This window comes from Gluconobacter sp. DsW_058, assembly GCF_002153615.1.
GTDB lineage: Bacteria > Pseudomonadota > Alphaproteobacteria > Acetobacterales > Acetobacteraceae > Gluconobacter > Gluconobacter cerinus.
Genome location: NZ_JOPH01000038.1, coordinates 56,030 through 113,700, shown reverse-complemented (window position 1 = coordinate 113,700; position 57,671 = coordinate 56,030). Strand labels below are relative to the sequence as shown.

Genomic DNA, 57,671 nt, shown 5'->3' with positions numbered 1-57,671 from the left:
CAGTGATCTATATCCCCCCTCGGGCAGGACTTCGAAACCCGCTTCCGGTCTATGTGCTGGCCGCGGGAATGGGCTTCGTGATCCTGCAGGGAATGATTTCCGCACTGGGCAATGCTGGAACGCTTGCCGCGCCACTGGCTGCCTGTGCGGGCCCACTTCTGGGCGCCCTTCTTGGGCTGACCTGGGTCCTGAGGATGGAGGAAAGATGAGCAAGTCCAAACCATGGCAGAACATGTCGTCCCTCCGGACGGGGCGCAGCTTCGATCTCGGAAAGATGTCGCTGCCTCAGTTGTGGATTGCCTATCTCACCTACCCCACCATCCTTCTGTATTTCGTACTGATCGTTGCAGCAGCTTTCGGAGCACTTCACTTCTCCCATAACCTGCTGACAACGCTGATACCCGTTCCTGTCGTGATCGTGGTGTATCCGCTGGCCTGGTATATGATCCATCGGTTTATCCTGCATGGACGCTGGCTATACCGGAACCACTGGACCGCTTCGCTCTGGAAGCGCATCCACTTCGATCATCACCAGGACCCCCATCTGCTGGATGTGCTGTTTGGATCCCCCCTGAACACCGTCCCGACCATGGGCATCATCACCATGCCGATCGGATACCTGATCTGCGGCTGGAGCGGGGCATTCTGCGCCCTGTCCACAGCCCTCGTGATGACGTGCATCTATGAGTTTTTTCACTGCATCCAGCATCTGGCCTACAAGCCGCGCTGGAAGTGGGTTGCCCGGATCAAGCAACTTCATGTTCTTCATCATTTCCATGATGAAAATGGCAATTACGGGATTACAAACTACGTGCCAGACCGCTTTTTTGGCAGTTTCTACCGTGAAGCCCGTGACCGCGCACGCAGCCAGCACGTCTTCAATCTCGGCTACGATCTGGATGAAGCCAAGCGCTATCCCTGGGTCATGAACCTTACAGGCGCTCCGCCCAAAGATCGTCCTGATGGGGCACGCTCTTCCTCCGACAACAGCCGCACAGCGTGAGCCTTCCCGTTCTCGTACTCGCTGGTTCTCGTGATGGTGAGCATGATGTTCTGGCACAACTTGGGAAGGTCTCGCACAAAGCGCTCCTTCCGGTCGGCGGCCAACCGATGCTGGGGCGCGTCCTGCGCGTGCTGGAGAGCATGCCTGATCTTGGGCCCATCACGATCAGCATTGAAACACCCGACCGTATCCGGGACATTTCCGGCCAAGCCCACGTTCTCCAATCGGCACCTTCTCCCAGCGAAAGCGTTGCTGAAGCTCTTGCCAAGGTCGGGACGCCCTGTCTGGTGACAACGGCCGATCACGCGCTGCTGCGTCCAGAATGGATTTCAGAATTTCTTGGTAAAACGGCTGGATGTGATCTTGCCGTGGGCGTCGCTCTTCGGGAAACTGTAGAGCGAGACGTCCCGACCACGAAGCGAACCTATATTCGCCTCGCGGATATGAGCTTTTCCGGATGTAATCTTTTCTGGATGGGCACTCCTCAGGCTGCGGAAGTAGTCGAACTGTGGAAGCGGCTTCAGAAAAACCGCAAGCGGCCCCTGAAAATGGCTCGAACACTTGGGTTCGGAACACTTCTTCGGGCCCTGACGGGCCGCCTGGACTCCACCGCTCTGTGTCGTCGGATCGAAATTCTGACGGGGGCGAAAATACGTCTCGTGCCGCTTTCTGACGGTCAGGCCGCCGTAGATGTCGATAAGCCTTCTGACCTGACACTCGCTGAACAGCTTCTGGCACAACGGTCTTCATGAAAATTGCCTACGTCATCAACTCGCTCGAATGCGGTGGCGCACAGCTACCCATTCCGGACATTGTCTCCGTTCTCCAGCAGCGAGGTGGCGAAGTCACAGTTTTCAGCCTCGAAAAGCGTGATGGCCTGGCCATTCCCGTTCTGGAAAGCCACGGCATTGAGGTTCGTGTGCGGTCAGGCGGCAACAAAGACCATTTAGCGGCCTGGCGCTGGCTGCGTGATGAAATGGACGCATTCCAGCCGGATCTAATCTGGACGTCCCTGACCCGAGCTACGCTCCTCGGCCAGCGCGCAGCCAACAGGCTTGGTGTCCCGGCAGTCCACTGGCAGCATTCTGCCCGCCTGAAATCTGCCAACAGCCTCCTGCTCCGGCTTTTGTGCCGGAAAGCGAAGCTCTGGATTGCAGACTCCCCTACGGTTGAAGATTTCGCCCGCAAAAGTCTGGGACTACGGAACCGCGTTCTTTCCTGGCCAATTTTCCGGGCCAATCCTCACAGCCCTACAGCAAAGGCCTGGCGCAAAGGACAAACCGTCCGTATCGGGAGTCTTGGCCGACTACATGCCGTCAAAGGGTATGACCTGCTTTTCGAAGCACTGGATCTGCTTCGTGACCACCCGGACCTTCCCCCTTATCGACTGTCCTTAGCCGGAGACGGCCCAGAAAAAGAAACACTGGAACAGATCGTCAGGGAGAAAAAACTCCCGGTCGATTTTCTCGGACATTGCGATAAGCCTTTCGAATTTCTGTCAACGCTGCATCTGTATGTTCAGCCGTCCCAGTGGGAAGGCATGTGCGTTGCCGCCCATGAGGCCATGGCCTGCGCGCTGCCCGTAATTGCCACGCCGGCGGGCGAAATCCCCCACACCATGGAAGACGGGCATTCCGGTCTTGTGGTCCCGTTCAACAACGCCCCGGTTCTGGCCAGTGCGATTGCTGAACTCATCATGACTCCGGGAAAGCTCAAACCCATGGGGCGCCTCTCCCGAGAGCGCGTTCTGGAGCGGTTCGGCCCGACGGCGTTTCTGCGTCAGGGAAATGCCGTTCTGGACCGAATTCCTGGCTTTAACCCAGCCCCAGACGACGCTTCACATTCATAAGATCCCGACGTGGGCTAATTCCAACACGCTTGACGTCAACAAGTGTCACCTGCCCAGCGGTTGAGAGCGTGTGGAAACCGTCTGGAAAGCGACGGCGCAGCACGGCAGGCGCATCCAGCACATCACTTGGTGTCACTTTCGGCAACCCGCGCTCAAGCCCTTCAATCTTCAGCAGACGGATGCCTTGGCCATAAGTGTCACGGCAGTCTTGCGTGGGAAGGAAGAGCTCTCCATCGACAACAACCGGAGTACCACCCGGACGCGCTCCCGCACGGTCACTCAAAAACAGTCCAAGATGTATCCAGGGCCCCGTAAGACTATCTGCTACGGAGATGTGCAGAGCGCTTTGTCGTTCGTCTCGCGTACCTGCGGGCGTCCAGAACATCCACCAACGCTCGGCATAATGGAACGGCGTGGCGTCAATCGCGGCCTCTCGGAAATCAAATGCTTCGACCTTTTCCCATTCCAACGGAAAGGCTTTGGCCCGATACAGGGTCAGGCAGCCTGAAGCACTGGCCTCGGGCAGCATGTACGTCTCCTCGCCATGCTCAAAGACATACGGGTAGGACAGATGCCAGTCTTCACGCAGGACAGGCTGTTGCTGAATCAGCTTTCCTGTCCGGTCATAGACCAGAACATCAATGGTGCCTTTGGGGGCCCGATAGTCAAAGGCTTCCGCAAAAACATGCAGCTTTCCGTCTCGCCAGAGACCAAAAGGATCGGCCAGAAAACGGTGATCTCCGATATCCGGCAGTGTTGTCACCTCAAACCCGTTGAGACTACCCGCTCGGATCAGGTCCGCCAGAGGAGCGTGGATAATGGCGCAACGCCAGTGGTCCGTGCGTAGAAACGGCATGCCGACTCTCCTTGAAAAACGCGAACAGGGGCAGACGTAAAGCGCAGATCAGGGCAATATGGAACCATGAGTTCGGTCCTTTCCGAGATCCCACCTGGTTTCCCTGAACGACAGTTTGCCATCCGGCGTGCTGTTTTGGGGCTATGTCGCGCCATGGGCTGGGCAGCAATCAACGAATTTGCTCTTCCCTCGGCCGGGCGTCGCGCAGACGTGATGGCCCTCCTGCCGGATCACAGCCTGTCCTGCATCGAGATCAAATCCGGACTCCGCGATTTCCAGACAGATCAGAAATGGCCCGATTACAGGAACTGGTCGGACAGGCTGTACTTTGCGGTGGATGATGGCTTTCCGCTAGAAGTTCTGCCTCCGGACGTTGGCATTATCACTGTCAGTCTCAGCATGGTGCCCAATAGCCTCTTCCACAGTGTGGTGGCAGAGTGCGCCATCATCCGTGATCCCGCAGAACATCGGATCGCACCGGCACGTCGACGGACAATTCTGCACCTGTTTGCCACCACGGCCGCCAGTCGCCTCATGTCTCTTGAGGATCCGGCCATCACTGCATCCCTGCGCGCAGCACGCCGCACAGAATAGGATATGTCCATGAGTTTTGACCCTGTTGCCGTCCGTCTTGAAGCCGCCCGCAGTGTGGTCCGGGACGCAGCGGCCCTCGCCCTTTCCATGCGCCCTCAGCCTGGTGGCCCGACTGGCACCCTCAAAGGACGTCAGGACTATCTGACGGAAGCAGACGGCGCGGTTGAAGCGCTCGTCAGCCGTCGGATTCAGGAACTCTTCCCGGAAGATGGTTTTCAGGGCGAAGAAGGCGGCCTGACGCGTGAGGGGCAGTTCCGCTGGGTCGTGGACCCGATTGATGGAACCTCCAACTTTGCACGCGGGCGAGACCGGTGGTGCGTGTCGCTAGGTCTGCTTGAGGGCAACGTACCCGTTGCTGGCGTTATTGAGGCTCCAGCCCTCAATGAAGTGTTCACTGCTCAGAAAGGCAAAGGCGCCTTTCTGAACGGAAAACCCATCAAAGCCTCCCCTATCAGCAACCCACAGGAAGCCATGATAGAAATGGGATGGTCCTGCCGGGTCTCGACCGAACTGTTTGGTGAAAAAATCGGTGCCATCATGTCTCTGGGCGCCATGCCGCGTTCAGGTGGGTCCGGAGCCCTGGCACTGGCGGACGTCGCATGTGGCCGCAGCGATGGTTATCTGGAAATCGTGATCCAGCTTTGGGATGTGGCCGCAGCACTGATCATTCTGGAAGAAGCAGGCGCTACTGTCTCTCCGTTTCTTCAGACGGGCGGCCTGACAGGGGGAGCCACTATCCTTGCGGCTGCTCCAAGCATCGCACAAATCCTGTCAAACGCCGTGAAGGTGGAAATCTGACACGACCTGTTGCCCCGCACTCGTGATTTGGCCTCATTTCACGCATAGTGCGGGACAGATCCATTTTTGCCGTTAGCAAAAGGTAAGTTTTATGACCCTGTCCGGTCTCCTGCGTTCGACCGTTCTTGCCGCCACAGGGTGTGCAACGCTCGCTGCGTGTTCTGGCACCACCACCACGACAGCAAGCGAACAGCAGATCGTTGTAGATAAAGCGACGCTGGCTGTTCAGGACCTGTTTGCCAAAACAACCTCGACATCCCGCTCACAGCAGCTTCTGGCGGAAGCCAAAGCCGTCATGGTGTGCCCGTCTGTTCTGAACATGTCTTTCGGTCTGGGAGGCTCTGGCGGTCGCTGCGTCCTCATGAGCCGCGATGCGCGTGGGTCATGGTCTGATCCGGCATTCTACCGTCTGAGCACGGGGTCTCTGGGTGTTCAGGTTGGCGTCCAGAACTCCGAGATGATTTTCTTCATCATGTCCCAGCGCGGCATTCAGGCCCTGCTGGATAGCCAGTTCAAGTTTGATGCGACAGCATCCGCCTCTTTCGCCACGATCGGAACTGGTGTTGAAAGCAGCACGGCCGGAGCAAAGAATACGGACATCTATGCGGCACAGAAGGCTCAGGGCCTTTATGCGGGCGCAGCCCTTGGTGGCTCCAAGCTGACAGTGGATAGCGGCGCGAACCGCGCTTACTACAATCAGGCTGTTGGTCCTGAAGACATTATCGTGACGATGCGCGTCAACAATCCGTCTGCCGATCCGCTTCGTCGCATGATGATGAACATTGCGAAACTACCAACGGCATCCACGGCCCGCTCAACAAGCGCAACAGCTCCAGCCTCTCAGGGGAGCACGTCAACGGATATCGACCCCGTAAGCAGCAGCCCTTATCCCAGCAATTACGACACCTCAAAGCCTTACAGCACCCAAACACGAGGTGTGCAGAGTTCATCTCTGAACCCTGTGAAGTAAGACAAAAAAGCCCCGCACACGAAAATGCGGGGCTTTTTTTATTGTGGGACGACTGGGATTTTTTCTCGGTATGCGCGGATATTCCGGTCCTGCTCCTGAAGCGTCTCAGAGAAACTATGACCACCCTCACCCGTAGCGACGAAATATAACGCCTTTCCTTCTGCTGGATGTGCCGCAGCCTCAAGAGACGTCTTGCCCGGTGAGCAGATTGGCCCCGGTGGCAGGCCAGTTTCCAGGTAGGTATTGTATGGGCCAGAGACCTGAAGATCATCATGCGTCAACGGGCGGTCTAACGTCCCCAGACCTTCGCTAAGGCCATAAATGACGCTTGGATCCGTCTGCAGGCGCATGCCAAGTTTGAGGCGGTTCAGAAAGACGCGCGCCACCATTGGACGTTCAGTCGGTACGGCTGTTTCCCGCTCGATCAGGGATGCAAGCGTCACCAGATCCTGCGGGTTCTGAATCAGGCCGTCCAGAGCTTCCACATCACGCTTGTCCCAGATGGCTTTCACCTGAGCGTCCATCATGCGCTTCAGGCGATCAACCATGGATTGCCGTGCAGTGCCACGAACATAGGCAATCGTCTGAGGAAGGACGCTTCCCTCCACGATTTGAGGGACGTCTCCCGTCAGGAAAGGTGCTTTGCGAAGAATATCCGCAATCTTGCGCGCAGTCAGACCTTCAGGAACAGTCAACTGATGGGAAACAGGTTTACCATGCCGCAAAATTTCCAGCACATGAGCCACAGATGCTCGTGCGGGAAACTGAAGTTCCGCCGCATGAATCTGTCCATCCCGATGCGTCAGGAAGGCTGACAGCCGGAAGAAGGCTCCGGAGGACCATGTTGGGGAAAGAATTCCGTCATCCTGAAGAGCTTTTGTAACCGTCGCATTATTACCGCGCGGAATGACAAAGGCTTTTGTTTCAGGAAGCGGACCAGGGTCAGTGTAATGACCGTACCCGGCCACCGCTGCTGCGACAAAGAGCAGCGGCGCCATAAAGATTGCCAGCTTACGGCCAGCCTTGGGGGGAAGAAGAGGTTTTCTGTTTTCTTCGCCGTCCGGCTGGCTTTCAGGCATAAATCAAAACGACTCCGCTCAGTCCTTGCAGCGCTTCAGGATAATGCTGGCATTCGTGCCGCCAAACCCGAAGCTGTTGGATAGAGCGACATCAACCTTACGCTTCTGAGCCTTCAGAGGCACCCGATCGATTACGCTCTCGCGTGCCGGATTTTCAAGGTTCAGCGTGGGCGGCACGATGCCGTCACGGATGGCCTGAAGGCAGAAGATCGCCTCCACAGCACCCGCTGCGCCAAGAAGATGACCAATGGCGGACTTGGTAGAAGACATCACCAGATTCTTGGCATGGTCGCCGAAGAAACGCTCGACCGCATCCAGTTCCAGATCGTCAGCCATGGTGGAGGTGCCATGCGCGTTGACGTAGTCGATATCGGATGCCTGAAGACCACTGTTCTTCAGGGCGGCCTTCATGGCGCGGAACGCACCTTCATGACCTTCAGCCGGGGCTGTGATGTGATGAGCGTCGCCGGACAAGCCATAGCCGCCGATTTCGCCATAGATCTTGGCACCGCGAGCCTTGGCATGTTCGTACTCTTCCAGCACGACCACACCGGCACCCTCACCCATGATGAAGCCATCACGATCCTTGTCCCACGGACGGGACGCCTTGGTCGGATCATCATTGGAGCCGGTGGAGAGCGCACGTGCCGAGCAGAAACCGGCAATACCCAGCGAGCAGATGGCAGCTTCGGCGCCACCGGCAATCATGACGTCTGCATCACCGTACTGGATCAGACGGGACGCATCGCCAATCGCATGCACGCCTGTAGCGCAGGCTGTAACGACAGCATGGTTCGGTCCCTTGAAGCCGTAGCGGATCGAAAGGTGACCGGAAATGAGATTGATAAGCGCAGACGGGATGAAGAACGGTGACAGGCGACGGGCCTTGCCGCTCGAAACTGTCAGGGAACCTTCATAAATCGTCTGCAGACCACCGATACCGGAGCCGATCATCACGCCTGTGGCGCAGCGATCATCTTCGTTCTCAGGCTTCCAGCCCGAGTCCTCGACAGCCTGGATGGCAGCGGCCAGACCAAGATGGATGAAGCGATCCATTTTCTTCTGGTCTTTGACCGGCACCCAGTCAGACAGCGTGAGACCGCCTTCTTCGGTCGGTCCCTCAGGAACCTGACCAGCGACCTGCGCAGGGAGTTCGGAAGGATCAAAATGGGTAATACGCCCGATACCGGACTGCCCTTCGATCAGACGCTTCCACGTCAGTTCCGCACCCACCGCAAGTGGGCTGACAACACCGATTCCGGTAACGACGACGCGTCTTCCGTTGATTGCATTCCCGCTCATCGATGCCTCATGTCTCACGTTGTAAACGACCATACGATGCGGCCTGAACGCCGCTCCGTGTATCCGCCCCTGGTAATCGAGGCGGGATGGGACCAGCCTTAGACCAGTCCCGAAAGCGCCTTAGGCAGCCTTCTGCTTCTCGATGTAGTCAATCGCGTCCTTGACGGTGGCGATCTTCTCGGCTGCATCTTCCGGGATCTCGACGGAGAAAGCTTCTTCGAAAGCCATGACCAGCTCAACCGTGTCGAGGCTGTCTGCGCCCAGATCGTCAATGAAAGACGCTTCCGGCGTGACCTTGCTTTCTTCAACGCCGAGGTGCTCGACAACGATCTTCTTCACCTTGTCAGCGATATCGCTCATCTGTTTGTTCCTTCTGCCCGTTCAGGGCGTTACAAAAAACTCGTATTGCCGTCTGCCAGTCCGGGAACCCATCTGGGCTTCCAGCGCAGGCCACCTCTCCTTTCGGAAAGGCGTTGCCACCGGCCGAACCGGACATCGGCCTTCATCAGACCGGGCAAAGCAGCGCGCGATTAGCACGCTTTGACCTGAAACGCCAAGCGTCTCAGACCATGGCCATGCCACCGTTGACGTGCAGGGTCGTTCCCGTGACCCAAGCAGCCTCGTCAGAAGCCAGATACACCACTGCCGCAGCCACGTCATCCGGGTTTCCCATCCGACCGAGCGGAATGGAGCCAACCAGCTTTTCGCGGATACCCTCAGACAGCACATCCGTCATCGGCGTTTCAATGAAACCAGGAGCCACAACATTGACCGTCACACCACGAGGACCGGCCTCCTGAGCCAGTGACTTGCTCATCCCAACGATGCCGGCCTTTGCCGCTGCATAGTTGGCCTGACCCGCATTTCCTGTCGTTCCAACAACAGACGCGATGGAAATGATGCGGCCAGCGCGACGGCGCAGCATACCCTTAAGGGCAGCGCGAGCCAGACGGAACGGGCTTTCCAGATCCACCGTCATGACCTGCGACCAGTCACTGTCCTTCATGCGAATGGCGAGCGTATCGCGCGTCAGACCCGCATTGTTCACCAGAATGTCCAGCGGAGCCCCGGCCACTTCTTCAGCCTTAGCCACAAGACCATCAGCTTCAGATGCATCCGACAGGTTAGCAACCGCAATATGCGTGCGCTCACCTAGGCTGTCTGCCAGTTCCTTCAGAGCCGCTTCACGCGTGCCGCTGAGAACAACCGTTGCGCCAAGAGCGTGAAGCTGACGGGCAATAGCTGCACCGATGCCACCGGATGCACCCGTGACGAGTGCGATCTTGCCAGAAAGAGAGAACATGGTTCGTTGTCCTTACAGAGCCTTGAGCAGGGCTTCGATTTCAGCAGGTGTGCCAGCATTGTCCGTGGCAAGATCAGGAGCAATACGACGCGCCAGACCGCACAGCACCTTGCCAGCTCCCAGTTCATGCATGTTTGTCACGCCCATGGCCGCCATGGCCTGAACGCTTTCGCGCCAGCGGACCGTTCCCGTAACCTGCTTCACCAGAAGGTCGCGGATCGCATCAGGATCCGTGACCTTCGCAGCAGTCACATTGGCAATAACCGGGACGCTTGGCGCATTCAGTGTAGCCGTTGCAAGCGCTTCGGCCATTTCACGACCGGCAGGCGCCATCAGTGACGAATGAAACGGCGCGGAGACCGGAAGTTTCACAGCCCGCTTGATGCCACGCTCCTTGGCAAGGGCAATGGCGCGATCCACGGCATCCATGTGTCCAGACACAACGATCTGGCCACCGCCGTTATCATTGGCGATCTCAAGGATCTGTCCCTGGGCTGCATCTTCGCAGATGGACTGCGCCTGCTCAGCCTCAACTCCGAGAAGAGCTGCCATGCCGCCCTCACCTGCAGGAACAGCCCGCTGCATTGCCTGACCGCGTAGACGCAGCAGACGGGCCCCCTCAGCAATACCGAGCGTGCCAGCAGCAGCAAGAGCAGAATATTCTCCAAGAGAATGACCCGCCAGCAAAGCGGCCTTGTCTGCCAGTCTGAAGCCGCCTTCGGTTTCAAGCGCGCGAACAGCAGCGAGCGATACGGCAAAAAGTGCTGGCTGCGTGTTCTCGGTCTTTGTCAGTTCGTCCGCTTCACCGGAGAACATCAGCTTTGACAGATGCACTCCTAGGGCATCGTCAACTTCCTGAAAAACGGCGCGGGATGAAGCAAAGGCATCATGCAGGGCCTGCCCCATTCCGACTGACTGACTGCCCTGACCCGGAAAGACAAAAGCGTGAACCGACATGGATCCCCCTGCTGGCATGAAAAACAGGCTCAGGGTGATGCTGTTTCACACGCGATCTGTCAAATTCTGCGTTATCTGTCAGGCGTGAATGTCGCGTATGCCTCACCGGGAATTTTAACCCGGACCCGGCCAAAAGGCTTGCTGGAACGAAATACCGTATCCTCTGCATAGTCCTGCGGTCGAAGCAGAACAGTCATTGGCTCCCTGGTCACGTTTGACGCCAGCACCCGAACGGTGCCGCTCGTCACCGCTTCAAAATTCGCTCCCGGAGCAATATCTATCTTGAGCCGATGAGCATCCGGCATGAACCAGGACAGGATCACACCCGTCAGATCACGGATGCACGCATTGACCTGACGCAGCCAATGACGGGCCTCTATGCCGGTAAATGTCTGCGCCGCAGGCAACGCAACCACCAGAGACAGCTCCGTTCTGACATTATGCCCAATGGCTTCTGTCTGAAGAACCGGCGGGTTCTCTGCCTTCAGGCGGTCTGTCAGCGGGAAATGCATGTCCCGGTCCTGGCCGAAGAACAAGGGGATATCCCCATCCCGGCTATGAACCATAAGCCGCGCTTTTGAGGGGTAATCATGGTCAGGCAGCAACTCGCCTGTGAAATGGAGCGAAAGACCCTCTTTTGCCGCCTGCGGGAAGCGGTCAAACCGCTCATAGATGCGTGCGATGTCCTGATATGCCGCAACGCGCACGTCATGTCGGCCAGCGACAATAAGATGCTCCTCAGAAGCACCGTGCGCCTCGTGAAGCCCGACACAGGAAAGGAATGCGATGAAACATCCCGTCAGAAGACGATAGGTCATGAATTTACTTTACAACAAATGATGTCTTATTCAATTTTTTGCAGAACAATCAGAACCTGCGGCAGCCTTACCGGATTATCCAGATATTCGATCAGCCGAAACATCCCGCCCCAAGCTTTAAGAATATAGTTCCGCGGTATGATGGCCTCGCCATAATGCGCCTGAGGCTGAGGGCGCTTTGCAGACGCCGCATGCAGGAACCGCCCTGCTTCAAAATGTGAATTCGCCTGGGCTTCATCCACAAAACTGTTTGCACAGGCTTCATGCCATGGATGCTCCAGTTGCATTCCAGAAGCACGACGCAAGCGCTGCTCTGCACAAAATGACAGAAACCGCCGGCTCTGCGTCGTAAAAACAACCAATCCATCTTGCTTCAGAAGCCGATGAAATTCCCTCATCCAGTGGCCGGCCAGAAATTCATCCAGATGTGAAAATGTCGACCAGGACGTGATCAGATCCAGCGTACCGGGCACGAGCGGCAATGGTGGCACCAGCCCTGCCTGCAAGAAGGGAAGAAACGGATTGGCGCGCCGTGCCGCCATGAGAAAGCGGTCCGTATGCTCGACGCTGACGAGGGACTGTGATCGCACATCTTTCATGAAAAGACGCGCCATCCGCCCCCACCCACACCCGAAATCAAGAACGGAAGTCTCAGGCCTCACAGGCTTTCCCGCGTAGGCGCAATACGCCTTTATTTCCCGATAAAAAACATGCGCCTCATGAATCGAAACTTCCCCATGATGCCCGTGAATTTCACGCTGAAGATCATCCGGGGGGAACTCAGGCATCCGGACGCCCCGCACCTCGTGTCCGCCAAGGGACGAGACCAGAACATGCAGCCATTCTTCATCCGCAAGCCCGTGAAAGGATTCAAAAACAGCATCCGTCCTGTCGGAGTGGGTCATTCTTCTACCGTTACGTCATGTCAGTAACGATTTATTAACGCACTTCCACCAACAAGAGAACCAAGCCGCCTCCCCATGAAAAATCCTGCCCCGCGCTTTTCAGATACACCGCAAGAAAGAGTTCTCACATAAACTGGATATGGCTCTTAAACCCCAAAAGAGCCGCATCCCGCAGATTGTATTGGGCATTCGGGTGAATGTAATACTCAAACAAAGGCGTAAAAATTACACCCTTCACAACGTGGATAGCGTAGTTGAACTCCATCACGACCGCATCCTGCTGAACACCTGTCGCATGATTGGGGAGTGATTGCCCTTTACGGATCAGCGCAGCTTCACTTCGGCTCACACCGGATGCAATCTTGGTGTAGGTCAGAGAAAATCCGAGCGTATCGTAGGGTCGAGACTTCAGAAATCCGCGGTTAATCAGTGCACCATAAACGAGATACCGGCGCAGGGATGTATGGGGATCATTGTAAATAAGCCCCGTCATCGCCGTTATGCCTGAGCCCTTTGCCCGATAGTGCAGCAACTGCTGATCCAGCATGACCCAGGTTGACCAAGACGCGCTTCGCTTTTTATGCGCAAGTCCACTCTCGGCATAAGAACCGTCATACAGATCGTAATAGTTGTCAGTCTGCGGCGTACTGAAGAGCTGGGCACCGAATTTGTAATGGCCCGGCAAGGTGCCATGCCCGAAAACCGGCTCCCAGGCTGTTTCGATCGGTGCCGCATACCCGATAATATTGGCCCCGTTAAATTTGAATCCGGTTCGATGCTGATAGACTTGGTAAATCCCGTTTTCGATCGGATACACTCCCGTCTGGACATAGACAGAACGCACCGGCCGTCCTCGAACCCGAAATCCCCAGGTCGCAGCGGGATAGCCGGCGTCAAAATTCGTGTCCGTAATCCCTTTGGGACGACCGCAGAAACTACCGTTCTGGAAATTGCAGAACAAAGGGCTCGCCGCAAAATCCGAAATTTCTGACATACGGCCAGCGGCGATCGCCAGACGCCCACCGTAAAGCGTTTCTTCGCCATACATATAGACCAAATGCACGACAACATTTCCGCCACCGCCATAATCTTCGGAAGCATGATTGAGCCAGTCACCAAACATGCGATTAGCCGTCGTACCGTATCGTCCCACTGTGATCATGTGCGTCGCAAAACCACGCAGACCGGCAAGCTTTTCCCAGTCCACATCAAGCTGCATGGCATACTGGCCCGCATTGCTCGCGCCTTGCTTGTAGTTTTCAAATCCCGGCGTTGTTCCGCGCGTCGGCTTCGTTATCGCTCCGGCAAATTCATTCGTATTGTCGATGAGGAAATTAATGCCACGCTTACGCAGCCAGTCTGACAAGGGATTGGAGACGATAGCCTCGGGATGGGAAAATGCTGGCACGGTTGTTTCACGCGATGCATGGACAGGAAGAGGCGTTGAAACCAACTGACTTGGCGCAGATCCAATATCGCGGTCCATGACCTGAGCAAAAGCAGGCAGCGATACGAAAATACTGAAAAACCACACGAACCATGAGCTTTTCAGAGCATAACCCAGCACACGAAGATGCAAATCTGGCGCCCCTATTTGAACAGGAATAATGTTACATCACGACCTCTGAAACGAATTGCGCCCGATCCAGAGTGAGCATGCAAAATCCCTACGCGACGGAGCACCTGTAGCGTAATTAACATTTTAGAATTTCTCGTAAATTTGATTAATAATTCACAAATATAAAATAATTAAAATATTTTTTATTATTTTTTTTAAAGTAAAAATACTTACTAAAGTGAAGTACGATTTATATTAATATTAAAATGTCCACAAAATCGTTAATTTAGAAAATTACTCATGTAATATTTCTTTCACATGAAACACGTTTGCGTGTCTATTTTCGAAAATATGTCTTTTTTGTGGAAAATCAAAGCCTGAAAGCAGAAGACGTTTACTATTCGTGCGAACCACATTTCGTGGCGCATGAAGAGAGAGGAAATTTCTGCATGTCTCTTTCTGGTAAAATTGCCGCTGTAACCGGGGCGGCTCAAGGTATCGGCAAGGCCATCGCTCTTCGTCTGGCGCACGAAGGAGCTGACATCATTCTGTTGGATGTCAAGCAGGAAACCGTTCAGCAGGCTGCCAAGGAAGTTGAGGCTCTTGGTCGGCGTGCTATCGCTCTGACGGCTGACATCAGCAATCGCGATGAATTTCAGAAGACCCTGAAAGAAGCCTCCAGCCAGCTGGGCGGCCTCGATATCATGGTCAATAATGCCGGAATCTGTCAGGTGAAGCCTATTCTGGACGCCACCCAGGAAGAAGTTGAGAAGATTTACCGCATCAATGTTCAAGGCGTGATCTGGGGTATCCAGGCTGCGGCCAACATTTTCAAAGAGACCGGCAAGAAGGGCAAGATTATCAATGCCTGCTCAATTGCAGGCCATGAAGGCTTTCCCCTTCTGGGGATCTATTCTTCCACAAAGTTCGCAGTTCGCGCACTGACGCAGTCGGCCGCCAAAGAACTGGCAGCCTTCGGTATCACCGTGAACTCCTACTGCCCGGGCATCGTCGGAACGGATATGTGGGTCGAGATCGACAAGCGCATGTCTGAGATTACCGGCGCTGAGCTGGGCGCAACGTACAAGAAGTATGTTGAAGGCATCGCTCTCGGACGGGTCGAAACAGCGGACGACGTTGCTGGCTTCGTCGCATTCTTGTCGAGCAAAGATTCCGATTACATTACTGGCCAGTCCATCCTGATCGATGGCGGCCTCGTCTACCGCTAAGGCAGTAGATACAAAAAAGGGCCGGAGAAGTCCGGCCCTTTTTTGAAATCCTCAGGCGTCCCGCGGAATAAGACGTCCACGCTGCCATGCTTCCGCAGCATCGTCAGGGTCCTGCCCTTCAACGCCGATATTATAATCCAGCGCACTCATGACCTTGTTGCCGAGCATCATCTCGGACAGTTCATCAAGAAGATCCGTGTCTGCCTTGCGGGCTACATCTTCCCGCATAACCATGCGCGCAGACATTTCCCCGCCGAGCAGCTTGTCAGGGTCCTCAACCAGCGTCAGCAACGCGGTGTGGAACACCGCATGTGGCTGTGTGGCGACCACAAGCGGAGATTCGCCATCTGCCTGCGCCTTTTCCAAACGACCAATCAAAGCGGCCTCCCCCACAACTTCAAGCGGCAGGGAAGAAAGGGCTGGAAGCTGCTTGAGTGCTTTTTCAAGAATTTCGCGGCTGTCCTCTGCAACGATCACCCGGTCCACGTCGGCTGATGTCAGCGCATTGACAGGACCGAGCACACGCAGCGCAGCAAACGAAATCTGTGGCTGATACAGATCCCCGATGACACGAAAGCCAGGCCCAGCGAATTTTTCATCGCGCGGGAACCAGGCAGAGACCAGAAGATCGACTTCGCCCTGCTCCATGGCTTCCGCCACATCTTCAGGGTCGAGATCCACAAACTCGACGTCCACCTCATGCGCTTCGAGAACACGGGCGACCGCACTGGCACACCCGGCATGAAGCGAGGTGTACAGATGGCCGATCGTCATTTGCGTCATGAGGCAGTCCGTCAGTCAGAAAATTGAAACGTGAGACCGTGGATAAGCCTCACGCTTCATTTTGTCACGACCCTTACCAGATCTTTACGCGCTGATCCGGGGCTAGATAGAGCTTGTCGCCCTCTTTTACGCCGAATGCATCGTACCAGGCGTCAATATTGTGCGCTGGCATGTTCACACGCGTGACGGCCGGGGCATGCTCGTTCGAAAGCATCTGCTGGCGCAGCGCATCCGGACGATCTTTCTCACGCCACACCTGTGCCCAACCCAGGAACACGCGCTGATCGCCCGTCAGGCCATGAACGGTTGTCTGCGGCTTGCCATGCAGGGAGTCATGATAAGCCTGCAGACCGAGGTTCAACCCGCCGGAATCCGCAATATTCTCGCCCATGGTCATTTTGCCGTTCACGTGCGTGCCCGGCAGAGGCTCCTGCGCGTCATATTGTGCACCAAGACGATCGGCCAGCTTCTGGAAGGCATCAGAAGATGCTTTGGTCCACCAGTCATGCAGGCGGCCATGTTCATCATAATGACGGCCCTGGTCGTCAAAGCCATGGCTCATCTCATGACCGATCACGCCACCAATGGCACCGTAATTCACAGCCATATCGCCCTTCGGATCGAAGAACGGCGGCTGAAGGATGGCAGCCGGGAAAACGATCTCGTTCATCGTCGGATCGTTGTAGGCGTTCACAGTCTGCGGCGTCATGCCCCACTCGTCACGATCCACCGGCTTGTCGAGCTTGTTCAGCTCATGCTGCCAGTTAAACGCGGCGCCACGCACAGCATTGCCATACACGTCGCCCTTGCGAACTACGAGGTTGCTGTAGTCCCACCACTTTTTAGGATAGCCAACCTGAATAGCGAAGTGATCCAGCTTGTTCAGAGCAGCCTTACGGGTCTGCTCGTCCATCCATGTGTTGTGCTCAAGCCGATCATGGAAGGAGGACTTCACCTTCTGCACCAGCTCTGTAATCTGAGCCTGTGCTGACGGCGGGAAATAACGGGCAACGTAGATCTTGCCCAGAGCCCAGCCCATGGCGCCATTGGTCACGCGCGTCGCACGCTTCCAACGCGGAGACTGCTGCGCCACGCCCGACAGGGTGCGACTGTTGAAGTCAAAGGACGCGTCAGAAAAATCATGAGACAGATAGGCTGCAGCATTATCTGCCAGATGGAAGGCTAGCCAGGCCTGAAGTACGCTGTAATCAGCCTTCTTCAGAACGCGGGACATGGCTGCGATGCCATCCGGCTCACGCACATCCACCTTGCGATCGGCAATATTTTCGGCCGGAAGCCCTGCAGTCGTCAGGAACGTGACCCAGTCAAAGTCTGGAGCGATCTTTTGCAGCTGCGTGACCGTCATCGGGTTGTAGAGCTTGAGCGGATCACGCGTCTGATCGCGGGGGATCTCAACCTTGGCAAGCGCCGTTTCAAGATCGACGACAGCTTGCGCGTTCTTGGCTGGATCAGCCCAGCCCACAAGCGTCAGCATCTTCGCGACGTAAGCCTGATAGGCCTTTTTCTTGTCGGCAAGCTTCGGGTCTGTGTAGTAGCTGATATCGGGCAGGCCCAGGCCACCGCTGACGCCAATGCTCATGCCCTGATCAAGCATCAGCATATAATGTTCCGGATCTTTCTGATCCTGCTCGACGCCAATCTGGAACGTCGAGAACGCCATGGAATTCAGGGATGTACCAAACGCTTCGGCCAGGCTCTTGGCATCACTGACCTTGCGGATCTTCTCCAGATCCACAGCAAGTGGCTTGGCTCCCAGAGCATCAACAGCCTTCTGGTCCAGATAGCTGGCGTAGAAGGTGCCAATCTTGCCCATGTCATCAGACGGCTCGGCAGAAACGTGCTTCTGTGCTTCGCTCAGGATCGCCTTCTGGCGCTCCATGGACAGTTCGTACAGAATACGGAACGGACCATAGCTGCTCATATCGCCTGGAATTTTCAGGTTCTTGAGGTACGTGCCGTTGGCATATTCGAAGAAATTGTCGCCCGGCTTGACGCTGTGATTCATGCCGGCTTCATCAAAGCCCCAGCCTGAATTGTAACCGGCGGCCTGTGCACTTGCGGCTGTAAGGCCCATAGCCAGCGCAAGTACACTCGCACCTTGCGTCAGGCGGCGTTTAACAGAAACTGTAGTCTTCACATTATGCCTCATGTTCTGGCGATCGCCGTAGCATGAGGCATAAAAGATCATTTCGTCAAAAGGCCGTCCATACAAACGGAGACTTTTTGTTACTTCCCGCTTTTGCGGGTTGTCTTGCGTGCTTTGTCACCCAGCGCGGAGACGGCCAGTACGTCATAATCAAAGACCATAACCTTATCGAGATATGGCCCGGCAAATTCCTTGAAGGCCTCATGGGCAGGGTCAAAGAACGCCGGATCTGTCACGACAGGCTTGCCAACATAGTAGTTCCGGTCCCCTTCAGAGCGGAACGTCACGAGGAACGCCTGCTGCAGGCCGCCCTCTACACCTTCCCCACTATTCTGGAACCCGGTCTCAATGCTCACCACAACGGGGCGGCCGTCCGGGCGGCGGCTGTCCTGCGCAAGATGCAGAAAACGGCCGGACACTTCTGCACGCTGTGCCGTCGTGGCGTCCTTCTTGTACCGGAACATCACCATGTGCCGCACGGTGCCAACATGCCAGTCCGCCGCTGTAAACTGAGCGTATCCGACCTGTCGGGCAAGCTGCTGGGAGGCCACCGTTGCGGCTGCCGGTGTGTCGCTTGTCACCGGGCCTGATGTCGCGATCGGCAACGAGTACGGATCTGCTTTGGCTGAGAAGCCCTGCGACAGCCCTGCGATGGACAGAAGGGCAGCTGCTCCCCAGATAAAGCGACGGGACAGAAGTGGTCGAACGTCCATTCTCAAGCTCCAGTTACAAGACAGAAAATGCAGCCCTTCATGGCACGAAATTGCCTCTTCCGTCTTGTGAATTTCCGTAAGTCTGACGAACCCTCAGGCCGCAATCTGGCGCTGAAACGATTTGCGACGCCACTGGATCAGTCGATACACCCCATTCGCTGCCAGCTTCTGCCAACGGGAATGCGGGGTGAAGCCGATTGTCTTGAAGATCATCGCCGTCACACGATCAATGTGCTTCTGCTGATAAAACCCCATGGCTTTGGACATGTATGCCGCAATGCACCGCTTGTGATCATAGGGCATATCCGGGGATTCATTGGTCGTATGATAGGCGGACGCCAGCTCATCGTCCTCACTCTCGGTCACACGCCCTAGAGCAATACGCGTCCGTGCCCAGACACTAAGCTTCTCGCGCTTCAGATAGCGATGCATGTGATCATAGAAGAGTTTGAAATGCCGGTATTCATCGGCGGCAATCTGCTTGCAGATGGCTTTCAGCAAGGGCTCATCCGTCGCATCCGCCAGCGCCGTGTAAAAAGACGACGTTCCCGTCTCGACCATACAGCGCGCAATCAGTTCGCCCGTGCGAGACCCGCGGATAGACGCATCGACGTCTGCATCAATCTTGTAACTTGCGCGATAGCGCTCAAACGCCTCTTCATAGTCCCAGCTCGGATCTGCCAACATGGCCCAGCGGCCCAGAGCATCTCCGTGCTGAACTTCTTCCACTGCCCAGTTGGCTGTTGCTGCGCTGAAATCCGGGTCTCCCACAAAGACGTGTCTCAGATATTCAGCGTAGTCCAAGCCATTCTTTTCAACGACTGAAGCAGACTTCACCAGAGGAATGATATCCGGGTCCACGCGGGATGGATCAAAGGAATCCCAGTCCATCTGCTCGATACGCCAGTGTTTCATCGCTTTGCCTCGTCCGTTTTCCGGCTCATAATCATGACGATGAGATGACACGCCGGGGCCATTTTGGGTAGGTGTGACGCAACAACGTTGGAGAAAGCCCCGTGACGGCTCAGAAAATGACACAGCCAGACGTCCGCCACGACTGGACGCGCGCTGAGGTTGAAGCGCTGATCAACCTCCCCTTCCCGGACCTGATGTTCCGCGCCCAGGAACTGCATCGTCGTTATTTCGACCCCACAAAAGTGCAGATTTCCACGCTTCTTTCGATCAAGACAGGCGGTTGCCCCGAAGACTGCGCCTACTGTCCGCAGAGCGCCCGACACGAGAAAAGCGTGAAGGCCGAGCGTCTGATGGCCGTCGAAAAGGTGATGACCGAGGCGCGTGCAGCAAAGGCGGCAGGCGCAGGCCGATTCTGCATGGGTGCTGCCTGGCGCTCCCCGAAGGACCACGATCTCGACTCCGTTTGTGAGATGATCGAGGGCGTAAAGTCCCTTGGTCTCGAAACATGCGTCACGCTGGGAATGCTGGACTCCGTACAGTCTCAGCGCCTGAAGGATGCCGGGCTGGATTATTACAACCACAACCTCGACACCTCCGAGGAATTCTACGGCTCCATCATCTCCACCCGCACGTATCAGGAGCGCCTCGACACGCTCGCCAACGTGCGCGATGCTGGCATCAATGTCTGCTGTGGCGGAATCGTGGGTATGGGCGAAGATCTGTCCGACCGCGCCGGCCTGCTGATGACGCTCGCCAACCTGCCGAAGCATCCCGAGAGCGTACCCATCAATCTGCTCGTTCGCGTTGAAGGCACACCGTTAGGTGAAGCTGAAGCTGTCGATCCGATCACCTTCGTCCGTATCATCGCCACGGCCCGGATCATGATGCCGGAAAGCCATGTCCGTCTGGCGGCAGGGCGTGAAAACATGACGGATGAGGCACATGCTCTGTGCTTCCTCGCAGGTGCCAACTCCATCTTCTGTGGCGAGAAGCTCCTGACCACGCCAAACCCTGCTGAACACCGTGACCGTCAGCTTCTGTCCGCTCTGGGCATGACGCCGATGGTTCAGTCTGAAGCAGAAATGGGAACGCTACGTCCTGCCGTTCCGGACGTTGCTGCCTACGAAGCGGCTCTGTCCTAACCGACAAGGGCGAGGCATGCTGTTTGCAGCGCCTCGCCCCACACATTGCTGATTAAGCTTTCAGACGCGCCGCAATATCAGCCACACGACGGCCATAGCGCTCAGCCGTCAGCAGATCTCCCTTCTGAACGCCATCGACCCCCGCATTGGCCGGAGCACGCGCCAGAAGACCGACTGAGCCACCCAGATTGTTCGGATCGTCGCCCGTGGCCTCAAGAGTGTTGGACGGCGGAATTCCCAAACTCACCCAGATGCCACCATGCTGTGATGCAAGTGTTTGCAGCGTAATCAACGTCACCTGCTTGTCCCCGTTTGGACTGGCGGAGTTCGTGAAACCACCGAACACTTTGTCCTGCCAGCCTCGCGTGAACCAAATTTTGGACGTGGCATCTGCAAATTTCTTAAACTGCCAACTCACATTCCCCATGTAGGTTGGCGTTCCAAAGATGATGGCATCTGCGTCATCCAATGCGGCCCACTCTGCTTCGGTAATTTCACCGTCCGCACTAATTGCCACGAGTTGAGCCTGTGCTCCCTGAGCCACATGCTCCGCCACCACTTTGGTGTGGCCATACCCTGAGTGATAGACGACCAAGACTTTAGACATCGTTCCTGTCCTTCGAACCAAGAGATCAAACATACAATGCGATACGTGGTATCCATTGGAAACCAGCACCCTTCCTGGTATTATGTTGGAAAATTCGGGACAAGAAGGCACTTTCAAGACACATGGTAACCTCGCAGAAACCAGACACCCCGGCACGAAACCTCTGTTTCAACGTCTATGCGAAAGAGTGTCCGACCCGCATGGTGCTGGACAGGCTTGGTGACAAATGGGCCCTTTTGGTGCTGGACCGCCTTCAGAATGACGTTGTGCGCTTCAATGCCCTCAAGCGGGACATCAATGGGATCTCACAGAAAATCCTGTCTCAGGTGCTGAAAAACCTTGAGCGCGACGGGCTTATTTTAAGGCAAGCTTATCCAACCGTGCCCGTCACTGTTGAATATAGCCTCAAACCTCTTGGAGAGACCCTGATCCAGGCTGTTTCAAGCCTCACGCACTGGGCTGAAACCCATATGGCTGACATTCAGGACTCTCAACGTCTTTACGATGAAGCAAAAAACAGCGCGCTCTGACATTTTGCGCTTTTCATAAAGCCATTTTTCAACTTTTCCCTTGGCCTCGTAGCCGTTCTTTCCTAAACCCTCGCCCTTCGCGAATTCGGGACGGGACCAGCCAAAATGACGACGCAACCTCTTAAAGCGCCAAAAATTCGCGTCGGCATCGACTTTGGAACGACCAATAGTGTCGTCGTCATCGCAGATGAACAGGGCAACACGCAGCCTGCCATCTTCAACTTCATTGACAGCCCGTCTTCCGAAACCTGCCGCACCCTGCTCTGTCTCTGGATGGATCAGGAGGGCAATCGACGCGTTCTTCAGGACGCTATCGGGCTTGATGCCATCGAAGCCTATCTGGATGATCCGGCAGAAAGCCGCCTCATCATGTCCATGAAAACCTATCTGGCTCAGGGCTCATTCCGCGAAACACGTGTTTTTGCCTCGACAATGACGCTTCAGAACCTGATCGCCCGGTTCCTGCGCTCCCTGATGGACAAAGCTGGCATTACACCAGAGCAGGTCAGCACAACAATCGGCAGGCCGGTGCGCTTTGCTGGTGAACTGGCCGATGACGATCTGGGTGTGAAGCGCCTGAAGGACAGCTTTGTCGAGGCAGGTTTCGCTGAGCCGAACGTCGTGCTTGAGCCCGAAGGGGCTGGCTGGCGCTTCATGCAGCGACTGGATGCACCAGCAACCGTGCTGGTAGGAGACTTCGGCGGCGGCACAAGCGATTTCTCTGTCATGCGCTTTGACCCCCATGGCACACCGCGCACCGTCACGCTGGGTCATTCCGGTGTCGGGATCGCGGGAGACCAGTTTGACTTCCGTATTATCGACAATGTCGTCGCACCCGCGCTTGGTCGGGACACGACATATCGGGTGATGGGCGGGCAGCCTCTTCCCGTCCCTATTGAATGGTATGCGAGCCTCGGGCGCTGGCATCGCCTGTCCCTGATGCGAACCCCTCAAACTCTTCGCAGCATTGCAGACGTCGCAAAAACAGCCTCCGACCCGCAGAAGCTGCGAAATCTTCTGCGTCTGATCGAAGATCAGGAAGGCCAGAACCTGTATCGGGCGATTGGTCAGGCCAAAAGCGATCTCTCACGGCACGACAGCACGCTCCTGAAGTTCAGCCACCGGGACCTGAAAATCGAGCAGACGATCACGCGTGCAGATTTCGAAAGCTGGATCAAACCCGACCTGGAAAAACTCGCAGCAGCCATTGACGATGCCCTGAACGTTACAGGCCTCGGCATTGACGATATTGATCATGTCTTCCTCACCGGCGGCACGTCTTTCGTTCCGGCTGTTCGGAAGTTGTTCACGGAACGCTTTGGTGAAAGCCGCGTCGATGGCGGATCAGAATTCGTCTCTGTCGCTGAAGGTCTGGCCCTGATCGAAGTGGAAGCAAGAGCCTCGGCCTGAATGTTCAGACCGGGCTACTGGTCAGGCGGTCTGGAGAAATGGGACTCATCGCGCGGGCAGAGACAACGGCCTCACGGAATGTTCCTTCCACAGACAACTTGAAGGCCACATTCGTATTTCCATAAGCCCGGGTCGTGAGACAGACACCTGAAGAGGTAAAAATTTCCACGACCGAACCATCTACGAAAATATCCAGCATATTGCGGGCGGCCAATGGCAAGGGGGCGGAATCTCCATTGGCCATCAATTCTTTTCCGGGTCGGTATGGATCGTAATCAAGCTCCAGAAATGTCCCCTCCCCTCCAAATGTCAGGCGTCCGGCCTCGGTTCCGATAAAGGTCAGAAGCATTCGGCCGTTCGGCCCATCGGGAGCGGCCCAGGACGAGGGCGTGAGCTGGCGGAAATGCGGGCCTTCCAACGCAGCCAGATTGGGATGGGGTGCAAGACGCAGAGCGGCATCACCGTCAGCCGTAAGAACCCGCGGTAAAGACATGACACCACTCCAGCCCGCTTCCATGGCCCCATGACTGCGCTCAGGCTTCTCAGGCACCCAGCCCCAAAGAACGCGCCGCCCGTGCTCATCCAACATGGTCCGTCCGGCATAGAGCGCCCCATATCCAAGCGGCTGAATAATGCGCGGATGAAATGCGCCTTCGCTGTAAATGCCTGAAGCATAATAAACAGTGCTGCCCAGCGAGTAGATCAGAACCCAGGTATCGCCGAGCGCAAAAAAGTCCGGACATTCCATGGCATCGTCGTAAGCGCCAGCCTGATGCGTGGGGCCATAGAAAAGAGTGCGATAGGTCCAGTCTTTTAGATTCTCGTTATCGTATTTCAGAATGACGCCACCCGGACCAAACTCGGATTGCCGAACGTGGGCGCCGAGCAGCATGTGCCACCCGTCGTGATCTTTCCAGACGAGCGGATCGCGAAATCCATCAACATGCAGTCCCGGCGGAGGATCAGACAGAACCGGGACGGGGTTCTGCTTCCATTGCATCATCTGAAGATCAGATGTCGCCGTGCACTGCACGGATGGCTCAATCCCAGTGTAAAAAGCGATCGCCTGATCTTCAACGATCACAACGCAACCACTGAAAACTCCGAGGGCATCTGGTCCCCCGGGGACAGGGCTCATCGCAACGGGTTCGTGATGCCAGTGAACGAGATCATGACTGGTCGCATGGCCCCAGTGAATGTTTCCAAACGCAGCTTTGTCCGGCCCCCACTGATAGAACATGTGATAGCGCCCATTGACCCAGACCGGGCCGCAGGGATCGTTCATCCACCCATAAGGAGCAATCAGATGATATTGAGGGCGCAACCGATCCGCAGCCATCACAGCGGCTGACGGAAGACGATAAGGCCGCGCCTGACTCCTGTGCGTCAGCCTCAGAGCGAGCAAGGCCACTCCAGACCCAAGAACCATTCGCCTGGATGTAGGCCTCATCTTCTCTCCCTCTCGTTCCGATTTCGTTACTATCGAATGAGAGGGGCGGCTCTGGCAATGACGGAAAAAGTTTTTCCTTGATCAGCGAATGGCTGCTGCAGGCGCACTCACGGCAGAGACCGTGATGGAGGCTTTCTCCACATGGCCAGTCTGCTGCACGCTTCGGCTTGAGAGTTCCTGCTGCCGTAAAGCGGCGGCGGTGTTCGTGTCACCCTGTGCTTCAGCAGCTTGAGCCGCGACAAGCAGAGCACGTCGCATTCCCTCATAGTCCTGCGCATCCCGTCTCTTCTGTGTCAGGGACATGGCCTGTTCCAGCGCAAGTGCTGGCGCATGATTCAGGAGTGCCAGACGGGCCGCCAGATCCTGATGATCCAGCATGGCAGCCGGCTCTTTTGAGGGAGCCAACAACGCTTCCATGCGGGTCAACTGCGCTGTATCACCCTGATCCGAAGCCCCCAGACCAGCCAGATAAGCTGCACGATTGCGAATGCCCACATCAGGCGACTGAAGCGCCACGAGCGCGGATGCCTCAGAACCCGTCAGGTCATGCTGCCGATAGAGCGCTGCACTTCTGACAAGTTCCAGATCGCTGGTCTGACTGTACTGACGCAGCTTCAGGGCTTTTCCGGTGCGATCGAGCGCTGTCAAAGCATCGGCAGGCTTGTTTTCTTCCAGCAGGGCCGTCGCAAGATTGAAGCCCGCATCATGAATCTGGGCAGCATCATCCCGGATAAGCGCACGGTCCATCGCCGCACGGTACTGACTTTCGGACTGGTCTGGATGTCCAAGCTCAAAAGCGCTCCGCCCGGTGTCCATGGCGTTTTCATAAGCCTGATCCGGATCAGGCCCCTTCGTCACAGACGAGCAACTTGCCATGGCAAGACACAGCAGAATCATACGCTTCATGGACGGACAGCCTCCGCTGGCAGACGATGACTGGGCGCTTTCTGCGCTGTACCACCCAGCAACCATAGGCCCCTGAGCTGATCTGTCAGCTTGCGGAGGCTATTGGCACTCGCTTCCGCCTGCGTGATGAGCGCAGGAAGCTGGGCCGTTGCGGCGCTGGTATGGGTAATCGTTTCCTGCACCTGCGGCATGCTCTTGCGAAGGGTGTCCGTGGCCGATTTGGCATTGTCCATCGTGCCATCAGCTTTCGTCATGACACCCCCAAGCTGCTTTTCGATCGGCTGAAGGCGGGCAATAACTTCTGTAAGATTTTCCAAGGCCTGATTGGCTTTCTGAAGGGTATCGTCCTTTGAAAGAAGCCCCCCAACCGTGCCCTTGCCAGCCCGCATGTCCGTCAGCATGTCGTTGACCTGCCTGGTAATGGCCTGAACGCTATCCATGGCAGGGACGAGTTTGTTTCTCAGGTCCGTAACCGTCTGGGTGATCACGTCTGCCGGGTTTGCCTCTACCGTTGCGTTCAGCACGGCATAGCCCCAGTCCATGTCTTCCCCACGTCCACGACCTAACTCGATATAGCTGGCACCTGCCACCACGAAACGATGCCGGATCACCGCAGCACTATCCTGACGGATGAAGGGCACAAACTGTGGCTCGATATAGCCCTCGGCATACATGCGGCCAGTGCTGTTCAAATCCAGATGGCGAATTTCACCGGCATGCACGCCCATGATCTCAATGTCGTCACCAATAGCCAGCCCGGCCACGCCAGTTTCCGGCAGGACAAAGTGGATCTTCTTTTCGGGTGTCAGCCACTGCTTGAGAAAGCCGGCTTCTGCCACAGCCACAGCAAAGAGGACGATGGTCACAAGGACCAGCAATCCCACCCACTCATCCGCATAGCGGTTCTGGAAAAGCGGGCGGGCAGTGTCAGGGCGGCGTACGCGAAACATCAAGACCCTCGCATCGAAAACAGTCCATCATCATACAGTCGAAGGCGAATGGTCGCATCCGCTTCATATGCCCCCCAGCCGCTGTCATTCGGGGCAAGCCAGACAACAGCACACCCCCGGTCACGCGCATCCGTCAGAGCGGACAGAAAGGCGTTCATGAGCGGAGGGTTGGCACTTCCCATCGGATTTTCCAGCAGAAGAAGTGCAGGCTCCCCCAGAAACGCACGCACGCAGTCAGCGCGGCAACGATCCAGAGGAGACAGTTTGCCCGGAGAAACGACTGGCAGGCCAGGCAGACCAAACTGCATCCCCAGTTGCACAGCCTGTTGCATCAACCGTTCCTCGGGCACCCGAGTATGATGCAGTTGTGGCCAGAGAATGTTCATGTGGGTGCCATACAGGTCGATCCACCCGCCATTAGCCACCATCCGCCCGATCCGCCCCCGCAAGGCCGCAGCCCGGCGTTCATCCAGATCAGACCATTCAAGCCCCATACAGCGGGCAATTCCGTCATCCAGATCTACCAGCCCGACACACATATCGGCAAAGAGGCTGGCCTGTTGCATATCGCGACATTCAATCAGGGCGCAGTCCCCCGGATTTAGCCGCAAATTATAACGGACAGAGGCCAAACCACTGCCATCAAAGCGTGGACGAGCATCCAGCAACTCCAGAATAGGATCGAGGATGTTCAGTTCAGCGGGTGGGACTGTCTTTTCGTCGGCCATATCAACCGAGCCAGACGCTGAGGACGACGTTAATCGTCATGATGGACAGAATGCCACGCGCAAATCCTCGGGGCATCAGAGACGAAAGATCGTCTTCAGTCGTGGCATCCATCCCGGACAGGCACGAGCACACACCGACCGCAAAGCCACTGAAAATGAATTTGGCGGGAATGGCGAAATAGTCGACCGGGTGCATACTGCTCACCACCTGATCCAGAAACGCCCAGACCGGCATGGTGATGACACCTTCAACACGGCACACCGCATAACCGACCAGCAATGCCGTCAAACTGAAGATGATGCCTAGCGTGAACCCACTGATGGTCATGGCGAGACTTCGCGGAAGCAGAAACGCCACGAACGGGTCAATCCCCATGCCCGTCAGAACGCGCATCTGACCACCCGTCGTCAGGGTTCCCAGTTCCGTCAGCATCAACATCCCGGAACGCCCCAGAAGAATGACGCCAACCAGCACCGGAGCAATCTCCCGCACCATCACAGTGGACAGGATCGAGCCCGTCATCTGGGCCATCCCGGCAAAACCCAGCCAGTAAACGGCCTGCGCCACAATCCCAAACCCTGTGAGAGCGGCCGTCACCAACACACTCAGAAGACCGCCGCCTGTGGCCTGCTGAAGGGAGTGCCAGAATTCGATCCGCACAGTCCGGCGCCATGACGTCGGTGACAGACCAACACGAATAACGCCCCAGGAAGCACCAATCACCATCAGGGTGAACCGCATTTGGGTCCGGGTAAAATGCCCCAGGGTGCCCAGAGCATTCTGCACGCGCGGAATACGATCGAAGCGGGTTTTCATCGCCGCCCTGCCAGAATGAAGCTGCGGGTCACGCCGCTGTTTGGCAGATAGAACATGCCCCGGGCTCTGAAGAGGAAATGCTCCCGAAGCTGAAGATAGGCCTGTTCCGAAACCTGAATTGTCCCCGCATCCGGCGCGCTGGCGGCCAGAAGCTCAGCCACATTGATAGCCTCGCCCCACAGATTAAAGACGGACGGCTCCTTGCCGAGCATCGCCGCCATAACAGGGCCAACATCAATGCCCACGCGGAAGACCGGATCAATATCTACGGACGCCAGCAGTGACAGGCAGGCTTCACGGATGGACACCGCAGCATCCGCCAGACGCAGCACGGCACCCGGATCGGGCTCCTGCGAACATCCGCCAACCAGCACCAGACGGTTACTCACCACCTGAACAGAGAACAGTCCTGTTTCCCGGGCAATGCGTTGAATATCCTCGCTGAGCGACGAGACAACTTTCATGGCGCGTTCGGCGCTGTGGCTATCCATTGCATAAGGATCAGCAAAGGAAATCACCATGACCGGCACCTGCGGGTAAATCCCGCTTGGCACCACGCCGTCCTGAACACCCGAACCTGGTGGCAGGAGGAATCCCTCATCGTAACGCGTGTCTTTCAGCTCATGCAACACGCTCGGACGCGCCCCAGCCTGCTGGTCGCCCTGATCCAGAGCCTGGGAAAACCGTAGTGCCACGACAGACGAAACAATCGCGACAATATGCTCCATCGCATCTGCTCTGGAGGGGTCTTCCAAAACAATAACACCAACAGCCTGATGCCCACGCATAACCGGATGAAAGACGAGCGACTTGGCCTCGACGGATCGCATGATGATGCGCTGGAAATTCTGACTGCGCTCATCCTGACGCGCATCTTCAATGAAAAGGGAATGCCCTTCCATCAAAGCATCGAAAAGCTTGCTGTGCTCGCGTCTCGTAATCTCGATGCCCGTACTGTGAACATCCCGCACGGGATCAAAAGCGTCCTCGCACAGCAGACGTTCTCCGTCCGGCAGCAATCGCCAGAGGCTGGCCCGACGGGAGCCGGTCCGTGCTGCCAGAGCTTCGGTCAGGATCGGGACATCATGCGACGCTTCAAACAGATCCGGGGTACTGGCAATTTCATACAAAGAGGCATTTTCCGCACGCATCTGCTCACGACCAATTTCAAGCCGTTTGCGCAGGCGTTCGATACGCCGCCCCTGTATGATCAACCCGAGCGCCAGCAAAGAGGCCAGCCCGACGACCAGTGCCGAAAACCAGAGGTTCTGACGACGCGCCGTAACTGCAAAGTCCGAGAAATCGTTTTCTGGCGCATTCAGCAACAAAACCCAGCGCCTGTGCACGAAGGGAAGCGTCGCGGCGATGGTCACGTAATTCTTGTTGCGCGCCGTCACGAGGCCCGGCCCAGGTCCTTTGACCCTGAAAGTATTCAGAGCCCGAATGAAAACAGGCTGCGTCTTCGGATCAAGTTGCATATGGGCGGGATCAAAAGACGGCTCCGCCCCATCCTCGCCCATATTATGCCCGGCGATGATCTGCCCCTTCATGTCCACGATCACAGCTCGACCGCTGCGGCCAACCTGAAGCTCGTTAAGAAAAGACGTCAGCCGGTTCAGGGAAATATTGGTAGCAAAAACGGCGTGGTGCCCATCCTTCATCGGGAAGGCAATGGAAGCGGTGATGGTAAACTCGCGAGCCGCTAAATATGCGTAAGGGTTGGTCCAGTAGAGCGCTCCGTCTCCCCGTCCAATCCTTTTGATGGCGCCCTGAAACCATGGGCGCGCCGTGACATCATATTTGTCAGCCGGATCAAACGCCGTGCCCAGATATGTGCCATTCTGGTCCACGTATGTGTGCCGATAGACCTCATGACCATTCTCGACCTGAAAATGGGTCTGCTCGTAGTCCTTGCCGTGTCGTGTCACCATCCAGAACTGGCCCTGATCACTCGCCAGATAAAAGCTGTCCACCTGGGGCGTATGAGCCAGCATGGAACGGCCATAGAGCATGAACGAGTCTGGTGACGTATCCGTCAGCGGTGAACCAAACATGTCTGGGGCAATGCTGGCGCTATCAGATGCCGGAGACAGATAATTCCGGACCTCTTCCGTCACATACTTCTGCTGGCTGCGCAGCAGGTCCGAGGAAAGCGCAATCGCGCCCTGACGGGTGGTCCGATAGTTGTGCAGACTGATCGCAATAATGGCGGCAATGACCAGCAGCACACCAACAATAGGCCCAAGAAACTGCAGAACCTTTTGCCGGCTACTGGCTGGGCTACGTGTCGGATCAACAATCTCGGCAGCTGACAAGGGCGTGTTACTCCGGAAGCACGGATAGTCTGATGGTATTTCTGACAGGCTTTGACATGCCAATATCTCCTGCCGATTAATCTACCGCAACCCATACGATACTGAACGAACGCTCGAACCAGCAGGTTTTTTGCCTGCTTCCAATAAACTTTCGTCAATTCTTGCTCTGTACAAAGAGACAGCTTAATCCGTATCGTACAAGTCCTCTTTTATTCGCCTTCAGTCGGCAGCATATCATACTGCCCCGCCTTTCATTCACGCATGCCCCGGTGCCTCCCATGATTGAACTGCTCCCCCACCGCTCTGTTCTGACTTTTTCAGGCGCTGACAGAGCGTCGTTCCTGCAAGGGCTGATCACGAATGACGTTCAGTCCCTCTCACCTGGTAACGCGGTCTGGAGCGCCCTTCTGACGCCACAGGGCAGATGGCTAAGCGAGTTTTTTCTCTTCAGCGATGGCGATCGCATTCTGATGGACTGTCCGTCCGAGCATGCAGAAATGCTGGTCAAAAAGCTGTCACGCTTTCGTTTGCGCGCAGACGTCAAAATTGAATTGACAGCACTGCATGTCATTGTTGGTGCCACTGAGACGATACCACCTGAAGCGCTCAGCTCCGCGCCCGACCCACGCTGCGAGAATGCAGGGTGGCGAGCGATTGTCTCCCAGCCACCTGTCGAAACCACACAGGGCCATGACTGGCTGGACCGACGTCTCTCTCTTGGCCTTCCCGACACGGACGACTTCGAGAGCGAAAAAACACTCGCGCTGGAAGCCAATCTGGACCTGCTGCACGGCGTGTCATGGAAGAAAGGCTGCTACATGGGGCAGGAGTTGACCGCCCGCACCCATTATCGTGGTCTTCTCCGCCGCCGCATCCTGCCAGTCACGGTGAAAGACGGTACTTTTCCGGAAACAGGCGGCATTCTCACGATGGGTGACAAAGAGGTCGGTGAATTGCGCTCACGTCATGGATCGCACGCTCTGGCCCTTCTCCGGCGTGAAGCGTGGCTGTCGCCAGACCTTGCTTTTGAGGGCAAACCAGTCTCCGTTGTGTGGCCTGACTGGTTCCCTCTGGAGATGCGTTCGTGACCTATACCCCGCCTGCCCCCGCCATCGTCGATGACATCGTCAGCCAGACGAAATTCGATGCCAACGGCCTGATTTCCGCCATCGCGCAGGACACGAAAGGCGTCATTCTCATGCTTGCATGGATGAATGCGGATGCTCTGCGGGAAACACTTTTGACGGGACGTGTATGTTACTGGTCCAGGAGCCGACAGTCTCTCTGGCGCAAAGGTGAAACGTCAGGCCAGCAGCAGCATCTTATTGAAGCCCGACTGGACTGTGACATGGATGCCGTCCTGATGATTGTGGATCAGACTGGCGTCGCTTGCCACACCGGGCGTCGCAGCTGTTTTTATCATGGCGTTACACCAGACGGGCTGCGCGACACCACACAGCCCGAAATCAGCACCAAAGAACTATACGGTCACTGACTGACGTTAACTGGCACCGCCGCTCCCGGCAGCGGCCAACCCGGCATCATGAACGTTGCCGGGCAATTGTCCTGCACCTGCGGAGATGAGAGATAAGCGCCATTCCCCGGGAAGACTGAAAGCTTCTTCGGGTCCAGAGTGAACCAGAACTGCGTCAGGACAACCCGCCCCTCGTGGTCCGCTTCACACTGAAACTGCAGCGCTCTTTCCTCCCGAACGCCCGTGAGTTGCACGAACATCGACAGCAGATCGTCTTTCTTCACCTGAAAGCCGCTATGCTGTGCGAGCCACTGCCCATAGGCTGAAGACGCAAAACGATCCCGCAGGATCATAGACGTGACGAAGAACTTGTCAGCGTCATATCCGAAACAACGGGCATGCTTGGTATATTCATGCACATGCAGCGGGTGCTTGAGGTGTGGCACAACGCTTGCCAGCGCATTCTCAGTGGCAGGCTGAAGCTTTGGCGGCGCGTCGTCATGGTCATAAATATCGCACCCCTTCATCCACCATTGCTGCACTGGCACTGCCTGCGCTTCCAGGGCATGCGGCTCGGATGCCCATAGCCCGTGTAGCCCGATCAGATGGTTATGCGGTTGCCCCGTGAGGCATCCTCCGCCCGTTGCACAAAAGCCGGGCTGCCAGGTTAGGGCCAGTGTATCGTGGCTGAAATCCGCATGCGTGACGGGGGTCAAGGCTGGCCCAACAGGAGCCTGCGACGACACGCAGCCCCCCAGAACAAGCAGGGCGGCAACTACAAGACGTCTCATGCCTTCAGTCCTTTGGCGTGATGGCTCAGATGATCAGCAATGACGGTCTGGATAAACCAGTAGGAATGGTCACTGTCGTCATGCCGGCGCATGTTCAGCGCTTGCCCACATTCTTTTGCCGCTTCAACAAGGGCGTCCGGACGAAGGTCAGCGAGATACTGATCCTGAAGCCCCTGATCCACAAGAATTGAAGTCGGATGCTTATGCCCGCTCCGCAGCAAAAGCGTGGGATCACATTCCTTCCACTTCGCAGGGTCTCCACCGAAATAGGCATCAAAGGCTTTTCGCCCCCAGGGAATAACGCTGGGATGACAGATGGGCGCGAGGGCCGAGACTGTTTTCCAGAATTCCGGATGGTTTAGAGCTTGATTGAGAGCTCCCATGCCGCCCATGGAGTGGCCCAGGATCCCGCGTCGATTTCCATCCAGCGGAAACAGGCTTTCGGTCAGAGCGGGAAGCTCCTTCTGGATGTAGCTCTCCATCTGGTAATGGGCACTCCATGGCGCGTGCGTCGCATCTACGTAGAACCCAGCCCCGGTTCCTAAGTCATATTCATCATCTTCACCGGCTGTTCCGGTGTTCCGCGGAGACGTATCAGGCGCCACAAGCGCAATGCCGTGTTCCGCAGCGAAACGAACGGCATTGGACTTGATGAGAAAAGTCTCATGCGTACAGGTCAAACCGCCGAGAACATGGATAACCGGAACCTTTTCGCCTGCCAGAGCCTCTTTGGGCAGAAAAATCCCAAAAGTTGCAGGTACGCACAGTTCAGCCGACTGATGCCTCAGAAAACGGACAGACCCGCCACAACAGGCATGCTGCCCCAGCGTCTCAACATCAGCCATGCTCAATACTCCACCACGCTGCGGATGCTCTCGCCGCGCGTCATGAGGTCAAAACCGTGATTGATTTCGGAGAGCTTGAGTTTGTGGGTGATGAGGGAATCAATGTCGATCCGTCCATCCATGTACCAGTCCACAATCTTGGGAACATCCGTGCGGCCTCTCGCCCCACCGAAGGCTGAACCGATCCAGCGGCGACCCGTCACAAGCTGGAATGGGCGCGTGCTGATTTCCTGCCCTGCCCCGGCCACGCCGATCACGCAAGACACACCCCAGCCACGATGAGCACTTTCCAGAGCCTGCCGCATAAGGGTGACATTCCCCACACATTCGAACGTGTAGTCTGCGCCGCCGCCGGTCATCTCAACCAGATGCCCCACCAGATCACCGTTCGGGCCCAGGTCCTTTGGATTGACGAAGTCCGTCATGCCGAACTCGCGGGCCATCTGCTCCCGGGCCGGATTGACGTCAATACCGATGATGCGTGTCGCCCCGACCATCTTGGCGCCCTGAATGACATTCAGGCCAATCCCGCCAAGCCCAAACACGGCGACAGTCGATCCCGGCTCCACCTTGGCCGTGAACATGACTGCCCCGAGGCCAGTCGTGACACCGCAACCAATGTAGCAGACCTTGTCGAACGGCGCGTCAGGACGAATTTTCGCAAGGGAAATTTCCGGGAGAACCGTAAAATTCGCGAAGGTCGAGCACCCCATATAGTGATGGATGGACTGACCCTTGTATGAAAACCGGGATGTCCCATCCGGCATAACGCCCTTGCCCTGCGTGGAGCGGATGGACGTACACAGATTGGTCTTGCGAGACAGGCAGGACGGGCACTCACGGCATTCCGGCGTGTAAAGCGGTATGACGTGGTCGCCCGGCTTCAGATGTTTGACGCCTGGCCCCACTTCCCGAACGATGCCCGCGCCCTCATGCCCGAGAATAGCCGGAAAGAGGCCTTCAGGGTCCTGCCCGGAGAGCGTGTACTTGTCCGTGTGACACAGACCAGTCGCCTTGATCTCAACCAGAACTTCACCCGTTTTCGGGCCTTCAAGCTGCACGGTGTCAATTTCAAGAGGCTTTCCGGCCTCAAAGGCAATCGCGGCGATGACATCCATCTGAACTGGCTCCCTGATATATTGTGTACAAAGTGTCTCATGAGGGAAACGGGACGCAAGAGCCGCGTTACGCTTTACACTCTTTTCCTGCCCTGACACTTGACGCTCGAAAGGTTTCTTTTCCGGTTCGAGTGGCAAAAGAGTGCAAGAGAGTGGACATCTTTTGGTGTTGGCCGGTCACACTTTTCACGGTTAGTTTCACCGGCCATACCGTTTTCAGGCAAGGAGCACAGGCTTGATCGTCAATCGCCAACACGGGCTAGCCATTCTTTTCAGAGAGTCCTTGCCACCTCTTCTGATTCTGGCGCTCTGGGACCTCGTGGTCGTCATTCTCTTTCAGATCTATCATCAGGAGTGGATGGACCAGCCAGCGCTGCCAATCTCTCTCATGGGCTCCGCACTGGCCATTTTCCTGGGCATGCGCAACAACGCGGCCTATGCCCGATGGTGGGAAGGACGAACCCTCTGGGGCTCCATCACGAACAACTGCCGGTCGTTTGGCCGTGAGGCTGCATCCCTGCTCGGCGGGCGGCCTGACCTGGCCAGATTGATGGCAGCCTACCCGCATGTCCTGCGCGCAGCTCTGCGTGGCGACAAGACGGGCGAGGAAGTAGATCGCCTTCTTCCGTCCGACATCCGTGAAAAAGTCTTCGCCTGCTCCAACACGGCCAACGCCCTGCTTTACCAAATTGGCCTTGGTGTACAGCAGGAAGTGGCTCTCAAGAATATTGACGGCGCCGTCCATGGCACCGTGGACCGCATCCTGTCCGACATCGCCAATGCGCAGGGCGGTCTTGAGCGTATCCGCAATACGCCGCTTCCGGTGCAGTATTCGGTCATTCCCGAAATCGCAACGCATCTTTTCTGTATCATTCTGCCGCTTTCTGCCGTGCAGACCCTTGGGTGGATTACCCCGCTTGGTTCCAGTGTCATCGGGCTTCTGTTCCAGATGCTGGATCGCAGTGGCCGTGACCTGCAGGAACCGTTTATTGCCAGCGTTCATGCCCTCCCAATGCACACGATGGCGCGGACAATCGAGCGTGACCTGCTTCAGCCGATTGGCGAGCCTGCTCCAGGCGTCATTCAGTCCAAGCACGGCGTTCAGCCCTGATTGGACATGATAGTGCAGGACAGGAGGGGGTTTTTCTGGTATCATCTGTGGCTATGAACACCTTCAAGACCCCCCCGAAGGGCGGCATGACCGACGAAATGGCTCGTGCCGCAGCCAAGTACACCGCCCGTCAAACCGACCCTGAACACGGCACTGACCCGTTCAGCGAAGGTGACTCCATCGTCTATGCCGCCCATGGCGTAGGCCGCGTGGAAAAGATTGGTATGGTCGAAGTGGCCGATACCATGATCGAGATGATCCAGATCTCGTTCCCCGGCAACCAAATGATGCTCCGCATTCCGCTTGCGAAGGCCCGTAAGGCTGGCCTCCGCAAGATCGTGACGCGGGATATCGTGGACAAGGCGATGACGGTCATCAAGGGCAAGCCGCATGTCAGCAAAGGCATGTGGGCCCGTCGTGCTGTCGCCTATCAGGAAAAGATCAACTCCGGTGATCTGATCCAGATTGCTGAAGTTCTTCGTGATCTGCGTCGTAACGTCGACAGCCTTGATGGCAGCTTCTCCGAGCGTAAGCTGTTCGAAGCTGCACAGGAGCGCTTTGTTGCGGAAGTTGCCGTTCTCGAAAATACGGACCCTGCAACGGTCCTCGAGAGCCTGACCAAGACCATGAAGGCCGCCTGAGCCTTCCAGAATTCTGTGATGTTTTCGCGTAATTACGAAAACATCACAGTTTGAAAAGCATCCTTCAGGCCGTTTCCGCGTTGGCGACACGGAAGGCCGCTCCCGGATGCCCTATCCCATCTTTAAATCACTGACGTTCAAGGAGAGGTGAGGACCTATGCCCGCCCCTTACAGCAATCGTTTCGCCGGCAAGAAAGTACTCGTTACGGGTGCGTCCCAAGGTATTGGTGAGGCAACAGCCTTACGCTTTGCAGAAGAAGGCGCTCAGGTTGCGCTGAATGGCCGCAAGGAAGACAAGCTGATTGCTGTCCGCGACAAGCTTCCAAAGGTTTCTGGCGGTGAGCACCCGATCGCCACGGGTGACATCTCCAAAGAAGAAGACGTCCGCCGCCTGATGCGCGAAAGCATTGAGGCCATGGGTGGACTGGATGTGCTGGTTTGCAATGCAGGCTATCAGATCCCTTCCCCGTCTGAAGACATCAAGCTCGAAGACTTTGAAGGCGTGATGGCCGTCAATGTGACGGGCGTGATGCTACCCTGCCGCGAGGCCATCAAGTACTGGCTCGAAAACGGCATTCAGGGCGCGATCATCGTGAACTCCTCTGTGCACCAGATCATCCCGAAGCCTCATTATCTTGGTTATTCCGCCTCCAAAGGCGCCGTGGGCAACATCGTCCGCACGCTGGCTCTGGAATATGCAAGCCGTGGCATCCGCGTGAATGCAGTCGCGCCTGGCGCAATCGTGACGCCGATCAACATGTCCTGGATCAACGATCCAGAGCAGTACAAGAACGTGGCTGACCACATTCCGATGAAGCGCCCGGGTGAAGGACGTGAGATCGCGGATGCCGTCACATTCCTGGCCGCCGAAGACAGCACCTACATCACGGGTCAAACCCTCTTTGTTGATGGCGGCCTGACGTTGTATGGTGACTTTGAAAAGAACTGGTCCTCGTAATTTATGACATCTTCCCTCACTGTTCTCATCATTGAAGATGATTTTCTGATCCGGACCTGTCTTGTGGAGTTTCTGCAAGACAGTGGGATTACAGTGAGGGAAGCCAGTAACTGCGCGGAAGCCATTGCCTGTATTTCCGCTGAACGCAGCCTTGATGCTCTCGTGGCAGATATGTCTCTTCCTGATGGCGACGGCATGAACCTCAGCCATCAGGCCAGAGAAAAATGGCCTGATCTCCCCGTGATTTACATTAGTGGTCACGGGGACCTTCGACGGGATGAAGCCTCTGACAATCCGGCTCTGGCCCGCTTTATCTCCAAGCCTTATTCGCTTGCAGCCATTCTGAAAGCACTTCGGGAGATGGCTGACCCTGTTTCAGGATAACACTGTGACGGCTAGCCAAAGTACTTCTACGACGGACGGTGGGGCCCTCACCCGCGCTGAAAACGCCATACAGGCAGGCAATCCGAAACAGGCACTGGACATTCTGCGACCACTCCCCCCGAGTGACGCCGTTCATCTGGCGAAGGGCCGTGCTTTTTTCCGTTCCGCTCAGTACGCGCAGGCTGCGATAGAACTTGAAGCAGCGAGCAAGCCTTTCGGCGGCCATGCCATCACCGCCCTCATTGAGGAAGCAGCCTCCCTTCGGCGCCGGGCTGATCTGCTCCTGCTTATCAAGGAATGCCGTCGCCTCTCCCCGCAAGACACACGTCTTCTGGATGCCTACGGCACAATTCTGATGCATATGGGGCGCTTCGATGAAGCCGATGTCGCCTTCCGCGAGAGCCTGCAAAGACGCCCTAACGATAAAAATACCCTTAACCTTCTCGTCATGAACCTAACGGAACAGGGCCGGTTTGACGAAGCGTTATCCATTATGGATGACCTGCGCCGCCAGCATCCGGAAGATTGGAAGATCGGCTGCAATACAGCTGCTATCCTGAACAACATCGGCAGGCTGGAAGAATCAGCTAACGTCTATCGAGAGACCATCCCGCTCGCTCCATACGAACCAGCGCTGCGACTGAACCATTCCATTGCCATGCTCAAGAGCGGTCGAATGGCGCAAGGATGGACAGAACATGAATGGCGCTTTGGCGTCCCCGGGCACACTAACCTGCCCAAAGACACCCTCCTGCCCAACATTTCCCCGACTCTCAATCTTCAGGGCAAGCGCGTGCTCGTCACGCAAGAGGAAGGACTGGGTGATACGTTGATGTATCTTCGGTACATCCCTGCGCTGGCACGAACAGGTGCAGTTGTGCACATCTGGGGATCTTCAACACTGGCAGATCTGTGCCGTCGCGTTGAAGGGGTAGCCGTTGTTCAGCATGGCGGCGAGGCCCCTGCTTTTGACTATCACTGCCCCTTCATCAGTCTTCCCCGCGCATTCTCGGCCACACCTGACGCCATGGGCGCTCCCGTGCCTTATCTGACGGCTGACCCTGGCAAGGCGTCTCAGTGGAAGAAATCCCTGAAGGCTGATCGTAATCTGCGTGTTGGTCTGGTCTGGGCCGGCGGCGCACGCCCGGAAAACACTGGCGCGCAGATGGTGGACCGTCAGCGGTCAATGCCTCTTGCGGCGCTGGCACCCCTCGCGGATGTAGAAGGCGTTACGTTCTACTCCCTGCAGAAAGATGACGCAGCGCTTCAATGCCTGGATTTCCCGGCCCCGCTGGTGGACTTCATGCCCCAGTGTCTGGACATGGACGACACAGCCGCCCTGGTGTCCTGCCTTGATCTGATCATCTCCGTGGATACGTCCATGGTTCATCTGGCTGGAGCGTTAGGCAAACCGGTCATCATGATGGACCGCTTCAACAACTGCTGGCGTTGGCTCCACGAGCGCGAAGACAGTCCGTGGTATCCACAGATGCGGATCGTCCGCCAGACTCGTTTCCGGGAATGGTCGGACGTCGTGACCCGCGTAAAGGTCCTTCTGGAAGACGCCGTTCAGGCTCAGTAATCAAATCCGTAAGACAGACCCACACTTGAGCCGGGATCGTTCTCTGGCGTGGTAAAGCCTGTCACCTGGCCGCCCGTCCCGACTGTCGTATTGAGCTTCAGCCGCTTGGTCAGATCAATCTGGACCTGAGCCTGCGTACCGGAGCCAGAGGTGGCCTGTTTTGCGCCGACATACACGCCCTTCATAACGTATTTGCCCGCTTCAACGCTGGTCCCACCATTATCAACGCCACCGCCACCACCGACAGCCAGTCGGTCCAGGCCAAGGGCATTCCGCACCTTCCCAAGTGGATCGAATGATGACCCGCCGGCAAGCTGTGCGACGGCGGCAGCAAGCTCTGCAAGCTGCGTTGTGGAAAGTGAATGGGCATCCGTTCCGAACAGCAGAATGGCCATGACTTCATCGCGAGGCTGAGTCGGTACAGACGAGAAGTCGATCTTCGGCGCACTGGCATAACCCGTGACAAGAAGGCTCGCGAGCGTTCCCTTTGCATTACGGTCCGCGCGGAAATCCAGTGTCGGGTCCAGCTTGTGATTAACGCCTGTTCCGTTGAACGCGACGCGACCATGCGTGAAGTTCAGGTTAATTCCGGCCAGATTAAAGTTGCCCCGCTTGAGATCGAAACCCCCTGTAATGGACGGGGCGCTACTCGTGCCGCGCACATGCAAGCGGCCCTGCATTTCCGCATCCAGACCATGCCCCTGGACCACAAACTGTCCCGGCGAAATTACATCAATCCCCAGCCCGATGATGAGGCTGCTGGTATTGTCAGGCGCTTTCTGCCCCGGCCGGACTACGTCAAGCTGCGCGACCGATGCTGGCATCGAGTTTGGAATATTGACCGTCACGCTTGGTAGAACAATCTTCCCATCCACATCCACACGCGTCGTGGCCTGACCGTGGATGTGTAGGTCCGTGTTGATGACGGCTGTTACAAGATCACTTGAGACAGGGCGGGCCTTGTCGGAAATAACCTTGATGTCCACCGGAAGACCGGGACGGAAAATCCCAACCGTTCCATCAAGTGCGATCGTTCCCGGCCCGGCGTGAGCCAGAACATGCTCCAGCGTAAGGCTATCGCCCGAAGCGACAACGGCACCATTGATATCCGTCAGACGAACACCCTGTGCATAGTGGTCAAATGAAACGTTCTGGAGCTCTACACGCCCCGTCGCCCGTGGCTGGCTAGCCGTCCCGGCGACGTTCAGATTGATGCCAACCTGCCCTTTCGTCGCCATTCCACTCGCACCGAGCACGCCATTGGCAACAGAAAGATCGACATGACCTGTTGTCGCCAGTGCAATTGCTCCTTCCTTGGAAAGAGGCGCTGTTCCCCGAACAGCCAAGGCAACTTTCGGCCCCGCTCCAAGCGTCACATCAACTTTGGCCGTCTTTCCGGCCAGACCGATATTGGCCAGAATTTCAGCTGCTGGCAGTGATGCTGCGGGGCCTGTCTGCATTTTCAAGCCATGCGCCGTCAGCGCGACAGTCCCGGTAGGAGCGTCAATCGTTCCCGCCAGATTGGCCTTCGCAGAAATGACACCACTTGCAGCAAGTTCGGGGGCAAAAGGCTTGGCTATGGCAGGCGTCAGTCGGTCAACTGTCGCCGTCAGAGCCAGACGAGGTTTGATGGACCCGGCAATATCAATCGTTGCAGGCGCAACACCCTGCGGAGCCAATGTCGCCCGCAGATGATCAACCCCCATGATATCTCCGAAAGAGACATTCGCAGGGCCACCCAGCCGGATATACTCTTCCTTGGCCATGGCCGTCAGACGGTCCACGCGCACCGTCTTTTTGGGCAGGTTGAGCAGAACCGCCGCATCCACGTTGGCCGGAGAACCCATGACGTTCTGAAAGGCACCATTCAGGGTCACCGCCATGGCGGACTGAGGACCTTTGACTGTGGCATGAGCCTTGCCGGTGATGTCCTGAGAGCGGACACCCGTTAGATCCAGCGTCAGATCTGGAGTAGGATCATCAATCGGGTTGGAAATCGTTCCTTTTAGATTGAGAGCCTGCACACTGGCCTGAGCCATGGCGAGTGCACCGTCCAGCCCCAGCTTGACCTGCGGCGGCGCGCCCTGTGGTTCAGTCGTATGGATGGCCAGCGCCAGGTGACCTTTGATGGCCTGCCCAATCAGTCGCTGGAAATCCGAAAGATTTTTGATGCTGACGTCCAGATCGCCCAGCGGCACTTTGGCGCCATTTGGAAGGCGGAGTTTCCCCTGCCCCGTCAGGCTGTTCCAGCTCAATTTGTTCAGATCGAGATGGAAAGCACCGTCATCCGTTTTCTGAACATCTGTATCCAGCGCCAGCGGGGCATGATCCAATGTTCCATGTGCAGTCAATGTACCTTGCGGCCGGCCGGGCAAATGCTGGAAATCAGCATCCAGCGCGACGGGGCCCTTGGCGACATCCTTGGTGCCGAACTCACCCTCAAGCCCTGCTTTGACAGCCAGATCATCGGTAGGGCCATCGGCCGTTGCCGTCAGGGTCATGTTGCCCAGAAGTGCTGGGCTGGCCTGCCGCAGATCAGGAAGAGCAACCGTTGCTTTGGTTTGCATCGTGTTGCCATGCGCCAGATCGACAACGGCAGACACCAGTAAATGAAGCGCCTGACCGTCCAGACCAAAACTCTTCACCGTCAGAACATTGGCGGGTGACTTGCTGAGCTGAAGCGCAAGATGACCATCCTTGCCAATCAGATGGAGAGCCTGTGGCTGGCCACCCGTAACAGAGATCGTGCCTGAGCTCTCAAGTGTCAGATCATCATGAGCAGTCACTGGCATGGCGAAGTCAGCAGCAAGGGCCGCGCTACCACTCAGATCCGTACTTCCGATCGCTGCAAGAGGATGCAGATCTGGCAGCGCCAGTGTCACATGCCCCTTCGCCGCTGGCTTGACATCAACATTGGCCGCGACGTGCATCAAAGGATGGTCAATCCTGGCGACAACCGGAAGTGTCGCTGCCAGAGGATGAGCCGTCACATCCAAGGTCAGAGGCGCCGAAGCCAGAAGTGTTGGCCGACTTCCCGGAATCCGCAGACCATCCAGAGCTGCTTGCAGATGTGCAACGGTATCTTCTGGCTTTGCGGTTTCCGTGCCATCGAACGTCGCGTGCAGATGGCCGATGGATGCGCCGCCAGCAGTCAGAGCATCAATATCCAGCAGCCCCTGTCCGGCAGGAGCCTTGAGCGGACCGTGCAGATCCGTGTTCAGGGCAATCGCATTCCAGCCAATGCCAGGCTTCAATGTCATCGCAGGGGCATTGGCCTTGACGTGCAGGTTTGCGATGTTGGCGTAGAGATTGATCTGCCCTGTAGAAGATGCCGTAATCGGTCCAGCACTCAGGCCGAAATCAAGGGCCGCCGCCGTGCGGGGGCCTGCAAGGTTCAGATGCATGTCCACAGGATCAAGCTGCGGAAGCTGTCCGAGTGTGGTTGCAAAGCCGTTGACACCTTCCTTGAAGGTAACGGCGAGAGCCAAACGATCTTTCGGCGTCTGGGCTGAAAGCGTAAGTCCCCCGGACTCATCCAGACGGGCCAGTTGCAGGGCAATGTCCATCTTGGGCAATGTCTGCATCGTCACGCCATTCAGGAATGGCGCGATAGACGCAATATGAGCGTGACCGTTCAGGCTGAATAGCGTTGCCTTGCCCGTGAAATCAGGACCAATTTCGATCCGACTGACTTTCAGGACATCCAGATCAACCTGAATATTCAGCTTTGATGGGCTGGAACTGGCTTGGGTTTCAGTCGTCTCTGCCGTTGTGTCAGAAATCGGTTTACGCAAAAGAGCGAGGCGCTCAGCGCTCAGAACCTTGACGTGCGCATCCATGCCCACAAGGGACAGGGGCGACCAGCGCAGTTCAAAATTATCCAGTTCGAGCCAGACGCCCTTGCTGTCCTTTACTGCTAGCCGGGCAAGCTTCAAATGCTGCGGAAGCGCACCGGACAGACCGGAGATCTGCACCATTCCACCTGTGAGTGGACTGACCTTCTGTTCAATCAGGCGTTGGCCTGGACCGATGTTGATCCCGACAAGAACGACAACCAGCGCCAGAACAACCAGCCCGAGCGGAACGCCAATAACGAGAGAGACGATCCAGAGAATAATCCTGCGGGCGCGCATCAGAATGTCTCTCCAAGACCAATATACAGTTCCCATTTGTCGCCGTAGGCCGGTCTGTTCATCGGCAGCGCGACATCGACACGAATTGGCCCGATAGGAGTGAAATAGCGCACCCCTCCGCCATAACCCACGCGAAGTGTTCCCTGTCCGGGGCGGGAACCTGTGCCGACCTGTCCAGCGTCCACGAACCCTGCCAGACCGAGGTTCATGGGCAGTCTCTGCCTGAACTCAACTGTCCCAGCATCCAGAGAGGTGCCACCGATCGCATATTTCGTGTGACCATATTGCGGGCCTACACCCTGATATCGGAAGCCACGTACTGTCGCCGGTCCACCCGCATAGAGCCGTTGATCTGGCGGGATCTGATACGTCGAAGCGCCCTGCACAGACCCAACAGTTCCACGAACTGCGATAACGCTCTTGCCCGGCTTCGTCAGGCCGATCTTGGCCAGATCGAAATAAGTGGAGACCTGCGCGGACAGTAGTGTGAAGAACGATGTTCCGTTCTCCAGCGACACAGAAGGTGTGGCAGACAGAGAGGCCCGAACACCATGCGTGGCCGGATCAATCGGATTTTCCAGCTGAGTGCTATCGTAGGCCGCACTGAGAGGCGCCGATACGATGAAGTAGCTCCGTGTATCGCCGAACTGCTGGATCTGCTCCTGCATGCCCATCAGGCCGCCGGACACATACCAGAACTTGCCGAGACGACGTCCGATGCCACCACGGATGAGGAAGGCGGTCTGATGATAGGAGTACAGAAGCTGACGAATAGCTTCGACACGCAGACTCAGGTTTTGGTTCTTATGCAGGAAGTCCGGTTTGCTGAAGTCCGCGTAGACATCATAGCCCAGCCCCTGCTGGGCTGACCCTCCAAGACCCGTAATGAGCGCTGTGAGCTTGAGCTGCTCTGCATTGCCCAGCAGATTATGGTGCGTCCAGGTTGCACCGGCACGTCCACCGAGATCTGTCGAATACCCGGCCTGCACCGCAACAGTGCGTCTTTTTGCTTCCTTGAAGCTGAAATTGACCGGCATGGCCTGAAGAACGCCAGGCATGAGCGTCTGGCTTGCGGGAAGTGTGATGATGGGCGGCGCGTTATGCACCTGAACGGAAGAGAACACGCCGACTGCTGCCAGATCCTGACGGGCAGCTTCAATCTTGGAGGGCTGGTAAAGCTGCCCTTCCCGGATCGTCAGACGCCGCCGCAGAAAGGACTGATGCACACGCTTGAGGTCATCCATCCCGATTGGACCGATGACAACCTTCGGCCCTTTCCCCACACGGAAGACAATATCAAGGGTCTCATCATGCGGCTGGAGATAGGCCAGCGGCGTAGAGACATCCGCGACGGCGTACCCCTCTTCCTGCAACTGGGTCAGCAGGTTGCCCTGGGCAGCCAGAACGTCCGAAGCAATCGCAGGCTGGCCTGCCTTGAGCTTAAAGGCTTTCTGTTCATCAGATGTAAGCTCGACCGGCACTCCCTGCCCCGCGGCCTGCCCGGAGGTATCAACCGCTCCCATTTTGTCGGCAGTCTGAGCTTTACTCGAGACCGGCGCCGCACTTCCTTTGGGGGATGGCGCTGTTTTCGAAGCGCCGGAAACGTCCGGTTGAGGCTCTGCTTTCGGTGGCGGTGTCGTCAGGATAATTTTCCCAAGGCGGAACTGGTTCCCCTTGCTGACGGAAATCGTGATGGTGACTTTGGCGTCTTGGGGAAGAGTGTTCAACACGTCCGGCACGGCCGGATCACGTCCGTCTAACTCTCGTGCTCCCGCCTTGATAAGAATTGTAACCGTTCCGGCATAATACCCCTGAGACTGCAGTGCCGTGTCCACACGGTCATAATCTGACCGGATACGGCCAGCGAGGGCATAGGGCCCGACGGCATGCGTATTCTGAAGCGATTGCAGCTGGGAGGACGCATTTACAGCGGCATCAAGATCAGCATTCTTCGTTGGCTGTATCGTGACCTTGTAGGGAACAGCCTGTTCAGCAGTTTCGCCGGCGACAGGCGCCGTATCTGCCTTGGCCTTGGGCGCATGACAGCAGACTGCCATTGCCCCAATGGCAAGAGAAAGGGAAACAGCAGATGAGCGACCGCGTGACTTCACCGGAGGTCCTGATAATCCGTTTTGAGAAATGATCGACCCCGAAGAGGCCGAACCACGAAAAGCGAACCGATCGGATGTGGCCGCATACCCTTGTGGCAGTACCCCACGACGCACTGTCAAGTCCATGACAGAAAGACCTTTCGAGGCAGGTATACAATGTTCGTAAGACAAACGAGATTGTCTCCAGCGCCTGAAATCCTTATCACTCAGCACCCATGCCCCATCCTGATGCTCAGCCACCACTCGGCCGCCGTCGCCATAACCGACCGATCATTGACGAAAGTGTCAATTTTCCGGCCGAACAGGCAACGACCCAGTTCTCTGCTTTCAGCCGCACTGCCTGTGTGGCAAGGCTTGCAGCTGTTCTGATCTGGGCATTCTGGGTCTCTATCATCCAGTTCGTACTCATTCGCCTTCCTGGCTCCGGCAAGATTCGGGTGCCTCGGATTTTCTGGCGCATGATCAGCCGTATTCTCGGCTTGCAGATCCGCATCGTCGGCACGAGAGCCGGAAAAATCCTGAACGCCAAGGACGTCCAGCGCGGAGAACGTCCTATTATTTATGTCGCGAACCATTGCTCGTGGCTGGATATCCCTGTTGTTGGCGGCACGCTTCACACTGTTTTTGTTGCGAAAGGTGAAGTTGGCTCCTGGCCACTGATCGGCACCATCTCACGACTGGGCAGAACAATATTTGTAAGCCGCAACAGGCAGAATACTGGCAAAGAGCTACAGGAAATGACCGAACATCTCTGGAATGGAGATGACATCGTTCTGTTCCCTGAAGGAACATCGACGGACGGCTCCCGTGTTCTGCCCTTTCTGTCCTCGTTCTTTGCTGTCGCAAAGCCTGGACGGCTTGATCAGGCTGGCATGCCAAAGCCTCCACCAACGCTCGTCCAGCCTGTGTCTATCGTTTATGATCGTCTGGAAGGGCTGCCAGTTGGCCGCAGCCGCCGATCCGTTTTCTCCTGGTACGGAGACATGGATCTGACGCCTCACCTGTGGTCTTTCTGCCAATGGCGCTCGATGCGGGCTACAATTCTGCTCCATCCACCACTGGACCCGGAAAATTTCCGTTCCCGGAAAGAGCTGGCAAACGCCACCTTCAAAGCCGTCAGCGAGGGCGCGGCAAAGCTCAGACAGGGACTTGTTCCTGACGACCAGAACTGAGCCCGAGTTATCTTTGGATCAACCCAAGGTTTGTCTTGACTTGCAGGCGAGCGCCGCGTCACTTTCAGTTTCATTGATGGGAGCAATTCAGCGTCCATCCGGAGATGGTGATGCCGCTTCAGGTCAGTCTGACATGCCGGTCCAGTCTCATGTTTGACCTTTCCTCTGTCAGGGTGGGCTTGACCCCGCTGCCCGCAGCCCTGATGTGTGTGCCTGATATTGCCAGCCCCGGATTGAAACCTTGACCACCGAGACTTCCGCCTCCGCGCCCGCCCCTGCCGAACGTGCCCGTCATGGCCTGCATGTCATTACATGGGGCTGTCAGATGAACGTCTATGACAGCGCGCGCATGGCCGATGTCCTGCGCCCTCTGGGATATGGCCCTGTCGACACGCCTGAGGCTGCTGACATGGTGATTCTCAACACCTGTCACATCCGTGAACGGGCTACGGAAAAGGTTTTTTCCGAGCTTGGCCGGCTGCGCAAAATTCGTGATGAACGCATTGAGAATGGTCAGGATCGCAGCATCATTGCTGTCGCTGGATGTGTGGCACAGGCCGAAGGAGAAGAAATCCTTCGTCGTGCGCCGTACGTCGATCTGGTGCTTGGGCCTCAGACGTACCATCGCCTTCCAGAAATGGTGGCTCGGGCCGCACGCGCTGGTGGCGCTGTCATCGAAACAGACTTCCCGGCCGAACAGAAGTTTGACTTCCTGCCCGCCGAAGCTGCGCCGCAATCTTCAGGCAATCTCACTGCCTTTCTGACCATTCAGGAAGGCTGCGACAAATTTTGTTCCTTCTGCGTTGTTCCTTACACGCGAGGCGCGGAAACCAGCCGTCCCGTTGCGTCAGTCATGGCAGAAGCCCGCCGGATGGTGGCTGCAGGCGTTCGGGAAATCACCCTGCTGGGGCAGAACGTCAACGCCTATCACGGTGATAATGGCCAGGGCGGAAGCGCAACACTGGCTGAGCTGGCTGCCGAGCTGGGCCAGTTGGATGGGCTGGATCGCATCAGGTACATGACTTCACACCCGCGCGATGTGGACCAGAGCCTCATTGACGCGCACCGTGATAACCGTGCCCTGATGCCTTTCCTCCATCTGCCGGTTCAAAGTGGTTCGGACCGCATCCTGAAAGCCATGAACCGTGGCCACACGGCGGATGAATATCGCGAGAGTGTCCGTCGCCTGAGGGAAGCTCGTCCAGACCTGGCACTGTCTTCTGATTTTATCGTGGGACATCCCGGTGAGACAGAGGAAGACTTTGAAGCGACAATGCAGCTTGTCCGCGATATCGGCTTCGCCATGGCCTACAGCTTCACATATTCCCCCCGTCCCGGCACCCCAGCCGCTGGCCAGCCTTTTCAGGTGGCCGAAGACGTGAAGACCCGTCGGCTGGCAGAGCTTCAGGCCCTTCTGCGTGAACAGCAGGATGCGTTCAATGCAGACATGGTCGGCACGGTTCAGGATATTCTCATTACGGGGAAAGGCCGCAAGCCAGGACAGCTCTCCGGCCGGTCTCCGTATCTCCAGCCCGTTCATTTCGAAGGGCCGGACCATTTGATTGGCACCATCGCCAAGGTCGCCATCACCACTCGCATGACCAACTCACTTGGTGGAACCCTCATCCGGGAGACAGCCTCCGCTTGCTGACAACACCCCCGACGCGCTCCGTCGCCGCCCCTGGTGGTACCGAAGGCAATCGCACCGTCGCATTGCGCTTCAATGACAATATTCTCCTTCAGAGACTTCTGGGAGATCATGACAGACACCTCGTCCAGCTTGAGGAGGGGTTCAATGTCAGGCTTTCATGCCGCGGCAACAAAATCGCTATTTCAGGCGAAACGGATGCCGTAGGCCGCGCTCAGGCGGCTATCGTCGCGCTGTACAATCAGCTCGAACAGGGCGGCACTATCGACAGCTCGCAGGTTGATGGTGTGATCCGAATGACTGCGCTGCCTACACGGCATCACGAACGCCAACGCGCTGCTGTTCCGCCAGCCCCACCTTCCAGGCAGCAACAGCCTCGTCGCGAAGCAGTTCAGCACAAACCTGCCCCTCAAAATTTCCAGACTTCTCCGACGTCTGCTCCTTTAACCGATCTTCCGGCCATTCGCACCAAACGCGGTGTGATTGCTCCGCGGTCTCATGGGCAGGCCGCATATATGGAAATGTTGGGCCGGACCGATCTGGTTTTCGGAATTGGCCCTGCCGGAACCGGCAAAACCTATCTGGCTGTTGCTCAGGGCGTTGCCATGCTTCTTGCCGGACAGGTGGACCGGATCATTCTTTCCCGCCCGGCTGTGGAAGCCGGCGAGCGTCTGGGCTTCCTGCCCGGCGACATGCGGGAAAAGATCGACCCCTATCTTCGCCCGCTTTACGATGCCCTGAATGATATGATGCCGGGTGACCAAGTCGTGCGACGGATGGGCACGGGCGAGATCGAAGTTGCCCCGCTGGCCTTCATGCGCGGCAGAACGCTCGCCCATTCTTTCGTCATTCTGGACGAAGCCCAGAACACGACCCCAGCCCAGATGAAGATGTTCCTGACCCGCATGGGTGAAGGCACACGCATGGCTGTTACAGGTGACCTTAGTCAGATTGATCTGCCCAACGGGGTATCATCTGGGCTAAGGGAAGCCGTCGAGACCCTGGAAGGTATCAAGGGAATCGGCATCACTCGCTTTACATCCGTTGATGTGGTGCGCCATCCGCTGGTCGCCCGTATCGTCGATGCCTATGAACAGAAAGCGCCTGCCCCCCTGGATAATTTCCGGGATCGGCCGCGCCGGGATAACAATGGAACCTCCAAGTCGTCACGCCGGTACTGACATCATCATCGAGGACGCCAGATGGCGCTCCTCGGTCTCTGATACAGAGCGCACGATCCATCGTGCGCTTACCGCCGTCGCCCGTCAGGGTGGCCCGGATTTCAGCTGGTCTCCTGCTCCGTCGATTCTTCTCTCGACAGATCGGATCGTAAAGCGGCTCAATGCCCGCTTCCGCAACAAGAACAAACCCACGAACGTTCTGACGTTCGAGCCGGTCTCTCCCCTTCACGGCGGAGATATCATTCTGGGTTACGAGACAGTCCGGAAAGAAGCGGATGCTGCCCATCGCAGCATGCGCGCTCATCTGTCCCATCTCGTGGTTCATGGGGCCCTGCATCTTGCAGGATACGATCATTATCTTCCCGGCGAAGCCCGGGACATGGAAGGGGTTGAAACCCGCACGATGCGCCAGCTTGGTTTTGGCGATCCATGGCGACAGGCAGGAAGACGGGCATGAGCGAAGACATTACTGACCGTTCAGACGACGGTAGAAAGAATTCCCGCGGATTGTTCGGACTGTTTGGCCGCCGCAACCGTGATCAGGGTTTGCGCGAGTCCATCGCTACACTTGTCCACGAAGCCGCCCAGCCTTTCGAAGAGACGGGAGATGAGCCGGAGCTGGACAGGCAGGAACGTGCCCTCATCATGAATGTCCTGCGCTTGCGAGACATCACGGCGGATGACGTGATGATTCCACGAGCAGATATCATTGCCATGTCAGAGAGCATCTCCTTCAACGATGCCCTGGATCACATGCGTCGGGAAAACCATTCCCGTATGCCGGTCTATCGCGGCCAGCTCGATGATATCGCCGGCATGATCCATGTGAAGGATCTGGTGGCGTATGTTGATGATCCTGAGGCATTCGACATCCGCCCGCTTCTTCGTCAGCCTCTGATGATTGCTCCGACCATTCCGGTGCTTGATCTGCTGCTACAGATGCGTCAGCGCCGGATGCACATGGCCCTTGTCATTGATGAATACGGCAGCATCGACGGCCTCGTCACGATCGAAGATCTGATCGAGACGATTGTCGGTGATATTTCGGACGAACACGACGACCCTGTCACGACCCCGTGGGTAGAGCGCGCGGATGGGTCTTTCGATATTGATGCCCGTCTGCCCGTCCGCCAGCTTGAAGAGCGGCTCGGGGCTGTTCTCACGGATGCCGAGCGCGAAGCCGAGATCGAGACGGTTGGTGGACTTGTCTTCCGCCTGGCAGAGCATGTGCCAGCAAAAGACGAAGTTCTGACCCATGAGAGCGGGCTGGAATTCCGCGTGCTGGATGCGGATGCGCGCCATATTCGAGCCTTGCGGATGCGGGTGCCAGAAGGCTGGGAAAAGAAGCCCCTGCCCGATACGGGACAGCAGGACGACGAACGCGGGTCTTGACGTCTGAGCCAGATCAGCGTTGTGAGTAGGACATCTTGTCCGTAGTGGAGCCTTGTCCATGACCCTTGGCCGTCGTGCATTTCTCGTTGCCGGGCCTGCCCTTGCGGCAGTTGCGTCATTTTCTTCCGCGCATGCAGAAGAAAATGGACTTCCCTCGACTGATCCCCGGATGGGTCCGCGCGTTCTGGGATCGCCAGATGCCAAGGTTCAGGTCGATGAGTGGTTTTCGCTCACCTGTTCTCACTGTGCTCACTTCGCACAGACCATCTTTCCTCAGATCAAGACCAACCTGATCGATACCGGAAAAATCCGGTATCGCTATCATGACTTCCCCTTGGATCAGGTCGCACTTCTGGCCGCAATGCTAGCCCGGTCTCTTCCTGCAGATCGCTACGCCCCTTTTGTGGACGATCTCCTGCGGACACAGGATCAGTGGGCATTTGCTCAAAACATCGATCCCATACAGGAACTGAAAAAGCGCGCTGTCCTTGCTGGCATCTCAGCGGCTGAATTCGACAAGATCAATGCCGATAATGCCCTGCGTGAAGCCATTGTGAACCGTCAGGACCGCGATGGTGCTTTTCTTCAGATCCAGGGTACTCCTTATTTCCGCATCAATGACGTTCCGGCACCGGATGTCGTCTCCAGCTATGATGCGTTCGCCAAAGCAGTTGCAAAGGCTTCCTGAATGACCCGTCCCATGATTTCCCGCCGTTTCATCCTGTCCGCAGCACCAGCGCTGGCCGTTGCTGGTACGGCAGCCCGTGCAGCAGATGCGCCGCCGGCTTTGCCTGCCAATGACCCGCGCATGGGACCGCGCATCATTGGCAATCCGAATGCCAAGGTGCTGGTGCAAGAATGGTTTTCCCTGACATGCACGCATTGCGCCCATTTCGGAACGGAAGAATTCCCGAAGATCAAGGAACAGCTCATTGATACCGGGAAGATCCGCTATCAGTTCCATGATTTCTGCGGAGACCGCGTCGGCCTGACCGCCGCCATGGTGGCCCGTTCCCTGCCAGAAGACCGTTACGTGCCTTTCATTGGCGCGTTGCTTTCCAGCCAGATGCAGTGGGCCTTCGCTTCGGGTGGCGACCCGATGCAAAGGCTTCAGCAGATGTCGGCTCTGGCAGGCGTCTCTGCTGCCCAGTTCAAGAGCATCAGCGAAGACACGGCGTTCATGCAGGCCATGTTCAATCAGGTGCAGAAGGATGCGGACACCTATAGCATCCAGGGCACGCCGTATTTCCGCTTCAACAACACGCACTACGATCAGGACCCGGAAACCTACGAGAAGTTTGCCGATCTGGTTTCCAAGGCGTCCTGACCTCTTTCAGGGCGTTTCATAAACACCGATGTCAACTCACACCACGACGATCAGCCGCCTGACGATCGGCGGCTTCAAAAGCTTCGCCGATGAGGTGCGCGTTGACATCCTTCCGGGCCTGACGGGCATTATTGGCCCGAACGGCTGCGGCAAATCCAATGTCGTCGAAGGCCTGCGCTGGGCCATGGGTGAGACGTCTGCCCGCGCCCTTCGGGGCGGCGAACTGGACGATCTGATCTTTGCCGGAACAGGCGCACGTTCCGCCCGGAACATCGCTCAGGTCACGCTCCATCTGACGGGCGCCAAGGGTCTTGCCCCTGCTCCGTTTCAGGATGCTGAAGACCTCGAAATCACGCGTCGTGCAGAGCGTGGCTCCGGCAGCGAATACCGCATCAATGGCCGCGTCATGCGTGCGCGTGACGTACAGACCCTTTTTGCCGATCTGGCGTCCGGTGCACGAAGCTCTGCCATCGTCAGTCAGAACCGTGTCGGTCAGCTTATCGCGGCCAAGCCGGAAGAGCGTCGCCTTCTGCTGGAAGAAGCCGCTGGCATCACCGGCCTTCATGCCCGCCGTCATGACGCGGAACTGAAACTCCGCCAAACCGAAACCAACCTGTCCCGTGCGGAAGACCTTCGCCTTCAGATTGAAGAACGCCTTGGCAGTCTCGAAGAACAGACCGTTCAGGCGCGGAAATATCGTGAGCTCTCCGAGAAGCTGCGCGAAGCCGAAGTTCAGCTTCATGCGCTTCTCCATGCCCGCGCCAATCTTGCCGTACAGCGCAGCAAGGATGATCTGGCCAAAGCTCGAGAGGCCCTCCGCAAAGCCGAGCAGGAAGCCGAACACGCGACCATTGCCGAGTTTGAAGCTCGCAAGGCCACCCCACAGGCTCGAGAAGAAACAGACCGTCTTCGCAGTGCTCTGGAACGTCTGAAAGTCCAGTCCGAAACGGCACGAGTGGACGTCACACGTGCGCGGGAAGCAGAGGCCGAAGCACTGGCGCGCTTCCAGCAGGCCGAAGCAGATTTTACCCGAAGCACGGAACGGCTCTCGCAGGATCGAGCCGCCCAGGCGGCCGCTCTTGCTGATCTGGAAACGCAGGAAAAGGAACACGCCCAGATTCCTGAACAGCGCGCTCAAACCACAGAAGAGCAGAACCGGCTCGCAGCACTTGAGCGAACTCAGGCAGCATCTCTGGAAGAAGCGGTCCGTCTGCGGGACGCAGAAGCGATCCGTCGCGATGGGCTGAAAAGCGCTCTTGATGCTCTGACAACGCGACTTGATGCTGAAACAGGTGCTCTTCAGGCACTTGAAGCAGAACTGACTGCGCTGGAGAAAGACCGACCTGACGATGATGCTCTGGAGAGCCTGCGCCAACAGGTCGATGTCGCCATCAGTGAGGCTGAAGACGCCAGACAGATCGAAGCTGCTGCTCTCGCCACGCTTCAGGATGCGCGTCTGGCAATGGAATTGCAGGGCCGCACCCTCGAAGACGGACGGCAACGGCTGACGGTTTTGGAAAAGACCGAGGCGGATTTGAAGCGCCGCCTTCAGGCGGCGACAGACCGCCTGTCTCAGGATCGCACCGCTCATACCCAGACGGCAACCGCTCTCCTGACTGATGCACAGCGCGCCGAGCTTCAAGCTCAGCGTGAAAAGACCCTGCAGGCATTGGAAGATATTTCTGCTCGGGAACGCGCAGCGCGGCAAGCTCTGGATGAGGCCAATGCGGCATGGCTGGAAGCACGCGCGAAGGCTGAGGAAGGCGTTCAGCGCCATAAGGGTCTTCTGCGTGCGAAAGAAAGCGCACAGCAGGCCGCCAATCAGGCGACCAAGCGCGTAGAAACGGCTCTTTGTGAGCGGGATACCGCCGCGAAAGCTCTCGTACCAGACACTGACGTAGCAGTCCTTCGAGCAACCGTCACGGATCTGGAAACGAGACTGGATGCCCTTCAAGGCGCTCTTTCCGAGGCCGAAAAGGCCCTTTCGTCCGCGTCCGAAGCGGAGAGCGCTACCCGTGAGGCTTTGACCCGCACAGAAAACACAATCCTCCGCCTTCGTTCGGAATGTGAGGGGCTGGAACAGACACTCGCAGCCGTCGCCGCGCAGCCAGACCCTCTGGAAGACAGACTGGATATTCCTGCGGATCTGGCACGGGCCGTCGCTGCGGCACTGGCGGACGGACTGGATGCCTCGCTTGCACCCACGACCGTCGCGGCCGACCGTCGGTGGCTTGCTCTCACAGCACTAGCCAGCCCACAGATTGAGTCCTGCCCGCCCCTCTCGTCTCTGGTTGCGGCGCCTGACGCTGTTAAACGCTGCCTGGACGCTGTTTTCCTGCTGGATGATCCCGGTAGAGGTGCCGCTCTTCAAACGCATCTCCAGCCCGGCCAGGCGCTTGTCTGCCGGAATGGCGCTCTGTGGAGATGGGACGGTTTTATTCGCTCGGGAGACGCACCTGATGCCGGTGCTACCCGTCTGGAACAAAGGCGACGCCTGACACAGGCCCGCGCCCTTCTCGCTGAGCAGGAAAAGGGGCTTCCGGCCGTACAGAGCGCTTTCCAAGAAGCCCAGCGCACTCGCGTCGAAACGGAACAGACCTTGCAACGTCTTCGGTCGGAACGTTCGGGACTGGAGCCTGAACTGAGCAAGGCCCGCACGCAGCTCTCGTCACGCGAACAGCAGGCTGCGCTGGCCAAAGGTCGATGGGACGAAGCAGAACGTCGTTTATCAGACGCAGAAGCCGCTACGAAAAGCGCACGCTCGGACGCTGACACGGCGGCGGCCGATTATGACGCTCATCCTTCTCCGGCAGCTCTGACGGACACGGCTGAACAGGCAGCTCAGGTCGTGGAGGGGGCTCGAACAGCTCTCACAGCATTGACGCGGGATCTCCAGACAGCCCGGACAGAGGCTGAACAGGCTGATCGCACGTTGGATCAGGCCCTTCTGCGTCATGAGACAGCGCAGACACGTCTTCAGGAACTGGAAGACGCTCTGAAAAGGCTGGAGCGGGACATTGATGCTCTTCAGACAGAACTTGAAGTTACAAGAACCGCCACAGACCGGCCGGATCTTCTGGATCTGGAGCGCCGTGACGCGGTCGCCCGTCAACAGCATCAGGACGCCCGGCAGAAGCTTGAAACCGCGAGCAAGACCACGGGCGACCTCCGCCAGAAGGCAGATCGCCTTTCTGCCGAATTGCAAACCTTGGACCAGTCCGCCACGGCAGCCCTCGCCCGGCGCACGGCACTTGCTCCACGTGCGGCGGAGCTCAAAGCGCTCGTCGACAAGCTCACAAAGGACCATCAGGCACAGGACGCTGCTATTGCAGAGCGTCCAGACCCGGCGCTTCTGGAACAAAACGTACTAGGTGGCACTGCGGAACTGCAAGAAACCCGGAAGGCGCTTCAGGCGGTTCAGGAGAGCCTGTCTCATCTTGCGTTGGAAGATATGCGCCTGAACGGAAGCATCGCGGCGCTCAGAGGACGGCTATCCGACCTTGAGGGACAGATTTCTCTGGCCGTTCAATCCCATGCGGAACTGGAAGAACGCCGGAACACGCTCGAAAACGCTTGGAACAAAGCAGCCCATAGTCCGGTTCGCCTCGAAGCCGCGCTAAAGCAGCAGGATCTGGATCTCGAGAAGGCTCAAGCGGCTTATGATGAAGCCCGCGCCAAAGACGAAGCCACCGATCAGGCTGGTCAGGCTGCGCAGGAGCGTCGTCGGGAGGCTGATCTGGCCCTGTCCTCCGCACGGGAAGCGATTGCCCGCCACACGGAACGTGCTGAACAAGCCGTGGCAGCGCGTGAGCGTCTGCTGACTGAAAGCGACCCGCCAGAAGGGGGCGTTTATCCGTCTGATCTGTCCGAGCAGGCTGAAACGTCCACCCGCCGCAGGCTTTCCCGTCTCACCCGGGAACGGGATGATCTCGGGGCCGTCAATCTGCGGGCCGAGACGGAATATCAGGACGCCAAGCAGACCGCTGAAACCATCGCCCGCGAGCATGAAGAACTGACGGCGGCCATCAACCGGCTACGTGGCGGCATCGGAACCATCAACCGTGAAGGGCGCGAAAGGCTTCTGGCCGTCTTCACGGAAGTGGACCGGCATTTTCAGTCGCTGTTCTCACGAATGTTCGGAGGCGGTCGCGCACATCTGGGTATGGTCGGCAGTGATGATCCACTGGAGGCCGGCCTGGAAATCTTTGCCCAGCCGCCGGGGAAAAAGCTCTCTACCCTGTCCCTGCTCTCTGGTGGCGAGCAGGCTTTGACGGCCCTTTCTCTTATATTCGCGACGTTCCGCTGTAACCCTGCGCCAATCTGTGTGCTGGATGAAGTGGATGCTCCGCTCGATGACGCCAACGTGGAACGTTTCTGTTCCCTTCTGGCAGATATGACCAAGGAAGCGGGCACGCGCTTCCTTGTCGTGACCCATCATCAGCTCACCATGGCGCATATGGACAGGCTTTATGGTGTTACGATGCAGGAACGTGGTGTAAGCCGGGTATTGTCGGTTGATCTGGGGCGTGCTGCCGCTCTTGTCGAAGGCTGAAGTCTTTTTTCTTCAATCGAAAATTGACGTTAAGGCGTTGAAGCCTTTTGATAGACAAAACGCCTTGAAAGACCGAACCCATTTTCGTCGAACCACCTCTCCCCGCCCCAATCATGACGCGAATCCGTGAACACGGTCTTCGTGTGGTGGGAGACGTGCACGGTGATCTCAACGCTTTCCGTCACGCGACAGCGACGGAACGTTTTATCATCCAGCTCGGGGATCTGGTGGATCATGGGCCGGACAGCGCAGGTGTGATGGAGCTCATGCTTGACCTGCTTGAAACCCAGCGCGGCCTCTTCATTCTTGGCAATCACGATCGGAAGCTCGGTCGTGCCCTGGAAGGGCGGCGTCTGCGGCGAGACCCACCGCTTGAAGAAACGCTGCGCCAATTTGCGCTTCCCGAGTACGAAGGGCTTCAACAGCGCACTTATGACGCCATTGCGGCGGCCCCGACATGGCTTCAGCTCGGCCGCGCGCTGTTCGTACACGGCGGCTTCCATACAGCGATGCTCTCAGAACCCGCAGTCCCGGGTCTGGGCGAAATGTCCGCGCCCCTGTCCCGCGCCCTTTTTGGCGAAACCACCGGCCGCATGC

Annotated in this window: 52 protein-coding genes (2 of these 52 running past the window's edge); 27 read left to right on the top strand and 25 right to left on the bottom strand. The window is 57.1% G+C overall.

Going from position 1 to position 57,671, the window contains the following annotated elements; all coding sequences use genetic code 11:
• The 4 genes in view from HK24_RS08495 to HK24_RS08480 are tightly spaced (each overlapping or abutting the next) and all read left to right on the top strand, a layout consistent with a single transcriptional unit that may run on beyond the window.
• Positions 1-209, top strand: the 3' end of a protein-coding gene (locus HK24_RS08495) for an LptF/LptG family permease (protein WP_086634109.1). It extends 892 nt beyond the left edge of the window; the window shows 209 of its 1,101 coding nt (coding positions 893-1,101); its start codon lies beyond the left edge, outside the window; it ends in the stop codon at positions 207-209.
• Positions 206-1,003: a sterol desaturase family protein gene (locus HK24_RS08490; RefSeq protein ID WP_086634108.1), complete on the top strand. Its 798-nt coding sequence runs from the start codon at positions 206-208 to the stop codon at positions 1,001-1,003. The genes HK24_RS08495 and HK24_RS08490 overlap by 4 nt, the downstream gene beginning before the upstream one ends.
• Complete coding sequence (locus HK24_RS08485) at positions 1,000-1,755, top strand: nucleotidyltransferase family protein (protein WP_086634107.1); 756 nt, start codon at positions 1,000-1,002, stop codon at positions 1,753-1,755. Before HK24_RS08490 ends, HK24_RS08485 begins: the two co-directional genes overlap by 4 nt.
• The gene (locus tag HK24_RS08480; RefSeq protein ID WP_086634106.1) at positions 1,752-2,852 is read left to right on the top strand and encodes a glycosyltransferase; all 1,101 of its coding nucleotides are present in this window, start codon (positions 1,752-1,754) and stop codon (positions 2,850-2,852) included. Before HK24_RS08485 ends, HK24_RS08480 begins: the two co-directional genes overlap by 4 nt.
• Here the strand turns inward: HK24_RS08480 and HK24_RS08475 are convergent.
• Positions 2,818-3,708 carry a hypothetical protein gene (locus HK24_RS08475; RefSeq protein WP_086634105.1) on the bottom strand — a complete coding sequence of 297 codons (891 nt, stop codon included), beginning with the start codon at positions 3,706-3,708 and terminating at the stop codon, positions 2,818-2,820. The genes HK24_RS08480 and HK24_RS08475 overlap by 35 nt on opposite strands.
• Positions 3,709-3,774: 66 nt before the next feature.
• Here HK24_RS08475 and HK24_RS08470 point away from each other — a divergent pair, with 66 nt between their 5' ends.
• From HK24_RS08470 to HK24_RS08460, 3 genes are all read left to right on the top strand, one after another.
• Complete coding sequence (locus tag HK24_RS08470; protein WP_086634104.1) at positions 3,775-4,302, top strand: MmcB family DNA repair protein; 528 nt, start codon at positions 3,775-3,777, stop codon at positions 4,300-4,302.
• Positions 4,303-4,311: 9 nt separating this feature from the next.
• Positions 4,312-5,100 carry an inositol monophosphatase family protein gene (locus HK24_RS08465; RefSeq protein ID WP_086634127.1) on the top strand — a complete coding sequence of 263 codons (789 nt, stop codon included), beginning with the start codon at positions 4,312-4,314 and terminating at the stop codon, positions 5,098-5,100.
• Between the two features lie 91 nt (positions 5,101-5,191).
• A complete protein-coding gene (locus HK24_RS08460; RefSeq protein ID WP_046899537.1) occupies positions 5,192-6,070 on the top strand; it encodes a lipid-binding SYLF domain-containing protein in 879 nt (292 codons plus the stop codon).
• Between the two features lie 38 nt (positions 6,071-6,108).
• Here the strand turns inward: HK24_RS08460 and mltG are convergent, their stop codons facing one another.
• The 8 genes from mltG to HK24_RS08420 form a co-directional block, all read right to left on the bottom strand.
• Entirely contained in the window at positions 6,109-7,149 is a 1,041-nt protein-coding gene (mltG, locus tag HK24_RS08455; protein ID WP_086634103.1) for an endolytic transglycosylase MltG, read from the bottom strand.
• A gap of 18 nt (positions 7,150-7,167) precedes the next feature.
• Positions 7,168-8,451, bottom strand: a complete 1,284-nt coding sequence (gene fabF / locus HK24_RS08450; RefSeq protein ID WP_064274200.1) for a beta-ketoacyl-ACP synthase II — start codon at positions 8,449-8,451, stop codon at positions 7,168-7,170.
• A 120-nt stretch (positions 8,452-8,571) separates the two neighbouring features.
• The gene (locus HK24_RS08445; RefSeq protein ID WP_007282219.1) at positions 8,572-8,811 is read right to left on the bottom strand and encodes an acyl carrier protein; all 240 of its coding nucleotides are present in this window, start codon (positions 8,809-8,811) and stop codon (positions 8,572-8,574) included.
• 202 nt (positions 8,812-9,013) lie between these two features.
• Positions 9,014-9,754 (bottom strand): 3-oxoacyl-[acyl-carrier-protein] reductase, encoded by a 741-nt coding sequence (gene fabG / locus HK24_RS08440; RefSeq protein ID WP_046899539.1) that lies wholly within the window; start codon positions 9,752-9,754, stop codon positions 9,014-9,016.
• A gap of 12 nt (positions 9,755-9,766) precedes the next feature.
• Positions 9,767-10,711, bottom strand: coding sequence for an ACP S-malonyltransferase (gene fabD, locus HK24_RS08435; protein WP_086634102.1), 945 nt, complete (start codon positions 10,709-10,711; stop codon positions 9,767-9,769).
• Positions 10,712-10,782: 71 nt separating this feature from the next.
• Positions 10,783-11,529, bottom strand: a complete 747-nt coding sequence (locus tag HK24_RS08430) for a hypothetical protein (protein WP_086634101.1) — start codon at positions 11,527-11,529, stop codon at positions 10,783-10,785.
• Positions 11,530-11,555: 26 nt separating this feature from the next.
• Positions 11,556-12,434 carry a bifunctional 2-polyprenyl-6-hydroxyphenol methylase/3-demethylubiquinol 3-O-methyltransferase UbiG gene (locus tag HK24_RS08425; RefSeq protein WP_086634100.1) on the bottom strand — a complete coding sequence of 293 codons (879 nt, stop codon included), beginning with the start codon at positions 12,432-12,434 and terminating at the stop codon, positions 11,556-11,558.
• Positions 12,435-12,558: 124 nt separating this feature from the next.
• Positions 12,559-13,968, bottom strand: a complete 1,410-nt coding sequence (locus HK24_RS08420) for a carbohydrate porin (protein ID WP_369826526.1) — start codon at positions 13,966-13,968, stop codon at positions 12,559-12,561.
• A 473-nt stretch (positions 13,969-14,441) separates the two neighbouring features.
• Here HK24_RS08420 and HK24_RS08415 point away from each other — a divergent pair, with 473 nt between their 5' ends.
• Complete coding sequence (locus tag HK24_RS08415; protein ID WP_086634126.1) at positions 14,442-15,221, top strand: acetoin reductase; 780 nt, start codon at positions 14,442-14,444, stop codon at positions 15,219-15,221.
• Positions 15,222-15,272: 51 nt separating this feature from the next.
• On the opposite strand, the gene HK24_RS08410 is transcribed toward HK24_RS08415, so the two are convergent.
• From HK24_RS08410 to HK24_RS08395, 4 genes are all read right to left on the bottom strand, one after another.
• Positions 15,273-16,004: a glycine betaine ABC transporter substrate-binding protein gene (locus HK24_RS08410; RefSeq protein ID WP_086634098.1), complete on the bottom strand. Its 732-nt coding sequence runs from the start codon at positions 16,002-16,004 to the stop codon at positions 15,273-15,275.
• Between the two features lie 73 nt (positions 16,005-16,077).
• A complete protein-coding gene (locus tag HK24_RS08405; protein ID WP_086634097.1) occupies positions 16,078-18,237 on the bottom strand; it encodes a M13 family metallopeptidase in 2,160 nt (719 codons plus the stop codon).
• A gap of 14 nt (positions 18,238-18,251) precedes the next feature.
• Positions 18,252-18,884 carry a Dabb family protein gene (locus tag HK24_RS08400; protein ID WP_086634096.1) on the bottom strand — a complete coding sequence of 211 codons (633 nt, stop codon included), beginning with the start codon at positions 18,882-18,884 and terminating at the stop codon, positions 18,252-18,254.
• A gap of 93 nt (positions 18,885-18,977) precedes the next feature.
• Positions 18,978-19,799, bottom strand: a complete 822-nt coding sequence (locus HK24_RS08395; protein ID WP_046899547.1) for an acyl-ACP desaturase — start codon at positions 19,797-19,799, stop codon at positions 18,978-18,980.
• Positions 19,800-19,915: 116 nt separating this feature from the next.
• Here HK24_RS08395 and bioB point away from each other — a divergent pair, with 116 nt between their 5' ends.
• A complete protein-coding gene (bioB, locus tag HK24_RS08390; RefSeq protein WP_198942097.1) occupies positions 19,916-20,941 on the top strand; it encodes a biotin synthase BioB in 1,026 nt (341 codons plus the stop codon).
• Between the two features lie 52 nt (positions 20,942-20,993).
• Here bioB and HK24_RS08385 read toward each other — a convergent pair whose 3' ends face one another.
• Positions 20,994-21,548, bottom strand: a complete 555-nt coding sequence (locus HK24_RS08385; protein WP_046899549.1) for a flavodoxin family protein — start codon at positions 21,546-21,548, stop codon at positions 20,994-20,996.
• 122 nt (positions 21,549-21,670) lie between these two features.
• On the opposite strand from HK24_RS08385, the gene HK24_RS08380 reads away from it, so the two are divergent.
• Together HK24_RS08380 and HK24_RS08375 are read left to right on the top strand one after the other, a co-directional pair.
• Positions 21,671-22,078, top strand: a complete 408-nt coding sequence (locus HK24_RS08380; protein ID WP_086634094.1) for a helix-turn-helix domain-containing protein — start codon at positions 21,671-21,673, stop codon at positions 22,076-22,078.
• A 105-nt stretch (positions 22,079-22,183) separates the two neighbouring features.
• Positions 22,184-23,488 (top strand): Hsp70 family protein, encoded by a 1,305-nt coding sequence (locus tag HK24_RS08375; protein ID WP_086634093.1) that lies wholly within the window; start codon positions 22,184-22,186, stop codon positions 23,486-23,488.
• A gap of 4 nt (positions 23,489-23,492) precedes the next feature.
• Here HK24_RS08375 and HK24_RS08370 read toward each other — a convergent pair whose 3' ends face one another.
• From HK24_RS08370 to HK24_RS08345, 6 genes are all read right to left on the bottom strand, one after another.
• Positions 23,493-24,938 (bottom strand): glycoside hydrolase family 32 protein, encoded by a 1,446-nt coding sequence (locus HK24_RS08370; protein ID WP_086634092.1) that lies wholly within the window; start codon positions 24,936-24,938, stop codon positions 23,493-23,495.
• Between the two features lie 81 nt (positions 24,939-25,019).
• The gene (locus tag HK24_RS08365) at positions 25,020-25,844 is read right to left on the bottom strand and encodes a hypothetical protein (protein ID WP_086634091.1); all 825 of its coding nucleotides are present in this window, start codon (positions 25,842-25,844) and stop codon (positions 25,020-25,022) included.
• Positions 25,841-26,794 carry an MlaD family protein gene (locus HK24_RS08360; protein WP_086634090.1) on the bottom strand — a complete coding sequence of 318 codons (954 nt, stop codon included), beginning with the start codon at positions 26,792-26,794 and terminating at the stop codon, positions 25,841-25,843. The genes HK24_RS08365 and HK24_RS08360 overlap by 4 nt, the downstream gene beginning before the upstream one ends.
• A complete protein-coding gene (locus HK24_RS08355; protein ID WP_064274077.1) occupies positions 26,794-27,522 on the bottom strand; it encodes a hypothetical protein in 729 nt (242 codons plus the stop codon). Before HK24_RS08355 ends, HK24_RS08360 begins: the two co-directional genes overlap by 1 nt.
• A 1-nt stretch (position 27,523) precedes the next feature.
• A complete protein-coding gene (locus HK24_RS08350; protein ID WP_046899556.1) occupies positions 27,524-28,339 on the bottom strand; it encodes an ABC transporter permease in 816 nt (271 codons plus the stop codon).
• The gene (locus tag HK24_RS08345; protein ID WP_086634089.1) at positions 28,336-30,654 is read right to left on the bottom strand and encodes an adenylate/guanylate cyclase domain-containing protein; all 2,319 of its coding nucleotides are present in this window, start codon (positions 30,652-30,654) and stop codon (positions 28,336-28,338) included. Before HK24_RS08345 ends, HK24_RS08350 begins: the two co-directional genes overlap by 4 nt.
• A gap of 278 nt (positions 30,655-30,932) precedes the next feature.
• Between HK24_RS08345 and HK24_RS08340 the strand changes: the two genes are divergently transcribed.
• Positions 30,933-31,742, top strand: a complete 810-nt coding sequence (locus HK24_RS08340; protein WP_086634088.1) for a folate-binding protein YgfZ — start codon at positions 30,933-30,935, stop codon at positions 31,740-31,742.
• Positions 31,739-32,149: a phosphoribosyl-AMP cyclohydrolase gene (hisI, locus tag HK24_RS08335; RefSeq protein ID WP_086634087.1), complete on the top strand. Its 411-nt coding sequence runs from the start codon at positions 31,739-31,741 to the stop codon at positions 32,147-32,149. The genes HK24_RS08340 and hisI overlap by 4 nt, the downstream gene beginning before the upstream one ends.
• Here the strand turns inward: hisI and HK24_RS08330 are convergent.
• Genes HK24_RS08330 through HK24_RS08320 form a run of 3 tightly spaced genes read right to left on the bottom strand, consistent with a single transcriptional unit; the run spans position 32,143 to position 34,882 of the window.
• Entirely contained in the window at positions 32,143-32,919 is a 777-nt protein-coding gene (locus HK24_RS08330; RefSeq protein WP_086634086.1) for a ribonuclease T2 family protein, read from the bottom strand. The genes hisI and HK24_RS08330 overlap by 7 nt on opposite strands.
• Positions 32,916-33,764: an S-formylglutathione hydrolase gene (gene fghA, locus HK24_RS08325; protein ID WP_086634085.1), complete on the bottom strand. Its 849-nt coding sequence runs from the start codon at positions 33,762-33,764 to the stop codon at positions 32,916-32,918. The genes HK24_RS08330 and fghA overlap by 4 nt, the downstream gene beginning before the upstream one ends.
• A 2-nt stretch (positions 33,765-33,766) precedes the next feature.
• Positions 33,767-34,882, bottom strand: coding sequence for an S-(hydroxymethyl)glutathione dehydrogenase/class III alcohol dehydrogenase (locus tag HK24_RS08320; RefSeq protein WP_086634084.1), 1,116 nt, complete (start codon positions 34,880-34,882; stop codon positions 33,767-33,769).
• A 235-nt stretch (positions 34,883-35,117) separates the two neighbouring features.
• Between HK24_RS08320 and HK24_RS08315 the strand changes: the two genes are divergently transcribed.
• The 5 genes from HK24_RS08315 (at position 35,118) to HK24_RS08295 (ending at position 39,558) form a co-directional block, all read left to right on the top strand.
• Positions 35,118-35,993, top strand: a complete 876-nt coding sequence (locus HK24_RS08315) for a bestrophin family protein (protein ID WP_086634083.1) — start codon at positions 35,118-35,120, stop codon at positions 35,991-35,993.
• Between the two features lie 53 nt (positions 35,994-36,046).
• Positions 36,047-36,634: a CarD family transcriptional regulator gene (locus tag HK24_RS08310; RefSeq protein WP_046899564.1), complete on the top strand. Its 588-nt coding sequence runs from the start codon at positions 36,047-36,049 to the stop codon at positions 36,632-36,634.
• A 157-nt stretch (positions 36,635-36,791) separates the two neighbouring features.
• The gene (locus tag HK24_RS08305) at positions 36,792-37,592 is read left to right on the top strand and encodes an SDR family NAD(P)-dependent oxidoreductase (protein ID WP_064274068.1); all 801 of its coding nucleotides are present in this window, start codon (positions 36,792-36,794) and stop codon (positions 37,590-37,592) included.
• 3 nt (positions 37,593-37,595) lie between these two features.
• Positions 37,596-37,976, top strand: coding sequence for a response regulator (locus HK24_RS08300; RefSeq protein WP_086634082.1), 381 nt, complete (start codon positions 37,596-37,598; stop codon positions 37,974-37,976).
• A gap of 4 nt (positions 37,977-37,980) precedes the next feature.
• The gene (locus tag HK24_RS08295; RefSeq protein WP_086634081.1) at positions 37,981-39,558 is read left to right on the top strand and encodes a tetratricopeptide repeat protein; all 1,578 of its coding nucleotides are present in this window, start codon (positions 37,981-37,983) and stop codon (positions 39,556-39,558) included.
• Here HK24_RS08295 and HK24_RS08290 read toward each other — a convergent pair.
• Complete coding sequence (locus tag HK24_RS08290; protein ID WP_086634080.1) at positions 39,552-43,691, bottom strand: translocation/assembly module TamB domain-containing protein; 4,140 nt, start codon at positions 43,689-43,691, stop codon at positions 39,552-39,554. The genes HK24_RS08295 and HK24_RS08290 overlap by 7 nt on opposite strands.
• Positions 43,691-45,802 carry an autotransporter assembly complex family protein gene (locus HK24_RS08285; protein WP_086634079.1) on the bottom strand — a complete coding sequence of 704 codons (2,112 nt, stop codon included), beginning with the start codon at positions 45,800-45,802 and terminating at the stop codon, positions 43,691-43,693. Before HK24_RS08285 ends, HK24_RS08290 begins: the two co-directional genes overlap by 1 nt.
• A gap of 215 nt (positions 45,803-46,017) precedes the next feature.
• Here HK24_RS08285 and HK24_RS08280 point away from each other — a divergent pair, with 215 nt between their 5' ends.
• The 9 genes from HK24_RS08280 to HK24_RS08240 form a co-directional block, all read left to right on the top strand.
• A complete protein-coding gene (locus HK24_RS08280) occupies positions 46,018-46,974 on the top strand; it encodes a 1-acyl-sn-glycerol-3-phosphate acyltransferase (RefSeq protein WP_086634078.1) in 957 nt (318 codons plus the stop codon).
• Between the two features lie 241 nt (positions 46,975-47,215).
• The gene (gene miaB, locus HK24_RS08275; protein WP_083956298.1) at positions 47,216-48,625 is read left to right on the top strand and encodes a tRNA (N6-isopentenyl adenosine(37)-C2)-methylthiotransferase MiaB; all 1,410 of its coding nucleotides are present in this window, start codon (positions 47,216-47,218) and stop codon (positions 48,623-48,625) included.
• The gene (locus HK24_RS08270; RefSeq protein ID WP_086634077.1) at positions 48,619-49,803 is read left to right on the top strand and encodes a PhoH family protein; all 1,185 of its coding nucleotides are present in this window, start codon (positions 48,619-48,621) and stop codon (positions 49,801-49,803) included. The genes miaB and HK24_RS08270 overlap by 7 nt, the downstream gene beginning before the upstream one ends.
• Complete coding sequence (gene ybeY, locus HK24_RS08265; protein WP_086634076.1) at positions 49,772-50,260, top strand: rRNA maturation RNase YbeY; 489 nt, start codon at positions 49,772-49,774, stop codon at positions 50,258-50,260. The genes HK24_RS08270 and ybeY overlap by 32 nt, the downstream gene beginning before the upstream one ends.
• Positions 50,257-51,195 carry a hemolysin family protein gene (locus HK24_RS08260; protein WP_064274061.1) on the top strand — a complete coding sequence of 313 codons (939 nt, stop codon included), beginning with the start codon at positions 50,257-50,259 and terminating at the stop codon, positions 51,193-51,195. Before ybeY ends, HK24_RS08260 begins: the two co-directional genes overlap by 4 nt.
• A 58-nt stretch (positions 51,196-51,253) precedes the next feature.
• A complete protein-coding gene (locus HK24_RS08255; protein ID WP_086634075.1) occupies positions 51,254-51,883 on the top strand; it encodes a thioredoxin domain-containing protein in 630 nt (209 codons plus the stop codon).
• Positions 51,884-52,522: a thioredoxin domain-containing protein gene (locus HK24_RS08250; protein ID WP_052750010.1), complete on the top strand. Its 639-nt coding sequence runs from the start codon at positions 51,884-51,886 to the stop codon at positions 52,520-52,522.
• A 28-nt stretch (positions 52,523-52,550) separates the two neighbouring features.
• Positions 52,551-57,074: an AAA family ATPase gene (locus HK24_RS08245; protein WP_086634074.1), complete on the top strand. Its 4,524-nt coding sequence runs from the start codon at positions 52,551-52,553 to the stop codon at positions 57,072-57,074.
• 113 nt (positions 57,075-57,187) lie between these two features.
• Positions 57,188-57,671, top strand: the 5' portion of a protein-coding gene (locus HK24_RS08240) for a metallophosphoesterase (protein ID WP_046899576.1). Its footprint extends 203 nt past the window's final position; the window shows 484 of its 687 coding nt (coding positions 1-484); it begins with the start codon at positions 57,188-57,190; the stop codon falls past the right edge of the window.

What these genes read in the sequence shown, in the direction of transcription:
- HK24_RS08490 (WP_086634108.1), top strand. Translation starts at nt 206, where the DNA reads ATGAGCAAGTCCAAACCATGGCAGAACATGTCGTCCCTCCGGACGGGG.
- HK24_RS08480 (WP_086634106.1), top strand. Translation starts at nt 1,752, where the DNA reads ATGAAAATTGCCTACGTCATCAACTCGCTCGAATGCGGTGGCGCACAG.
- HK24_RS08475 (WP_086634105.1), bottom strand. Translation starts at nt 3,708, where the DNA reads ATGCCGTTTCTACGCACGGACCACTGGCGTTGCGCCATTATCCACGCT.
- HK24_RS08470 (WP_086634104.1), top strand. Translation starts at nt 3,775, where the DNA reads ATGAGTTCGGTCCTTTCCGAGATCCCACCTGGTTTCCCTGAACGACAG.
- HK24_RS08465 (WP_086634127.1), top strand. Translation starts at nt 4,312, where the DNA reads ATGAGTTTTGACCCTGTTGCCGTCCGTCTTGAAGCCGCCCGCAGTGTG.
- HK24_RS08460 (WP_046899537.1), top strand. Translation starts at nt 5,192, where the DNA reads ATGACCCTGTCCGGTCTCCTGCGTTCGACCGTTCTTGCCGCCACAGGG.
- mltG (WP_086634103.1), bottom strand. Translation starts at nt 7,149, where the DNA reads ATGCCTGAAAGCCAGCCGGACGGCGAAGAAAACAGAAAACCTCTTCTT.
- fabF (WP_064274200.1), bottom strand. Translation starts at nt 8,451, where the DNA reads ATGAGCGGGAATGCAATCAACGGAAGACGCGTCGTCGTTACCGGAATC.
- HK24_RS08445 (WP_007282219.1), bottom strand. Translation starts at nt 8,811, where the DNA reads ATGAGCGATATCGCTGACAAGGTGAAGAAGATCGTTGTCGAGCACCTC.
- fabG (WP_046899539.1), bottom strand. Translation starts at nt 9,754, where the DNA reads ATGTTCTCTCTTTCTGGCAAGATCGCACTCGTCACGGGTGCATCCGGT.
- fabD (WP_086634102.1), bottom strand. Translation starts at nt 10,711, where the DNA reads ATGTCGGTTCACGCTTTTGTCTTTCCGGGTCAGGGCAGTCAGTCAGTC.
- HK24_RS08430 (WP_086634101.1), bottom strand. Translation starts at nt 11,529, where the DNA reads ATGACCTATCGTCTTCTGACGGGATGTTTCATCGCATTCCTTTCCTGT.
- HK24_RS08425 (WP_086634100.1), bottom strand. Translation starts at nt 12,434, where the DNA reads ATGACCCACTCCGACAGGACGGATGCTGTTTTTGAATCCTTTCACGGG.
- HK24_RS08415 (WP_086634126.1), top strand. Translation starts at nt 14,442, where the DNA reads ATGTCTCTTTCTGGTAAAATTGCCGCTGTAACCGGGGCGGCTCAAGGT.
- HK24_RS08410 (WP_086634098.1), bottom strand. Translation starts at nt 16,004, where the DNA reads ATGACGCAAATGACGATCGGCCATCTGTACACCTCGCTTCATGCCGGG.
- HK24_RS08400 (WP_086634096.1), bottom strand. Translation starts at nt 18,884, where the DNA reads ATGGACGTTCGACCACTTCTGTCCCGTCGCTTTATCTGGGGAGCAGCT.
- HK24_RS08395 (WP_046899547.1), bottom strand. Translation starts at nt 19,799, where the DNA reads ATGAAACACTGGCGTATCGAGCAGATGGACTGGGATTCCTTTGATCCA.
- bioB (WP_198942097.1), top strand. Translation starts at nt 19,916, where the DNA reads ATGACACAGCCAGACGTCCGCCACGACTGGACGCGCGCTGAGGTTGAA.
- HK24_RS08385 (WP_046899549.1), bottom strand. Translation starts at nt 21,548, where the DNA reads ATGTCTAAAGTCTTGGTCGTCTATCACTCAGGGTATGGCCACACCAAA.
- HK24_RS08380 (WP_086634094.1), top strand. Translation starts at nt 21,671, where the DNA reads ATGGTAACCTCGCAGAAACCAGACACCCCGGCACGAAACCTCTGTTTC.
- HK24_RS08375 (WP_086634093.1), top strand. Translation starts at nt 22,184, where the DNA reads ATGACGACGCAACCTCTTAAAGCGCCAAAAATTCGCGTCGGCATCGAC.
- HK24_RS08370 (WP_086634092.1), bottom strand. Translation starts at nt 24,938, where the DNA reads ATGAGGCCTACATCCAGGCGAATGGTTCTTGGGTCTGGAGTGGCCTTG.
- HK24_RS08365 (WP_086634091.1), bottom strand. Translation starts at nt 25,844, where the DNA reads ATGAAGCGTATGATTCTGCTGTGTCTTGCCATGGCAAGTTGCTCGTCT.
- HK24_RS08360 (WP_086634090.1), bottom strand. Translation starts at nt 26,794, where the DNA reads ATGTTTCGCGTACGCCGCCCTGACACTGCCCGCCCGCTTTTCCAGAAC.
- HK24_RS08355 (WP_064274077.1), bottom strand. Translation starts at nt 27,522, where the DNA reads ATGGCCGACGAAAAGACAGTCCCACCCGCTGAACTGAACATCCTCGAT.
- HK24_RS08350 (WP_046899556.1), bottom strand. Translation starts at nt 28,339, where the DNA reads ATGAAAACCCGCTTCGATCGTATTCCGCGCGTGCAGAATGCTCTGGGC.
- HK24_RS08340 (WP_086634088.1), top strand. Translation starts at nt 30,933, where the DNA reads ATGATTGAACTGCTCCCCCACCGCTCTGTTCTGACTTTTTCAGGCGCT.
- HK24_RS08330 (WP_086634086.1), bottom strand. Translation starts at nt 32,919, where the DNA reads ATGAGACGTCTTGTAGTTGCCGCCCTGCTTGTTCTGGGGGGCTGCGTG.
- fghA (WP_086634085.1), bottom strand. Translation starts at nt 33,764, where the DNA reads ATGGCTGATGTTGAGACGCTGGGGCAGCATGCCTGTTGTGGCGGGTCT.
- HK24_RS08320 (WP_086634084.1), bottom strand. Translation starts at nt 34,882, where the DNA reads ATGGATGTCATCGCCGCGATTGCCTTTGAGGCCGGAAAGCCTCTTGAA.
- HK24_RS08310 (WP_046899564.1), top strand. Translation starts at nt 36,047, where the DNA reads ATGAACACCTTCAAGACCCCCCCGAAGGGCGGCATGACCGACGAAATG.
- HK24_RS08305 (WP_064274068.1), top strand. Translation starts at nt 36,792, where the DNA reads ATGCCCGCCCCTTACAGCAATCGTTTCGCCGGCAAGAAAGTACTCGTT.
- HK24_RS08300 (WP_086634082.1), top strand. Translation starts at nt 37,596, where the DNA reads ATGACATCTTCCCTCACTGTTCTCATCATTGAAGATGATTTTCTGATC.
- HK24_RS08290 (WP_086634080.1), bottom strand. Translation starts at nt 43,691, where the DNA reads ATGCGCGCCCGCAGGATTATTCTCTGGATCGTCTCTCTCGTTATTGGC.
- HK24_RS08280 (WP_086634078.1), top strand. Translation starts at nt 46,018, where the DNA reads ATGCCCCATCCTGATGCTCAGCCACCACTCGGCCGCCGTCGCCATAAC.
- ybeY (WP_086634076.1), top strand. Translation starts at nt 49,772, where the DNA reads ATGGAACCTCCAAGTCGTCACGCCGGTACTGACATCATCATCGAGGAC.
- HK24_RS08260 (WP_064274061.1), top strand. Translation starts at nt 50,257, where the DNA reads ATGAGCGAAGACATTACTGACCGTTCAGACGACGGTAGAAAGAATTCC.
- HK24_RS08255 (WP_086634075.1), top strand. Translation starts at nt 51,254, where the DNA reads ATGACCCTTGGCCGTCGTGCATTTCTCGTTGCCGGGCCTGCCCTTGCG.
- HK24_RS08250 (WP_052750010.1), top strand. Translation starts at nt 51,884, where the DNA reads ATGACCCGTCCCATGATTTCCCGCCGTTTCATCCTGTCCGCAGCACCA.
- HK24_RS08245 (WP_086634074.1), top strand. Translation starts at nt 52,551, where the DNA reads ATGTCAACTCACACCACGACGATCAGCCGCCTGACGATCGGCGGCTTC.